The 55,538-nt window shown below is 64.4% G+C and carries 54 protein-coding genes (2 of these 54 cut by a window edge); 21 read left to right on the top strand and 33 right to left on the bottom strand.

Going from position 1 to position 55,538, the window contains the following annotated elements:
- The 7 genes in view from AC1RRJ_RS16355 to AC1RRJ_RS16325 are tightly spaced (at most 44 nt apart) and all read right to left on the bottom strand, a layout consistent with a single transcriptional unit that may run on beyond the window.
- On the bottom strand, window positions 1-366 hold the 5' portion of the coding sequence (locus AC1RRJ_RS16355) for a MarC family protein (RefSeq protein ID WP_493124541.1). The gene continues 264 nt to the left of window position 1, outside the view; only the first 366 of its 630 coding nucleotides appear in the window; its start codon is at window positions 364-366; its stop codon lies beyond the left edge, outside the window.
- A complete protein-coding gene (locus tag AC1RRJ_RS16350) occupies window positions 363-1,034 on the bottom strand; it encodes a hypothetical protein (protein WP_493124540.1) in 672 nt (223 codons plus the stop codon). Before AC1RRJ_RS16350 ends, AC1RRJ_RS16355 begins: the two co-directional genes overlap by 4 nt.
- A 2-nt stretch (window positions 1,035-1,036) precedes the next feature.
- Window positions 1,037-1,930 carry a bifunctional methylenetetrahydrofolate dehydrogenase/methenyltetrahydrofolate cyclohydrolase FolD gene (folD, locus tag AC1RRJ_RS16345; RefSeq protein WP_493124963.1) on the bottom strand — a complete coding sequence of 298 codons (894 nt, stop codon included), beginning with the start codon at window positions 1,928-1,930 and terminating at the stop codon, window positions 1,037-1,039.
- Complete coding sequence (locus AC1RRJ_RS16340) at window positions 1,930-2,229, bottom strand: YggT family protein (RefSeq protein ID WP_493124961.1); 300 nt, start codon at window positions 2,227-2,229, stop codon at window positions 1,930-1,932. The genes folD and AC1RRJ_RS16340 overlap by 1 nt, the downstream gene beginning before the upstream one ends.
- Window positions 2,230-2,273: 44 nt before the next feature.
- The gene (gene argB, locus AC1RRJ_RS16335; RefSeq protein WP_493124538.1) at window positions 2,274-3,182 is read right to left on the bottom strand and encodes an acetylglutamate kinase; all 909 of its coding nucleotides are present in this window, start codon (window positions 3,180-3,182) and stop codon (window positions 2,274-2,276) included.
- Window positions 3,179-3,856 (bottom strand): queuosine precursor transporter, encoded by a 678-nt coding sequence (locus AC1RRJ_RS16330; RefSeq protein WP_493124536.1) that lies wholly within the window; start codon window positions 3,854-3,856, stop codon window positions 3,179-3,181. The genes argB and AC1RRJ_RS16330 overlap by 4 nt, the downstream gene beginning before the upstream one ends.
- A 42-nt stretch (window positions 3,857-3,898) precedes the next feature.
- A complete protein-coding gene (locus tag AC1RRJ_RS16325) occupies window positions 3,899-5,776 on the bottom strand; it encodes an alpha/beta hydrolase family protein (RefSeq protein WP_493124535.1) in 1,878 nt (625 codons plus the stop codon).
- Between the two features lie 383 nt (window positions 5,777-6,159).
- On the opposite strand from AC1RRJ_RS16325, the gene AC1RRJ_RS16320 reads away from it, so the two are divergent.
- The 3 genes from AC1RRJ_RS16320 (at window position 6,160) to AC1RRJ_RS16310 (ending at window position 8,564) form a co-directional block, all read left to right on the top strand.
- Window positions 6,160-7,494, top strand: coding sequence for a NupC/NupG family nucleoside CNT transporter (locus AC1RRJ_RS16320; RefSeq protein ID WP_493124534.1), 1,335 nt, complete (start codon window positions 6,160-6,162; stop codon window positions 7,492-7,494).
- A gap of 120 nt (window positions 7,495-7,614) precedes the next feature.
- A complete protein-coding gene (locus AC1RRJ_RS16315; RefSeq protein WP_493124533.1) occupies window positions 7,615-8,232 on the top strand; it encodes a beta/gamma crystallin-related protein in 618 nt (205 codons plus the stop codon).
- Window positions 8,233-8,249: 17 nt separating this feature from the next.
- The gene (locus AC1RRJ_RS16310; RefSeq protein WP_493124532.1) at window positions 8,250-8,564 is read left to right on the top strand and encodes an MliC family protein; all 315 of its coding nucleotides are present in this window, start codon (window positions 8,250-8,252) and stop codon (window positions 8,562-8,564) included.
- 34 nt (window positions 8,565-8,598) lie between these two features.
- Here AC1RRJ_RS16310 and AC1RRJ_RS16305 read toward each other — a convergent pair whose 3' ends face one another.
- The 8 genes from AC1RRJ_RS16305 to gluQRS all read right to left on the bottom strand — a co-directional run bounded on the left by AC1RRJ_RS16305 (window position 8,599) and on the right by gluQRS (window position 15,441).
- The gene (locus AC1RRJ_RS16305; RefSeq protein ID WP_493124531.1) at window positions 8,599-9,741 is read right to left on the bottom strand and encodes an epoxide hydrolase family protein; all 1,143 of its coding nucleotides are present in this window, start codon (window positions 9,739-9,741) and stop codon (window positions 8,599-8,601) included.
- 28 nt (window positions 9,742-9,769) lie between these two features.
- A complete protein-coding gene (locus AC1RRJ_RS16300) occupies window positions 9,770-10,258 on the bottom strand; it encodes a hypothetical protein (RefSeq protein WP_493124530.1) in 489 nt (162 codons plus the stop codon).
- 86 nt (window positions 10,259-10,344) lie between these two features.
- Window positions 10,345-11,211 (bottom strand): 3-hydroxyacyl-CoA dehydrogenase NAD-binding domain-containing protein, encoded by an 867-nt coding sequence (locus tag AC1RRJ_RS16295; protein WP_493124528.1) that lies wholly within the window; start codon window positions 11,209-11,211, stop codon window positions 10,345-10,347.
- A 55-nt stretch (window positions 11,212-11,266) separates the two neighbouring features.
- Window positions 11,267-12,253, bottom strand: a complete 987-nt coding sequence (gene egtD / locus AC1RRJ_RS16290) for an L-histidine N(alpha)-methyltransferase (protein ID WP_493124526.1) — start codon at window positions 12,251-12,253, stop codon at window positions 11,267-11,269.
- 1 nt (window position 12,254) lies between these two features.
- Window positions 12,255-13,565: an ergothioneine biosynthesis protein EgtB gene (gene egtB / locus AC1RRJ_RS16285; RefSeq protein ID WP_493124524.1), complete on the bottom strand. Its 1,311-nt coding sequence runs from the start codon at window positions 13,563-13,565 to the stop codon at window positions 12,255-12,257.
- 189 nt (window positions 13,566-13,754) lie between these two features.
- Entirely contained in the window at window positions 13,755-14,336 is a 582-nt protein-coding gene (locus AC1RRJ_RS16280) for a cob(I)yrinic acid a,c-diamide adenosyltransferase (protein ID WP_493124522.1), read from the bottom strand.
- A gap of 13 nt (window positions 14,337-14,349) precedes the next feature.
- Window positions 14,350-14,577 carry an HIG1 domain-containing protein gene (locus tag AC1RRJ_RS16275; protein WP_493124520.1) on the bottom strand — a complete coding sequence of 76 codons (228 nt, stop codon included), beginning with the start codon at window positions 14,575-14,577 and terminating at the stop codon, window positions 14,350-14,352.
- A 9-nt stretch (window positions 14,578-14,586) separates the two neighbouring features.
- Window positions 14,587-15,441 (bottom strand): tRNA glutamyl-Q(34) synthetase GluQRS, encoded by an 855-nt coding sequence (gene gluQRS, locus AC1RRJ_RS16270; protein WP_493124518.1) that lies wholly within the window; start codon window positions 15,439-15,441, stop codon window positions 14,587-14,589.
- 194 nt (window positions 15,442-15,635) lie between these two features.
- Between gluQRS and AC1RRJ_RS16265 the strand changes: the two genes are divergently transcribed.
- The 3 genes from AC1RRJ_RS16265 (at window position 15,636) to ppc (ending at window position 19,467) form a co-directional block, all read left to right on the top strand.
- On the top strand, window positions 15,636-16,202 hold the full coding sequence (locus tag AC1RRJ_RS16265; RefSeq protein WP_493124959.1) for an HNH endonuclease: 567 nt from the start codon (window positions 15,636-15,638) through the stop codon (window positions 16,200-16,202).
- 78 nt (window positions 16,203-16,280) lie between these two features.
- Window positions 16,281-16,703, top strand: coding sequence for a YbaY family lipoprotein (locus AC1RRJ_RS16260; RefSeq protein ID WP_493124516.1), 423 nt, complete (start codon window positions 16,281-16,283; stop codon window positions 16,701-16,703).
- A gap of 85 nt (window positions 16,704-16,788) precedes the next feature.
- Window positions 16,789-19,467 carry a phosphoenolpyruvate carboxylase gene (gene ppc / locus AC1RRJ_RS16255; RefSeq protein WP_493124514.1) on the top strand — a complete coding sequence of 893 codons (2,679 nt, stop codon included), beginning with the start codon at window positions 16,789-16,791 and terminating at the stop codon, window positions 19,465-19,467.
- Between the two features lie 88 nt (window positions 19,468-19,555).
- On the opposite strand, the gene AC1RRJ_RS16250 is transcribed toward ppc, so the two are convergent.
- From AC1RRJ_RS16250 to AC1RRJ_RS16235, 4 genes are all read right to left on the bottom strand, one after another.
- Complete coding sequence (locus AC1RRJ_RS16250) at window positions 19,556-20,071, bottom strand: hypothetical protein (RefSeq protein WP_493124512.1); 516 nt, start codon at window positions 20,069-20,071, stop codon at window positions 19,556-19,558.
- Window positions 20,072-20,183: 112 nt separating this feature from the next.
- On the bottom strand, window positions 20,184-20,987 hold the full coding sequence (locus AC1RRJ_RS16245) for an SDR family oxidoreductase (RefSeq protein WP_493124510.1): 804 nt from the start codon (window positions 20,985-20,987) through the stop codon (window positions 20,184-20,186).
- A gap of 44 nt (window positions 20,988-21,031) precedes the next feature.
- On the bottom strand, window positions 21,032-22,150 hold the full coding sequence (locus tag AC1RRJ_RS16240; RefSeq protein ID WP_493124508.1) for an acyl-CoA dehydrogenase family protein: 1,119 nt from the start codon (window positions 22,148-22,150) through the stop codon (window positions 21,032-21,034).
- Between the two features lie 3 nt (window positions 22,151-22,153).
- Window positions 22,154-23,335 (bottom strand): acyl-CoA dehydrogenase family protein, encoded by a 1,182-nt coding sequence (locus tag AC1RRJ_RS16235; protein WP_493124506.1) that lies wholly within the window; start codon window positions 23,333-23,335, stop codon window positions 22,154-22,156.
- Window positions 23,336-23,505: 170 nt separating this feature from the next.
- On the opposite strand from AC1RRJ_RS16235, the gene AC1RRJ_RS16230 reads away from it, so the two are divergent.
- From AC1RRJ_RS16230 to AC1RRJ_RS16185, 10 genes are all read left to right on the top strand, one after another.
- Window positions 23,506-24,363: an SDR family NAD(P)-dependent oxidoreductase gene (locus AC1RRJ_RS16230; protein WP_493124504.1), complete on the top strand. Its 858-nt coding sequence runs from the start codon at window positions 23,506-23,508 to the stop codon at window positions 24,361-24,363.
- A complete protein-coding gene (locus tag AC1RRJ_RS16225; RefSeq protein ID WP_493124502.1) occupies window positions 24,360-25,820 on the top strand; it encodes an MFS transporter in 1,461 nt (486 codons plus the stop codon). Before AC1RRJ_RS16230 ends, AC1RRJ_RS16225 begins: the two co-directional genes overlap by 4 nt.
- Before the next feature lie 111 nt (window positions 25,821-25,931).
- The gene (locus AC1RRJ_RS16220) at window positions 25,932-27,221 is read left to right on the top strand and encodes an acyl-CoA dehydrogenase family protein (protein WP_493124500.1); all 1,290 of its coding nucleotides are present in this window, start codon (window positions 25,932-25,934) and stop codon (window positions 27,219-27,221) included.
- A gap of 117 nt (window positions 27,222-27,338) precedes the next feature.
- Window positions 27,339-28,430 (top strand): Zn-dependent alcohol dehydrogenase, encoded by a 1,092-nt coding sequence (locus tag AC1RRJ_RS16215; protein WP_493124498.1) that lies wholly within the window; start codon window positions 27,339-27,341, stop codon window positions 28,428-28,430.
- The gene (locus AC1RRJ_RS16210; protein WP_493124496.1) at window positions 28,427-29,494 is read left to right on the top strand and encodes a phosphotransferase family protein; all 1,068 of its coding nucleotides are present in this window, start codon (window positions 28,427-28,429) and stop codon (window positions 29,492-29,494) included. The genes AC1RRJ_RS16215 and AC1RRJ_RS16210 overlap by 4 nt, the downstream gene beginning before the upstream one ends.
- Entirely contained in the window at window positions 29,491-30,267 is a 777-nt protein-coding gene (locus AC1RRJ_RS16205; RefSeq protein ID WP_493124494.1) for an SDR family NAD(P)-dependent oxidoreductase, read from the top strand. The genes AC1RRJ_RS16210 and AC1RRJ_RS16205 overlap by 4 nt, the downstream gene beginning before the upstream one ends.
- Window positions 30,267-31,070: an SDR family NAD(P)-dependent oxidoreductase gene (locus AC1RRJ_RS16200; RefSeq protein ID WP_493124957.1), complete on the top strand. Its 804-nt coding sequence runs from the start codon at window positions 30,267-30,269 to the stop codon at window positions 31,068-31,070. Before AC1RRJ_RS16205 ends, AC1RRJ_RS16200 begins: the two co-directional genes overlap by 1 nt.
- 13 nt (window positions 31,071-31,083) lie before the next feature.
- Window positions 31,084-32,286: a serine hydrolase domain-containing protein gene (locus AC1RRJ_RS16195; protein WP_493124492.1), complete on the top strand. Its 1,203-nt coding sequence runs from the start codon at window positions 31,084-31,086 to the stop codon at window positions 32,284-32,286.
- A 16-nt stretch (window positions 32,287-32,302) separates the two neighbouring features.
- Window positions 32,303-34,336 (top strand): 3-hydroxyacyl-CoA dehydrogenase NAD-binding domain-containing protein, encoded by a 2,034-nt coding sequence (locus tag AC1RRJ_RS16190; RefSeq protein WP_493124490.1) that lies wholly within the window; start codon window positions 32,303-32,305, stop codon window positions 34,334-34,336.
- A gap of 144 nt (window positions 34,337-34,480) precedes the next feature.
- The gene (locus AC1RRJ_RS16185) at window positions 34,481-34,717 is read left to right on the top strand and encodes a hypothetical protein (protein WP_493124488.1); all 237 of its coding nucleotides are present in this window, start codon (window positions 34,481-34,483) and stop codon (window positions 34,715-34,717) included.
- A 131-nt stretch (window positions 34,718-34,848) separates the two neighbouring features.
- Here the strand turns inward: AC1RRJ_RS16185 and mmsB are convergent, their stop codons facing one another.
- The 8 genes from mmsB to AC1RRJ_RS16145 form a co-directional block, all read right to left on the bottom strand.
- Window positions 34,849-35,724 carry a 3-hydroxyisobutyrate dehydrogenase gene (gene mmsB, locus AC1RRJ_RS16180; protein ID WP_493124486.1) on the bottom strand — a complete coding sequence of 292 codons (876 nt, stop codon included), beginning with the start codon at window positions 35,722-35,724 and terminating at the stop codon, window positions 34,849-34,851.
- 118 nt (window positions 35,725-35,842) lie between these two features.
- Window positions 35,843-36,625 (bottom strand): enoyl-CoA hydratase-related protein, encoded by a 783-nt coding sequence (locus AC1RRJ_RS16175; RefSeq protein WP_493124484.1) that lies wholly within the window; start codon window positions 36,623-36,625, stop codon window positions 35,843-35,845.
- An 87-nt stretch (window positions 36,626-36,712) separates the two neighbouring features.
- Window positions 36,713-37,759 (bottom strand): enoyl-CoA hydratase/isomerase family protein, encoded by a 1,047-nt coding sequence (locus AC1RRJ_RS16170; RefSeq protein WP_493124482.1) that lies wholly within the window; start codon window positions 37,757-37,759, stop codon window positions 36,713-36,715.
- Window positions 37,756-38,901 (bottom strand): acyl-CoA dehydrogenase family protein, encoded by a 1,146-nt coding sequence (locus AC1RRJ_RS16165; RefSeq protein WP_493124480.1) that lies wholly within the window; start codon window positions 38,899-38,901, stop codon window positions 37,756-37,758. The genes AC1RRJ_RS16170 and AC1RRJ_RS16165 overlap by 4 nt, the downstream gene beginning before the upstream one ends.
- Window positions 38,898-39,314 carry a RidA family protein gene (locus AC1RRJ_RS16160; protein ID WP_493124478.1) on the bottom strand — a complete coding sequence of 139 codons (417 nt, stop codon included), beginning with the start codon at window positions 39,312-39,314 and terminating at the stop codon, window positions 38,898-38,900. The genes AC1RRJ_RS16165 and AC1RRJ_RS16160 overlap by 4 nt, the downstream gene beginning before the upstream one ends.
- Window positions 39,307-39,612, bottom strand: a complete 306-nt coding sequence (locus AC1RRJ_RS16155; protein WP_493124476.1) for an I78 family peptidase inhibitor — start codon at window positions 39,610-39,612, stop codon at window positions 39,307-39,309. The genes AC1RRJ_RS16160 and AC1RRJ_RS16155 overlap by 8 nt, the downstream gene beginning before the upstream one ends.
- Before the next feature lie 25 nt (window positions 39,613-39,637).
- Window positions 39,638-40,183: a hypothetical protein gene (locus AC1RRJ_RS16150; protein WP_493124474.1), complete on the bottom strand. Its 546-nt coding sequence runs from the start codon at window positions 40,181-40,183 to the stop codon at window positions 39,638-39,640.
- 140 nt (window positions 40,184-40,323) lie between these two features.
- Window positions 40,324-41,817, bottom strand: coding sequence for a CoA-acylating methylmalonate-semialdehyde dehydrogenase (locus tag AC1RRJ_RS16145; protein WP_493124472.1), 1,494 nt, complete (start codon window positions 41,815-41,817; stop codon window positions 40,324-40,326).
- A gap of 98 nt (window positions 41,818-41,915) precedes the next feature.
- On the opposite strand from AC1RRJ_RS16145, the gene AC1RRJ_RS16140 reads away from it, so the two are divergent.
- Entirely contained in the window at window positions 41,916-42,803 is an 888-nt protein-coding gene (locus AC1RRJ_RS16140) for a LysR family transcriptional regulator (RefSeq protein WP_493124470.1), read from the top strand.
- Here the strand turns inward: AC1RRJ_RS16140 and AC1RRJ_RS16135 are convergent.
- From AC1RRJ_RS16135 to AC1RRJ_RS16120, 4 genes are read right to left on the bottom strand one after another with little or no spacing between them, the layout of a single operon-like run.
- Entirely contained in the window at window positions 42,800-44,131 is a 1,332-nt protein-coding gene (locus AC1RRJ_RS16135; RefSeq protein ID WP_493124467.1) for a mannitol dehydrogenase family protein, read from the bottom strand. The two genes, AC1RRJ_RS16140 and AC1RRJ_RS16135, sit on opposite strands and share 4 nt — an antisense overlap.
- Window positions 44,128-45,540: a glucuronate isomerase gene (uxaC, locus tag AC1RRJ_RS16130; RefSeq protein WP_493124465.1), complete on the bottom strand. Its 1,413-nt coding sequence runs from the start codon at window positions 45,538-45,540 to the stop codon at window positions 44,128-44,130. Before uxaC ends, AC1RRJ_RS16135 begins: the two co-directional genes overlap by 4 nt.
- On the bottom strand, window positions 45,537-46,853 hold the full coding sequence (locus AC1RRJ_RS16125) for an MFS transporter (RefSeq protein WP_493124463.1): 1,317 nt from the start codon (window positions 46,851-46,853) through the stop codon (window positions 45,537-45,539). Before AC1RRJ_RS16125 ends, uxaC begins: the two co-directional genes overlap by 4 nt.
- 23 nt (window positions 46,854-46,876) lie before the next feature.
- Window positions 46,877-47,665: a 2-keto-4-pentenoate hydratase gene (locus tag AC1RRJ_RS16120; protein WP_493124461.1), complete on the bottom strand. Its 789-nt coding sequence runs from the start codon at window positions 47,663-47,665 to the stop codon at window positions 46,877-46,879.
- A gap of 191 nt (window positions 47,666-47,856) precedes the next feature.
- Between AC1RRJ_RS16120 and AC1RRJ_RS16115 the strand changes: the two genes are divergently transcribed.
- Window positions 47,857-48,900, top strand: a complete 1,044-nt coding sequence (locus tag AC1RRJ_RS16115) for a LacI family DNA-binding transcriptional regulator (RefSeq protein ID WP_493124459.1) — start codon at window positions 47,857-47,859, stop codon at window positions 48,898-48,900.
- A gap of 2 nt (window positions 48,901-48,902) precedes the next feature.
- Here the strand turns inward: AC1RRJ_RS16115 and kduD are convergent, their stop codons facing one another.
- Both kduD and kduI read right to left on the bottom strand, forming a co-directional pair.
- The gene (kduD, locus tag AC1RRJ_RS16110; protein ID WP_493124955.1) at window positions 48,903-49,655 is read right to left on the bottom strand and encodes a 2-dehydro-3-deoxy-D-gluconate 5-dehydrogenase KduD; all 753 of its coding nucleotides are present in this window, start codon (window positions 49,653-49,655) and stop codon (window positions 48,903-48,905) included.
- 96 nt (window positions 49,656-49,751) lie between these two features.
- Window positions 49,752-50,588, bottom strand: coding sequence for a 5-dehydro-4-deoxy-D-glucuronate isomerase (gene kduI / locus AC1RRJ_RS16105; RefSeq protein WP_493124457.1), 837 nt, complete (start codon window positions 50,586-50,588; stop codon window positions 49,752-49,754).
- A gap of 204 nt (window positions 50,589-50,792) precedes the next feature.
- Between kduI and AC1RRJ_RS16100 the strand changes: the two genes are divergently transcribed.
- The 3 genes in view from AC1RRJ_RS16100 to AC1RRJ_RS16090 are tightly spaced (at most 6 nt apart) and all read left to right on the top strand, a layout consistent with a single transcriptional unit that may run on beyond the window.
- Window positions 50,793-51,974 (top strand): efflux RND transporter periplasmic adaptor subunit, encoded by a 1,182-nt coding sequence (locus tag AC1RRJ_RS16100; RefSeq protein ID WP_493124455.1) that lies wholly within the window; start codon window positions 50,793-50,795, stop codon window positions 51,972-51,974.
- Window positions 51,975-51,980: 6 nt separating this feature from the next.
- Complete coding sequence (locus AC1RRJ_RS16095) at window positions 51,981-55,175, top strand: efflux RND transporter permease subunit (protein ID WP_493124453.1); 3,195 nt, start codon at window positions 51,981-51,983, stop codon at window positions 55,173-55,175.
- Window positions 55,172-55,538, top strand: the start of a protein-coding gene (locus AC1RRJ_RS16090) for an efflux transporter outer membrane subunit (RefSeq protein ID WP_493124451.1). 1,040 nt of this gene lie beyond the right edge of the window; the window shows 367 of its 1,407 coding nt (coding positions 1-367); it begins with the start codon at window positions 55,172-55,174; the stop codon falls past the right edge of the window. The genes AC1RRJ_RS16095 and AC1RRJ_RS16090 overlap by 4 nt, the downstream gene beginning before the upstream one ends.

Genomic DNA, 55,538 nt, shown 5'->3' with positions numbered 1-55,538 from the left:
CATCGGCATCGCCATCGGGAAGACCGAGACATCCTCGACCTCGGGCGTCGCGATCAATTTCTCGGCGCGCTGCTCGCGCCGTTCGGTGCGCTTTTCGAACACCATGTCGATCGCGATCATGAACAGCATGATGCCGCCCGCGATGCGGAAACTGTCAAGGTCGATGTGCAGAAAGCTCAAAAGCGCTTCGCCGAACATCGCGAAAAAGACGAGGATACAACCAGCGATCAGCGTCGCGCGGATCGCCATCGCCCGGCGCTGCGCCGCGCTCGCGCCCGTCGTCAGACTGGCATAGATGGGCGCGCATCCCGGCGGGTCGATGACCACGAACAGGGTGACGAAGGCCGAAATGAACAGGTCCATCATGGCTGTTTGGGCGCCGCAACCTGATCGTCGATGACGGTCGCCATCCGAGTTCCGTCCCACAGGCGAATGGTCACGCGGCGCGACTTGTCAGCGCGGACGGTCGAGGTCCAGCTGAGCGTCTGGTCGGGCGACAGGCCGATCATCCGATCCTCACCCTCGGTTCCGCCCTCGACGCCAACGCCAGGCGATCCGCAGGTGGCCTGTTTCGATGCGATGAAATCGGGCGCTTCGCGCGGAGTGGTCAGCGTATCGCCATGATCCAGCGTCCAGAGCAGATCACCCTTCTTGGGGTCGCGCAGCCAGACGGTGGTGAAATAGCCATTCTCCCCGCCCTTCTGCCATGCGCCGGTCGTTGCCCCGGCATTGCCGTCGCAGCTGACATAGACCGCATGCGGTTGCCACTTCACCGCCTCGGCGGGGTCCTTTTGCGATTTCAGCCAGTCGCGCGCCTTAACGCGCTGCGGCACGAACATCACCGCCTCGGGCGCCGCGGTTTCGCGGAACGCCGTCCATTGCCCCTTGTCCTGCGCCAGACGGGCAAAGCCGATCTCGGCCGCGATGAAGGCGCTGGGGTTGGCCGAGAGCGGCCGGTTGCGGATATCATCAGACGATGCACAAGCCGCGAGCAGCGGCACGGCGATAGCGGACATCAGCAACAGGCGGCGCATCGTCAAAAACCTTCCGGGTCAGCGAGCCCCGCGCGGCGATGCGCGGCGACGAGCGTGTTGCGCAACAGACAGGCGATGGTCATCGGACCGACACCGCCGGGAACCGGGGTGACCGCAGCGGCGACGGCAGTGGCACTGGCATAGTCGACGTCCCCGACCAGCCGGCCTTTTGCTTCACCCGGTGCGGGCGCGAGGCGGTTGATGCCGACGTCAATGACGCTCGCCCCGGGCTTGATCCAGTCGCCCTTGACCATTTCGGCGCGGCCGACCGCCGCGACGACGATATCGGCGCGGCGGACGAGATCGGGCAGATCCGTCGTCCGGCTGTGCGCCATGGTGACGGTGCAATTGGCGCCGAGCAGCAATTGCGCCATCGGTTTGCCGACGAGGATCGAGCGGCCGATGACGACCGCATCCTTGCCCGACAGATCGCCAAGCCGGTCCTGAAGCAGCAACAGACAGCCATAGGGGGTGCATGGCACCATGCCGGGAATACCGAGCGCGAGGCGTCCGGCGCTGACCGGAGTCAGCCCGTCGACATCCTTGTCGGGATCGATCGTCGCGACCGCGGCCTGTTCATCGAGATGGCCGGGCAGCGGCAGTTGCAGCAGGATGCCGTCGACCGCTTCGTCGGCGTTGAGGGTAGCGAGCAGCGCTTCGACCTCGGCCTGCGACGCGCTGGCGGGCAGACGATGCTCAAAGCTCGCCATACCGGCGGCGACAGTCGCCTTACCCTTCGACCCGACATAGACCGCACTCGCCGGATCATCTCCGACGAGAACAACGGCGAGCCCGGGAACGCGCCCGGCCGCGGCCTGAAATGCCGGAACCGCGTCACCGATGCGCGCACGCAGGCCCGCTGCAAAGGCTTTGCCGTCAATCGCTTGGGCGACCATCACGCCATCCCGTTGCTATAGGCGAGGCGCGCCAGATAGTTGAGCACCGGGCCGTCGATGATGATGACCAGGATCAGCACCAGCATCGGGGTCAGGTCGAGCCCGCCGAAATCCGGCATGATGCGGCGGAACGGGCGATAGAGCGGCTCGGTAATCCGATCGAGCACCATCCACAGCTGACCGACGAACTGGTTGTGTGTGTTGATAACGTTGAACGCGATCAGCCACGACATCACCGCTTGCCCGATGATGAACCACCACAGGACCGTCAGGATGATGTGGACGATCTGGATGAGCATGAGAAGCAAGGCAGGTCTCCGTAAAAAGCGGCGTTTGAACGCTCTTAGCGGTGAATGAGCGTGCCCGCACCCCTCGCCGTGAAAATTTCCAGCAGCATCGCGTGCGGGATGCGTCCGTCGAGGATAACCGCCGCCTCCACCCCGGCATCGACTGCGGCGACGCAGGTTTCGACCTTGGGGATCATGCCGCCGGTGATCGTGCCGTCGTCCTTCAGCGCGTCGATCGCCGGGCGGTCGAGGTCGGTGAGCAGCGACCCCGACTTGTCGAGCACCCCGGCAACGTCGGTGAGCAGGAAGAAACGCTTGGCGCCCAGCGCGCCCGCGATCGCCCCCGCCATCGTGTCGGCATTGATATTGTATGTCGCACCATCGGCGCCGAGCGCGACCGGCGCGACGACGGGTATGAAATTATCCTTGGTCAGATTGACAAGGATCGTCGGATCGACCGCCACCGGTTGGCCAACGAAGCCCAGGTCTACATGGCGCTCGATCCCTGAATTGGGGTCGGGTTCGGTGCGGCTGATCTTTTCCGCGAGGACGAGATTGGCATCCTTGCCCGAAATCCCGACCGCACGGCCGCCCAATGCGGCGAGCCAGCCGACGATTTCCTTGTTGATCTTGCCCGCCAACACCATCTCGGCGACCTCGGCGGTCGCCGCATCGGTGACGCGAAGGCCGCCGACGAAAGTCGATTCGATCCCAAGCTGTTTCAGCATCCGCCCGATTTGCGGTCCGCCGCCATGGACGACGACCGGATTGATCCCGACCGCCTTCAACAGCACGATATCCTCAGCGAAATCGCGCTGTGCTTCGGCATCGCCCATCGCATGGCCGCCATATTTGATCACGAAGGTTTCGCCGGCGTAGCGCTGCAGATAGGGCAGCGCCTCGACGAGAGTCTCGGCCTTGGCAAGCAGGTCGGGCATTTTGGAGGGGTCGGTCATGGTCATCATCCTGCGTTCTTTGCGTCAAGGTGGCGGCCGAGCGCAACCAGGCCGGTGATAACGAACGGGATAACCACGATCGACAGCCCGACCTTCGCCAGCATCTGTCCGCCCATCAGATTGGCGATCGGGAAGACGCCCGAAAAAGCGATGGTGACGAACAGCAAGGTATCGACAATCTGGCTCAGCGCGCTGGCGATTGCGCCGCGCACCGCGAGCCAGGTCGATCCGGTTCCCGCGCCTTCACGGCCGCGCAGCTTGCTGAAGATGGTGACGTTCAGAAATTGCGAAGTGCCATAGGCAACGATCCCCGCTGCCATCAGACGCGGGCTCTGGCCCAATATCGTGTCAAAAGCGGCAAGCCGCTCGGGCTGCATTTCGGGCGACGCAGGCAGCGCAAGCACCAGCGCGGTCAGCATGATCGACAGGACCAGCGGGACAAAACCCCAGAGCACGAGGCGGTTCGCGGTCGACTGACCGTGCAGTTCTGACACGCTGCTCGACAGTGCAACGAGAAACAGAAACGGAAAAATCCCGGCTTCGACCGCGAGCCAGTCGCCGAGTGCGACCTGCTTGTTCCCCAGCACCCCGGCGAGCACGACCATGCCGCCATAGATGATGGTGAAAAGAAAGAGCGAGGGCGAAAGCGTGCGCGGCAGCGCCGTCGAAGTGGTGTCGGTCATGCCGCCCGATAGTCGGTTTTGCAGGCGCTGGAAAGATGCTGGTCAGTCGGGTGGATTATGCTTGGCGAGGAAGGCCTCGATAGACGTCAACAACGTCAGCCGATCGGCTTCGCGGGTGAAATAATGATCGGCCAGCGGGATCGAGACAAATTCCACGGCCTTGCCCGCCCCCTTCATCGCCGAGTACATTCGCGACGACTGGCCATGGTCGACCGTGACGTCCTTTTTGCCATGGATCAGCAACAGCGGCGTCTTGATTCGCTCGACTGCGTTGATGGGCGATACCGCAGCGAAATCGGGCGTCATCTTCTGCCACTGGTCGCGATAAAGGCGCTCGCGGAGGGTCCCGCCGAAATCATTGACCTCGCGCCGCAAATTGGAAACGCCATTGATCGCGACGGCGCAGCGATACTGGTCGGGGTCCTTCGCGATCCCCCACATCGCGGCATAGCCGCCATAGGAAGCGCCAATTATGCACACGCGCCCGGGGTCGGCGATGCCTTCGACCACCGCCCAGCGTACCCCGTCGCTGACGTCATCCTGCATGGCAAAGCCCAGCTGACCCTGCCCGGCCTTGAGGAATTTTTCGCCATAGCCCGTCGATCCACGGAAATTGGGCTGGAGCACCGCATAGCCTCGTTCGGCAAGAAACTGCGCCCAATAGTCATAGGTCAGTTCATCATGCCCCCAAGGGCCGCCATGCGGCATGACAATGAAGGGCAGATTTTTCGCCGCACGCCCGCGCGGCATCGTCAGCACCCCTTCGATCTCCAGCCCGTCCCGGGCGCGATACTGGATGAATTTCGATCGCGAAAGCCGCTTGCTGCCTATCGCTTCATTGACCGCCGCCAATTGCACCAAATCCCCCGATGCGGCGTTGAAGAGATACAACAACCCGGGATTTTCAGGCGTACTGAACCGCACCAGCAGCTTGCCAAGATCGCGACTATAGCTTTCGATCCGCACGTTCGAGGCGGGCGACGCCGCGTTGAGCTTCACCTGATGCGCGGCCATGACAGGGTCGATCCAGTGGATCGGCCGGGCGCGGTCGGTCGTCCTCACCCCGAGCAGTTTCGTTCTGTCAAACGAGACGATGGCCCCTTCGACTTCGGCGCCTTCGGCGGTATGGACAATTCGCACATCCTTGCCGGTCGACAGATCGACTTCGGCAACAACCGAGCGACCATCAAAGCCCGCCTTGATGACATAGCCATTGTCGTTGTCAGGACGGAACAGGAAGGGGACCGTCAATTCCTGCTCTTCGCGTAGCGACACACGCTCGATCAAACGGAACGCGCCTTCGCCAGCGCTGCGATACAGCAGCGTGGCCTGGGTGGTGCTGTCGCGATAGCCGATGCCGTAGCGGACGCGGCCAAGATGATCGGCGCCCCAATCCATGACATTTGTGCGTCCGGGGATCAGTGTCCGCTTTCGCCCCGTGGTCACATCGACGCGATAGACCGCCGGCCAGAATTCCGGCCCCTCATAGATGCTGTCCTGCGCGGCAATCAGGATTTCGTTGCTGGCGTCGGTGGGCGTCCACAACAGATCGGCACCATTTTGCCCGCCCAGATCCCACAATAGCTTCGTGATCTTGCCCGTCGTCCGGTTGATCGCGATCATCCTTGAAATATACCAGTTATCGGCCTCGACGGGCTGCAGCGCATAAAGCCCGACGACGATATTGTCGTCGTTCACCCAGCGTATCCAGGCAATTTCCGTCTTGTCCGGAACCCCGATAACGACACTCTTGCCCTGCCCCCCAATCGTGGGGGCCATCATGATGCGCTGCTCGCCCCCTACCGCAAGCAAACCCGCCATATAGCCGCCGTCCGGCGACAGGCTGGCGTTTTCGATAAAAGGCAGGCGCGCGAAAGCCTCCGTCGGCAACGGGACGAAAGCCGGCGCGCGAGGTGCCATCGGGGGCGCAGCGGGCACTTCGCCGGGCACAGCAAATACAGGCGGCGACAGGACCAATAAAAATGCCGCCCAAATCAAACGAACCATGCACCATCCCCCAACAACTGCCGGTTTCTAAAAAGAAAACAGGCCAGCGCCAAGCTGATTTGGGTGCCACCTGCTGCGGTTGCCCATGTTTTCTTCGGTATGCCGGATTTGATCCGGCATCCGCCGCGTTCTTTCCTGAAAGGCGCGCTTCTGATCAGGTCCGGGAGGCAATGTTGGGGGGAGAACAGACGTTCGGGCAAGGCAAAAGAGCGCTGGCATCAGGACACCCACCCCCTTGCCCCCATCGCCCAGCCCGCTAGACAGGCGAATTACGCTCGCGGGGGACGCACGAAGATATGGAACGCCTGATCGGTTTGCTTGGAATCGTCGCATTGCTTGCGATTGCCGTGCTTTTTTCGTCGAACCGCCGCTGGATTCGCCTGCGCATCGTCGTCCCCGCCTTCCTGCTTCAGGCCGGTTTCGCGCTGTTGGTGATCGGCACACCGTGGGGCCGAGCGATCATCCAGGCGATGTCGAACGCGGTGTCGAACCTGCTCGGCTATGCCAAGGCCGGGACCGATTTCATTTTCGGCCCGCTCGCGGCGCCCGAGATGGGCGGCCACAGCTTTGCGATCGCAGCGCTGCCGGTGATCATCTTCTTCGCCTCGCTGATCTCGATCCTCTATTATCTGGGGATCATGCAATTGGTGATCAAGTGGGTCGGCGGCGCGATCCAGAAGGTCACCGGCATCACCAAGGTCGAAAGCCTTGGCGCCGCGGCGAACATCTTCGTCGGCCAGTCCGAAGCGCCGCTGGTCATCCGCCCCTATCTCGCCGGCCTGACCCCGTCGCAGCTGTTCACGATCATGACCGTGGGCATGGCCGGGGTCGCGGGCACGATTTTGGGTGCCTATGCGAGCATGATCGGCGAACAATTGCTGCCCTATCTGCTCGCTGCCAGCTTCATGTCGGCGCCGGGCGGCATTTTGATGGCAAAGATCATGATGCCCGATGACCCCAAGGATCTGGGCATCGAGCCCATCATCATGCCCGAGGCAAGCCATGACGAGGAGAAGCCCGCCAACCTGATCATGGCAGCGGCGCAGGGCGCGCAGACCGGGGTCAAGCTCGCGGTCGCGGTCGGTGCGATGGTGCTCGCCTTCGTCGCCCTCGTCGCACTCGCCAACGGCCTGCTCGCCGGGATCGGGCACTGGTTCGGCTATGACGGCCTGTCCTTTCAGGCGATCATCGGGACAATCTTCCGCCCGGTGATGTGGCTGATGGGCGTGCCATGGGACGAAAGCGCCGCGGTCGGCGGGCTGTTCGGTACCAAGGTCGTGCTCAACGAATTCGTCGCCTTCATCGACCTTGGCAAAATGCAGGGCGACATGTCGCTGGCGGCGGTCGCGATCGCGACCTTTGCACTGTGCGGCTTCGCCAATTTCAGTTCGATTGCGATCCAGATGGCGGTGACGGGCAGCCTCGCTCCCAACCAGCGGCCGATGATCGCGCGGCTGGGGCTGAAAGCGCTGCTCGCGGGCAGCCTGTCAAACCTGATGTCGGCGGCGCTCGCGGGGTTGATGCTGAGCATCGCACCGCCCGTTGCTGCGCCCGCTCCGACCGCAACTCCACCCGTTTCCGCTCCGGCTTCGGCCCAGACACCCCTCGAAACCCCGACGAAAGCGCCTTGAATGGACAGGCCGCCAGTCCTCGTCACGGCATAGCATCGATCTTGCCGGCGTGACTGCACCACTTGGCGTAACCAGCCGAAAATGATAGCTTCCTCAGGTTCGTATCTGGAACAGGAGGGCATGATGAAAACCGCCTATCGCTTGTCAATACTGGCCGCAGCTACATTTTCGATGGGGGGCGGACTTTTCGCTGTCACCCAAGCCCAGCCGCCCGAGGACCGCATGGCCCGGCCGACCGAGGCGACCATCTATCGCGACGCCAGCTATCGCGGCCCGGCGGTCTTCATCGGCGAGGCCAAGCCGAACCTTGGCCTCGCATGGCCGGTCAATTCGATCCGGGTGAAGAGCGGCCGCTGGGAAATGTGCGAAAAGGCCCGCTATCGCGGCCAGTGCCGCACCATCGATCGCGATACGCCGGTGCTGAACAATGTGCTGCGCGGGCTGACCATCCAGTCGATTCGACCGATCGGATCGGGCGGCGGCGGCTGGGATCCGAACCCGCCCGCGAACGATCAAAGCACCCGCGGCAATTTTGCCGAATTCCATACCCAGCCGGCAACCGGAAACCGCCGCGTCCTCGCTTGCGCCAATGGGTCGGGGACCGCCAATTGCGCGGCGCAGACCGCCGACACCTGGTGCCGTTCGATCGGCTGGAACGGGTCGGCACGCGAACATATGGAAACGGTCGCGAACCGGGTCTATCTCGCCGACGTGCTGTGCGTCCGCTCGGGCTATTGAGGGGAAAGGCCATGACAATGAAGATGCAAATCGTCGTCGCTGGCGCTGCGGCGCTGGCCCTCGCGGGCTGCGCTTCGGTCCCCGCCCGAACGGGTACCAGCTATGAATGCAGCGGCGGCACCCGGCTGACCGTCAATTATCTGGGCAATGGCGCGTTGGTCCGCATTAATGGCGGACGGACGCTGTCACTCTATTCGACCCCCGCCAACAATGGCCAGGTGTATGAGAACAAGAAGGGCGTGCGCCTGCACCGCCAGGGCAATCAGGTGACGTGGAACACAGCGCTGCGCTCCGCCCCCGAAACCTGCAACGTGGTTATGCGTCCGCTGTGATTCGGCGGGCCGCCGGCAAACGTCGGCGGCCCGTTCAAAGCGTCATGCCCGCAAAGGCGGCGCGGACTTCGGCAGCGAACAACTCCGGCTGTTCCCACGCGGCGAAATGACCGCCGCGTTCGACCTCATTCCAATAGACGATGTTGCGATAGCGCCGCTCCGCCCAGCGCCGCGACAGGCGCATGATTTCGTTCGGGAACAGACTGCATCCCGTCGGCACCTGAATTTCGCCCGCGGCGAAGCTGCGGAAGCTGTGCCAATAGAGCCGCGCCGAGGAGGCGGCACTCGCAGTGAACCAATAGAGGCTGACCGCGTCGAGCATCGCATCCTTCGACAGCAGATTTTCGGGGTGGCCGCCGATCGACTGGCCGCCCGGCGCGTGCCCGCAATCGGTCCAGCCGTGGAATTTTTCAGCGATCCACGCCATCTGCCCGACCGGTGAATCGGTCAGACCATAGCCGAGCGTCTGCGGCCGCGTGGCCTGTTGCGCCGAATAGCCGCTGTCCTTCGCCTGATACCAGCCGAAGCGCGCGAGATAGGCTTTCTCGGCGTCGGTGAGATCGTTCATCAAATCGGGCGGCGGTGCGCCGACGACCATGTTGACGTGGATACCGGCGCAATGATCGGCGTGGTTCATACCGATCGCACAGGTGACGGCGCTGCCCCAATCGCCGCCTTGCGCGAAATAGCGGTCATAGCCGAGCGCGCGCATCAGCGCGTCCCAGCCGGCGGCGATATGCTCGACGCTCCATTTGGCGGTCGTCGGCTTGCCCGAAAAACCATAGCCGGGAAGCGACGGGATCACGAGGTGATAGTCGGCCGACAAGGGCGCGATGACGTCGAGAAATTCGAGCACCGACCCCGGCCAGCCGTGCGTCAGCACCAGCGGGCGCGCCGCGGGATTATCCGAGCGAATATGGAGGAAATGAATGTCGAGGCCATCGACCTCGGCCAGAAAATTGGGCAGCGCGTTCAGCCGCGCCTCGACGCGCCGCCAGTCATAGTCGTGCTGCCAATAGGCCGCCAATTCCTGCGCATAGGCGAGCGGGAGGCCCTGATCCCAGTCGGAAACCGTTTCCTTTTCGGGCCAGCGGGTGCGCGCGAGACGGTCTTTCAGATCGTCGAGTGCCGCCTGCGGGACCGCGACCGTGAACGGACGAATATTGCTGACCTGCATTCCTCTCTCCCCCCAAGTCATGCATCTTTTATGGCCGCGCGGGCGCCTTGCAGCCACGCTCGAGCCCGACCCCTTTCAGGAAACCGCGCCGCACCGTCCCGGCATAGACGGCCAAGGCATAGCGCCGCCGTTCGGCATTGGCGCCGGTGACCTCGCCGATCAGCCCGCGAAACGGGATAATCCCGCCCGCGACCGTGCCAGCGACGCGGCCCGCCGTTTCTTCACGCTTCTTCGCGCGGTCCTTGTCGACCTGTTCATTGACGTCGGGGCCGAGCACCTCGTTGAGTTCGGTTATTTCCGTGGCGATCGCAGCACATTTCCCAAGCCCGGCGAGCGAATAGGGACTCTCCTGGATCGCCAAAAGCTTTGGGGGCACTTCCTTGCCGTCAAACGGTTCGGTTATCGAATTGGCTGTACCCTTGATCGTCGAATCTTCCGGCGCGCCCTTTTGGGCGTAGGAAGGAGCCGGCAGGATGAAGGCGGCGACCATCAGGCCAATCAAAAGCTTGCTGCGCATGATCTTTTCCTCTGTTCGCTCCGGCCAGTGCGGCCCACAGACTCAACGCACGGAAAGGCAACCGGCTCCCGCCCCATTTTTTGTCATCAGCGTGTCGGAACCGGTTCGGGGCCCGTCCAGTCGTAGAAGCCGCGCCCGGCCTTTTTGCCGACCCAGCCCGCTTCGACATATTGGACGAGCAATGGTGCGGGGCGGAATTTGGGATCGCCGGTGCCGCTGTGGAGGACGCGGATAATCTCGAGGCAGGTGTCGAGCCCGATGAAGTCGGCGAGCGTGATCGGACCCATCGGATGGTTGAGGCCGAGACGGCAACCGGCGTCGATGTCCTGCATCGTCGCGACGCCTTCACCGAGCGCGAACACCGCTTCGTTGATCAGCGGCATCAGCACGCGATTGACGATAAAGCCCGGCGCGTCATTGGCGTGGACGATTTCCTTGCCGAGACCGCGGCCATAGGCCTCGACCGTCTGCAAGGTCGCGTCGCTGGTTGCGAGACCGCGGATCAGTTCGATCAGCCCCATGACGGGCACGGGATTGAAGAAATGGACACCGATGAAGCGCGCCGGGTCGTGCGAGGCCTGCGCGAGGCGCGTGATCGGGATCGAACTGGTGTTGGTCGCGAGGATCGCCGTAGCCGACAGGTGCGGGCCGACGCTGGCGAAGATCGCGCGCTTGATTTCCTCACGCTCGGTGGCCGCTTCGATGACAAGGTCGGCGGGAGCGAAGGCGCTATGGTCGGCGACCGGGGTGATGCGCGCGAGCAAGGCGTCGGCGTCGCTTTGGCTCATTTTTTCCTTGGCGACGAGACGGCCGAGCGCCTTGGCGATCCCTGCCTTGCCGGCTTCGGCACGCGCGAGGTCGATATCGGAGAGCAGCACATCATGGCCGGCGCCCGCAGATACCTGGGCAATGCCCGCGCCCATCTGGCCCGCTCCGATTACGCCGACGATCATACCGCTATCCTTTCGCTGAATCCGTGGGCGCTGACTAGGCTTTGGAGGCCGCGCGTCAAGGGGCGGAGCGAAAGGCGGTCGCTTCGGCGAGAATCAGCGCGAAGGCGGGATCGGCATCGTCCCATGTCCGGGTCGGGGTCCAGCCGCCCGCGCGGAGGAGCAGGTTCGCGTCGCGCGGGCCATATTTATGGCTGTTCTCGCTGTGAATCGTCTCGCCCGCCGCCATCGCATAGCGATGACCATCGACCGTGAATTCCATGTCGCAAGCGGCAACGAGGTGCATTTCGATTCGCGCATATATGTCGTTCCAGACCGCACGATGGAAGAAATTCTCGACCGGCAAATCGCCGCCGAGCTCGCGGTTTATCCGTTCGAGCAGGTTGAGGTTGAACGCCGCGGTCACCCCGGCGGGGTCGTCATAGGCGCGCTCGAGTATGGCGATATCCTTGATCCGGTCGATCCCGATCAGAAGCTGCGATCCGTCGCCGAGCGTCGCGCGCCAATGGCGAAGCAGGTCGACCGCGGTGCGCGCGACCATATTGCCGATCGTCGACCCCGGGAAGAAACCGAGCTTGGACAGCGGACAGATTTCGCGCGGCAGATCGACGCGCTGGGTGAAATCGGCCTCGACCGGATAAATGGGAAGCCCCGGAAAGCGCGCTGCCAGCGCGGCCGAACTGTCGCGCAGAAAATCACCCGAAATATCGACCGGCACATAGGCGGCGGGAGCGATCGCGCCGAGCAGCAAGGGCGTCTTGGTCGAGCTGCCCGACCCCAGTTCGACCACCGCACGACCCGGGCCAATCGCCGCGGCGATGTCGGCGGCGTGGCGGGTGAGGAGATCGGTTTCGCTTCGCGTCGGATAATATTCGGGGAGCGCGGTGATATCCTCGAACAAGGCCGAGCCGGTCGCGTCGTAGAACCAGCGCGCGGGGATCGCCTTTTGCTGCTGGCTGAGGCCGGCGTGGACGTCGGCACGAAAGGCGATATCGATTCCGGCATCGTCGGCCGAAACCTGACGAAGGTTGCGCACAACACCCATGTCAAAGATCCTTGGCGAGGCGAAGGCCGGTGAACTGCCAGCGCTGATGGGGGTAAAAGAAATTGCGGTAGCTCGCGCGCATATGGCCGCGCGGGGTCGCGCAGCTGCCGCCGCGCAGCACGAACTGGCCGCTCATGAACTTGCCATTATATTCGCCGACCGCGCCGGGCGCGGCGCGAAAGCCGGGATAGGGACGATAGGCGCTGCCGGTCCATTCCCACACGCTGCCGAACATCTGTTGCAGGCCTGTGTCAGCATCGACCGCAGCCGGATGCACAGGCCCGGCGCTGTCGAGCTGTTGCCCCGAAGCCGGATCGAGCCCCGCAGCGGCGGTTTCCCATTCGACCTCGGTCGGCAAGCGTGCCCCCGCCCAGCTCGCAAAGGCATCGGCCTCGAAGAAGCTGATATGGGTGACGGGCGCGGCGGGGTCGATATCCTGCCAGCCCGTCAGCGTGAACTGCCGCCCGTCCTGCCAATAGGCGGGCGCGTCGACATTTCCGGCTTGCACCCACGCCCAGCCGTCGCTGAGCCACAGCGAGGGTGCGCGATAACCGCCGTCGTCGATAAACTGCTGCCATTCGCCATTGGTCACCGTCCGGCTCGCGAGCGCGTGCGGGGTCAAAAGCGCCGAAAACTGCGGAAGTTCACAGTCGAATGCGAAGCCATCGCCGCTGTGGCCGACCGAAACCACGCCCTCGGCGCCCTCGATCCAGCGCATCAAGCTCGCCTTACCGCGCGGCGGCGAAAGGGCAGAAAACTGCGCAACTTCATTCGGAAATGCAGGGTCGGCGGCGTTCCAAATCGCCGGGCCAAGCGGGTTTTGGGCGAAGAGATGCTTGATGTCGGTGAGCAGCAATTCCTGATGCTGTTGTTCGTGCTGGATGCCCAGTTCGACGAGCGCCAGCGCGGCGGGCGACAGGTGAGGCAGCGCGGCGGGCACGGCCGCATCGACATGCTCGCGCCAGTCGCACACTTCGGCCAGCGACGGGCGCGTCAGGAGGCCGCGCTGCGGCCGGGCATGACGCGGGCCTTCGGCCTCATAATAGCTGTTGAACAGATAGGCGAAGCGATCGTCATAGGCGCGATATTCCGGCACATGGTCGCGCAGAACGAAAGTCTCGAAAAACCAGGTCGTGTGCGCGAGATGCCATTTGGCAGGCGAGGCATCGGGCATCGACTGCGCCGAAGCGTCGGCGTCGGACAAGCGGGCGACAAGGTCGAACGACAGCGCACGGGTCGCAGCGAAACGGTGCGCCAGTTCCGTGACCGGATCGGCAATGCGGGCGGTCGAAGCGTCGGTACGGCTGGCCATGTCTGAACAATTCCCCGAGCCGCGATTCGGTTTCGCGGTGCGCCCGATTATGGTGACGCCGCGACAAAATGTCCAGAACATTAGGGGAACATGGATCCTCACTGGCCACGCTGGACCTGATCCGGCATCCATGGCCGCGTGGACCCCGGATCAAGTCCGGGGTGACGAAGAAGCGGGGACGGCTTCGCCTCAGCGCGTCGCGCCGGGTTTCCACAAGATGTCGCCGCCCGCCGCGGCGTTGAGCGCGCGCGTCAGCACGAACAGATGGTCCGACAGACGGTTGAGATAGGTCAATGCGAGCGGATTGAGGTCGCGCTCCACCCCGGCGGCGACCGCCGACCGTTCGGCACGGCGCGCGGTCGCGCGGGCGAGGTGCAGCCGCGCCGCGGCTTCGGTCCCGCCGGGCAGGATGAAGCTGGAAAGCGGCGAGAGATCGTCGTTCATCGCATCAATCTCGGCCTCGAGCCGGTCGATCTGGCTTTGCACGACGCGCAGCGCCATTTCAGCGGGAGCAAAGCCGGTGACGGAATCGGCGGGGGTCGCAAGATCGGCGCCGAGGTCGAAGAGTTCGTTCTGGATCCGCGACAGCATCGCCGCCGCCTCGCCGCCCGGATCAAGCGCTGCCGCGGCGACGCCGATCGCGCTGTTGGTTTCGTCGACATCGCCGACCGCCGCCATCAGCGGCGCCGATTTGGCGATGCGCGACCCGTCGACGAGGCCCGTCGTGCCGGCGTCGCCGGTGCGCGTGTAGATTTTGTTGAGCTTGACCATGAGAGGGGCGGACTTAGCTGCCGCCGCCTGCCGTCAGGCCGATCACCACAAGCAGGATGATCGTGATCGCCTGCCATTTGATGCGCGACATCATCATCTTGTTCTGCATCAGCTGATTTGCCTCGACCGTGCCTTCCATCGCCGCGCGGTGGCCTTGCGAGAAATAGAAGAGACCCCGCGCGAGCGAGAAGAGGACGAATCCGGCCGCGACAACGACCGCCAGGATGAGGAGGATTTGCATGGCGCTATTTTAGGGATTTTGCAGCAAATAGCCAGCGGGAAGCCGCCCGGCGCGCAAATCGGCGGCGAGCGCGAGGCCGCCGATACCCGCCGCCTGGAGCGATGCGAGCGACGCCGCGGCGTCGCGCTTTGCCAGCCGCTTGCCATCGGGACCGCAGATGAGGCCGTGGTGGCGATAGGCCGGGGTCGGCAGGCCGAGCAGCGCCTGGAGCAGCCGGTGGATGTCGGTCGAGGCGATCAGGTCGGCGCCGCGCACGACATGCGTCACCCCCATATTGGCATCGTCGAGCGTGCTCGCGAGATGATAGCTGGCGGGGGCATCCTTGCGCGCGAGGACAATATCGCCGTGGGCGCGGGGGTCGGCGGGGCGCATCCCCTGCCCATGCTCCTCCCACGCAAGGTCGCCCGCCTGCGCGGCGGCGCGCGCCATGGCGAGCCGCCAGCAATGCGCCTCGCCCGCCGCGATGCGCCGTGCGCGTTCTTCGGCGGCGAGATCGCGGCAGGTGCCGGGATAGATTGCGCCGGACGGCCCGTGCGGCGCCGAAAGGCTGGCGGCGATATCAGCGCGGGTGCAGAAACAGGGATAGACGAGATCGCGGCCTCGCAGATCGTCGAGCGCGGCTGCATAGGCACCTAACCGCTGCGACTGCCGCACCGGTTCGCCGTCCCAGTCGATCCCGAGCCATATGAGGTCGGCGAGCGAGGCACCGACATAATCCTCGCGCGAGCGGCTGCCGTCGATGTCGTCGATGCGCAGCGCGAACCGGCCGCCAACCGCGCGCGCAGCACTGTGTGCGAGCAGCGCGCTATAGGCATGACCGAGATGGAGTTCGCCGGTCGGACTCGGCGCGAATCGGGTCAGCATGGGCGACCGGGCAATTTCATGAGCCGCGCCCGATGATGCCCCATATGCTGTGGTCGCCGCTTTTGAATCATTCCATATGTTGCGGCAATTGCCCCCTTGACGTCAGATTCAGATGCGTCATGTAATGACAGTGTCACTCGGGAACGGCAGTGGCGCGCCATCCCTCGCAGCAAAAGGGGCAGCGTCGAAAAGCCATGTTCCATCCCGATCTCGCCCGCCATCCCGATAGCTGTCCCGCATTGGTGCTCAACGCCGACTATACGCCGCTCAGCTATTACCCGCTCAGCCTGTGGCCATGGCAAACCGCGGTCAAGGCGGTTTTCCTCGACCGCGTCACCATCGTCGAAAATTACGAACGCGAAATTCATTCGCCGACGCGAACGATGCCGATCCCCAGCGTGATTGCGCTGCGCCAATATGTGAAGCCGTCGCAGCACCCCGCCTTCACCCGGTTCAACCTGTTCCTGCGCGACCGCTTTTCGTGCCAATATTGCGGGTCGGGTCGGGATCTGACCTTTGACCATGTCGTACCGCGCCGGCTGGGCGGACGGACGAGCTGGGAAAATGTCACCACCGCCTGCGCGCCGTGTAACCTGCGCAAAGGCGGGCGGACGCCGCAGCAAGCGCATATGCCGATTTACCGTCAGCCGTGGCGCCCGACGACGTGGCAGCTGCAGGACAATGGCCGCGCCTTTCCGCCGGGCTATCTGCACGAGAGCTGGATCGACTGGCTTTACTGGGATGTCGAACTGGAAGGATAAAGGGCGTACAACAAGGCGGACAGACGCGGTTCATCAACGCGGTTCTAGTGGGGCCGCCAACCCGAACAGGAGAATATCATGGTCCGTATCGCCCGCGCTCTCGCGCTCACCCTCGCCACCCTGCCGCTCGCCGCCTGCGCGACGCTGGGTCCGTCCGAACAGGCCGTGTCGGTCACCGGCAGCATCGCCTATCGCGAACGCATCGCGTTGCCGCCGACCGCGCAGGTCGAAATCCAGCTCGCCGACGTCAGCCTGATGGATGCGCCGTCGCGCACCATCGCGCAGCAAAACTTCACCGCCGACGGCCGTCAGGTGCCCTTCGCTTTCTCGCTGACCGTCGACCAGAACAAGCTCGACCCGCGCGGCCGCTATTCGGTTTCGGCGCGGATCACCGACGCGTCGGGGAAGCTGATGTTCATCAGCGACACGCATAATGGCGTGGAGTTTGACGGTCGGCCGCGGATCGACATGGGCACGATCAACCTGGTCAAGGTGCGCTAGTCGGACTTTCCGGACGGACGCGCATAGCTATGCGCGTCCGTCCTGCCGCTTGACGCTGTGCCTTCGCAGGTGCAGCAAAGCGGTCATGGGCCCTCCGATACAGATCTCGCAAAATCCCGACATCCGCTATCTGGGGCGGATATTGGGCGATGTCATTCGCGCCTATGGCGGCGACAAGCTGTATCGCCAGACCGAATATATCCGCTCGTCGAGTGTTGACCGGCACCGCGGGATCGCGGGGGCCGAGGCGATCGACCCCGGGCTCGACGCGCTGAGCCTCGACGACACGATCGCCTTCGTGCGCGGCTTCATGCTGTTTTCGATGCTCGCCAACCTCGCCGAGGACCGGCAGGGGGTCGCCGCCGAACCCGAGGCGACCGTCGCCGCGGCGCTCGCGAAGTTGAAGGCCGACGGGATCGGCAGCGACGCGGTTGCCGCGCTGCTCGGCGCGGCGCTGATCGCGCCGGTGCTGACCGCGCACCCGACGGAGGTGCGCCGCAAGTCGATGCTCGATCACAAGAACCGCATCGCCGAGCTGATGCTGCTGCGCGATACGGGCGCCGGCGAAACCCCCGAGGGCGACATCCTCGAGGATGCGATCCGGCGGCAGATCGTGCTGCTGTGGCAGACGCGTCCGCTGCGCACCGAAAAATTGTTCGTCGCCGACGAGATCGACAATGCGCTGACCTATTTGCGCGACGTCTTCCTGCCCGTGGTGCCCAAGCTTTACGCACGCTGGGAAAATGAGCTGGGACAGCGCCCCGCGAGCTTCCTGCGCGTCGGCAGCTGGATAGGCGGCGACCGCGACGGCAACCCCTTCGTCACCGCCGGGACGTTGCAGCAGGCGACCGGGCGCAACGCCGCCGCAGTGCTGGGCCATTATATCGACGCGGTCCATGCGCTAGGCGCCGAGCTGTCGGTATCTTCGGGCCTAGCCGTCGTTCCCGAGGCCGTCGAAGCGCTGGCCGAGGCGAGCGGCGATAATGCGCCGAGCCGCCGCGACGAACCCTATCGCCGTGCGCTGTCGGGGATTTATGCGCGGCTGTGCGCGACCTATGCCGCGATCGTCGGCCGGGCGCCGCCGCGTCCGTCGGCGCTGACCGGGCAGATTTACGATGCCCCCGCCGATTTTCGCGGCGACCTCGTCACGCTCGCCAATGGATTGTCGGCGAGCGGCGAAGGCCAGCTGGGCGGGATCGGCGCGATCGGGCGGCTGATCCGCGCGGTCGAAGTGTTCGGGTTTCATTTGGCCACGCTCGACATGCGACAGAATAGCGCGGTGCATGAGCGCGTGCTTGCCGAGCTGCTGCAGGTTTCGGGCGTGTGTGCCGATTATCGCGCGCTGGACGAAGCGGCGCGGGTCGCGCTGCTCACCGCCGAGTTGCAGAGCGACCGGCCGCTCGCCGCGCCATGGCATATGTGGTCGGACGAAACCGCAGGCGAACTCGCGATCGTCCACGCCGCCGCCGATGTCCGCAAGCGGCTGGGGCCGGACGCAATCTGCCAGTGGATCATCAGCATGGCGCAGGATCTGTCCGACCTGCTCGAGGTCCATGTCCTCGCGCGCGAAGCCGGGCTGTGGCGCAGCGGCGACGCGGCGGGCGAGACGAACCTGATGGTCGTGCCGCTGTTCGAAACGATCGCCGATCTCGATCGCGCGCCCGATATCATGGCGCGTTATTTCGCGATGCCCGAGGTTGGCCCGCAGGTCGTGCTGCGCGGGCATCAGGAAGTGATGATCGGCTATTCGGATTCGAACAAGGACGGCGGTTATCTGACCTCGACCTGGGGATTGCATCAGGCGTCGCAGGCGCTGACCCCGGTGTTCGAGGCGGCGGGTCCGTCGATGCAGCTGTTCCACGGCCGCGGCGGCGCGGTCGGACGCGGCGGCGGCAGCGCCTTTGCCGCGATCCGCGCCCAGCCCGCGTGCACGGTGCAGGGCCGCATCCGCATCACCGAACAGGGCGAAGTGATCGCCGCCAAATTCGGCACGAGCGAAAGCGCGGCGACCAATTTGGAGGCGATGGTGTCGGCGAGCCTGCTCGCGAGCCTCGAGCCCGACGCGCTGAGCGCGGCCGATGCACCGCGCTTTACCGAAGCGATGGGGACGCTGTCGGACGGCGCCTTCGCCGCCTATCGCGGGCTGGTCTATGAGACGCCGACGTTCAGGGATTTCTTCCGCGCGATGACCCCGATCGCCGAGATCGCGACGCTGAAGATCGGGTCGCGCCCGTCGAGCCGCACCAAAAGCAGCGCGATCGAGGATCTGCGGGCGATTCCGTGGGTGTTCAGCTGGTCGCAGGCACGCGCGATGCTGCCCGGCTGGTACGGCACCGGCGAGGCGTTTGCGGGCTTTGGCGACAAGGCGCTGCTCGCCGACATGGCGCAAAGCTGGCCCTTCTTCGCCGCGCTGCTCGACAATATGGAGATGGTGCTGGCGAAATCCGACATGGGGATCGCGGCGCGCTATGCGGAGCTCGCGAGCGATGTCGACGGGCATGAGGCGATCTTCACGCGCATCCGCGACGGGTGGAACCGCGCGCATGACGGATTGCTGTCGATCACCGGCCAGTCGCGCCTGCTCGACAAGAATCCGGCACTGGAGGCGTCGATCCGGCTGCGGCTACCCTATATCGAGCCGCTGAACCTGTTGCAGATCGAGCTGATGAAGCGCCACCGCGCGGGCGAAACCGATCCCCGGATCGCCGAGGGGATTCAGCTGACGATCAACGCGATCGCGACGGCATTGCGGAATAGCGGATAATTGGCTGTTCCCCGGCAAAAGCCGGGGCCCGGAATTTCAAAGTTGCGCTGGGCCCCGGCTTTCGCCGGGGAACAAATCAACGTCGGCTTCAGCCCTTGACGATCACGACCTCGCCCTTGGCGTTCGCGCCGTCGGGTCCGAATTTGATCGTGAAGTCGGCGCCATCCTCATCCTTGCCCGCGAGCGTGTCACCCGTCCGGGTGACCTTGACGCCCTTTTTGGCGAATTCGGTGGCCATCCAGTCGGCGGCCTTCGCGGGCGCCGCAGGCGCAGTGAAGCCGAACTTCACCACCGCGTCGCTCGCGCCATTTTTGTCATTGGCCTTGACGTCCATCGCGGTGATCTTGCTGCCGGGATAGAGCTTCACGCCGTCGATGTCGAAATCGCTGCCCAACTCCATGTCGCCGAGGTCCGGAATGTCGAGGTCGATATTCACGCCGTCGCCGTTGACCTTCAGCTTTCCGCCATCCTTGCCCGAGGTGATCTGGACATTGCCGCCATCGCCGTCGGCATTGATGCTAACTTCGGTTTCGTCGGCCGCTTTCTTGTCCTGCCCGCAAGCGGCAAGGAGCATGACCGGCGGGATGAGGAAGGCGAGACGCATGATCAATCTCCTTGGTGAGTTATAGAGATAATACACCAAGGAGATTGGTGAGTCAATTTCCCCTCACTTCGTCATGCCGGGCTTGATCCGGGGTGACGAAAAGCGGGGCGTGTTACGCGTCGATGCTGGTGCTGACGTTGCCATGGACCAGCCCGCCGTCGACCGTGATCGTGTCGCCGACGACATAGTCGCCCGCCTTCGATGCGAGGAAGATCGCGGCGCCCGCCATATCCTCGGGGACGCCAATACGCTTGGTCGGGATGCTCTGCGCGACGGCATCGCCATGGTCGCGCGCGGCCTTGTTCATGTCCGACTGGAACGCCCCCGGCGCGATCGCGGTGACGAGGATATTGTCCTGCACAAGCCGCGCGGCCATGCGCTTGGTGAGATAGAGGATCGCCGCTTTCGATGCGTGATAGCTGTAAGTTTCCCACGGATTGAGCCGCATGCCGTCGATCGAGCCGATGTTGATGACCTTCGACGGGCGGTCGGGGGTGCCGCCGGCCTTGAGCAGGCCGTGGAGCGACTGGGTCAGGAAGAAGGGCGATTTGACGTTGATGTCCATCACCTTGTCCCAGCCGGCCTCGGGGAAGCCTTCAAAGGGTTCGCCCCACGCGGCGCCGGCATTGTTGACGAGGATGTCGAGCCGTTCCTCGCGAGCTTCGAGCTCCTTGGCGAGCGCGCGGCAGCCTTCGACGGTCGACAGGTCGACCGGCAGGCCGATGACCTTGCCGGGATAGCGCGTTTCGAAATCGGCGATGGCTTCCTCGATCTGCGCACTCTTGCGCGCCGAGATATAGACGCGCGCGGCGCCCGCGGCGAGATAGCCCTCGACGATCATCTTGCCGATGCCGCGCGAGCCGCCGGTTACGAGAGCGATGCGGCCGTCGAGGCCGAACATGTTCTGGAGGTTCATTGTCTCTGTCCTTTTGCTCCCTCCCGCAAGCGGGAGAGGTGAGATTAGTAGCCGTTCATCCGGGCGACCTGGTCGATATGATAATGGACGTCGCCCATAAACTCCGCGAGCGCGCGGTCGCGTTTCATATAGAGGCCGATGTCATATTCGTCGGTCATCCCGATGCCGCCGTGCATCTGGACGCCTTCGCGCACCGCGAGATTGGCGGCGCGGCCGGCCTTCGCCTTGGCGACCGAGACCATCAGTTTCGCGCCCTCATTGCCCTCATCGAGCAATTGCTGCGCCTTCATCACCGTGGCGCGCGCGACTTCCATTTCGCCGTAGAGATGCGCGGCGCGGTGCTGGAGCCCCTGGAACTCGCCGATCAGCTTGCCGAACTGCTTGCGCTCCTTGAGGTAACCCACGGTCATGTCCATCGCGCCCTGACCGACACCGACCAGTTCAGCCGCCGCGCCAGTGCGCGTCGCGGCGAGCAGCGCGTCGAGAATGCCCTGCCCGGCATCGACTTCACCGATCACCGCGTCGGCATCGACTTCGACGCCGTCGAGGGTGACGTGGCTGGCGAGGCTCGAGTCGACGAGGCGGCGCGGGTCGGCGGTCAGGCCTTTCGCATCCTTCGGCACCGCGAACAGCGTGATCCCGCCGTCGGTCTTCGCCGCGACGATGCTCATGTCGGCGACGTGACCATGGAGGACGAAGCTCTTCTTGCCGTCGAGGCGAAAACCGTTGCCGGCGCGCGTCGCGGTGGTCGCGATGCGGTCGGGACGGTGCTTCGCGCCCTCGTCGATCGCGAGCGCGATGATCGCCTCGCCGCGAGCAATCGCGGGGAGCCAGCGGTCGGCCTGCGTGCCGCCCGCCTTGGCGAGCGCGGCGACCGCACCGACGCTGGTCGCGAGGAAGGGCGACGGGGTCAGGTTGCGGCCGATTTCCTCGAGCACGATTCCCGCCTCCATATGCCCCATGCCGAGCCCCCCGTGCGCTTCGGGAACGAGCATGCCGGGCAGGCCCATTTCGGTGAACTGCGCCCAGAGGTCGCGCGAAAAGCCGGTCGCGTCGGCGGTATCGCGGAGCCCCCGCAGGTGCGAAACCGGCGCCTGTTCGGCCACGAAAGGTGCGACGCTGTCCTTGAGCATCGCCTGGTCGTCATTGTGATACAAAGGCATGGGTCAGGCTCCGGGCAGGTCGAGGATACGCTTGGCGATGACGTTGAGCATGACTTCGCTCGTCCCGCCTTCGATCGAATTGGCCTTGGTGCGCAGCCAGCCGCGCGCGCGCGCGCCGCCCTTGGTCTCTTCGCTATCCCATTCGAGCGCTTCGCTGCCGCCGCCCGACATGACGAGTTCGTGGCGGCGCTTGTTGAGCTCGGTTCCGACATATTTCATCATGTTCGAGCTGGCAGGATGCGCGCGCCCGGTTTTCCACATGTCCATGAAGCGTTCGCCCATCGCACGATAGGCGAAGACATCCACGTCGAACGCCGCCATCTCGGCGCGCAGGATCGGATCGTCGAGTTCGCCCGCCGCATTTTTGCCGAACGCCTTGGCGAAAGCGCCGCCGATGCTGACCATGTCGCCGCCCGCGCCGCCGCCCGAGATCATCTCGCGTTCGTGCCCGAGCAGATATTTGGCAACGTCCCAGCCGCGATTGATTTCGCCGATGAACTGCGTCTTGGGGACTTCGACATCGTCGAAGAAGGTTTCGCAGAAAGGCGAGTTGCCCGAAATCAGCAGGATCGGCTTGGTGGTGACGCCCTTGCTCTCCATATCGAAGAGCATGAAGGTGATGCCCTGATATTTGTTCGCCTTGTCGGTGCGGACGAGGCAGAAAATCCAGTCGGCCTTGTCGGCATAGCTGGTCCAGATCTTCGACCCGTTGACGACCCAATGATCGTCCTTGTCCTCACCAAAGGTCTGGAGCGAAACGAGATCGCTGCCCGATCCGGGTTCCGAATAGCCCTGGCACCAGCGGATTTCGCCGCGCGCGATCGGGTTCAGATACTGGACCTTCTGCTCCTCGGTGCCGAATTGCAGCAGCGCGGGGCCGAGCATCCAGATGCCGAAGCTGTCGAGCGGCGAACGCGCGCGGATGCGCTTCATTTCCTGTTTGAGGATCTTGGTCTGTTCAGCCGTCAGCCCGGCGCCGCCATAGGCTTTAGGCCAGTCGGGGACGGTATAGCCCTTGGCGGCGCACGCCTCGAGCCATGTTTTCTGGGCGTCATTTTTGAAAACCCAGTTGCGTCCGCCCCAGCAGACGTCGCCTTCGTCGCGGACGGGCTCGCGCATTTCGGCGGGGCAATTCGCCTCCAGCCAGTCGCGCACTTCGGTACGGAAAGCGTCGGGTTCGCTCATGTCAGGTTCCTCTTCTGCCCGCAAATCTAGGGGGAGTCGCCTGCTTTACGCAAGCGTCAACTTGGACGGCCCAACCTGCCGTTACGGCGCCGTAGCGTCGGATCGACCGGCGTTGACGCGCCCCGCCGCGCCCCTAAGTTAGGTGGCAAAAGAAAACGGGAGAATGGGTCATGCGATTCGCAAACAAGATTGCCGTCATCACCGGTGCCGCGTCGGGAATCGGCAAAGCCGCGGTGCTAAAGCTCGCGAGCGAAGGCGCGCATGTGTTCGCCAGCGACATCGACGAAGCCGGCGGGCAAGCGCTCGCCGCCGCGTCGAACGGCAAGATTGATTTCATCCGCTGCGACGTGTGCAAGCCCGAGGAGATCGAGGCGCTGATGAACGAGGCCGCAGCGCGCGGCGGCGGGATCGACATCGTCTTCAACAATGCCGGCGCGGGCGGCGAGCGCGCGCCGATCGACGAGATTACCCCCGAAGGCTGGGACCGGACGATGGACCTGCTGCTGCGATCGGTCGCGATGGGCATCCGTTATGCCAGCCCGCATATGAAGGGCCGCAAGGGCGCCGCAATCGTCAACACCGCGAGCGTCGCGGCGCTGGGCGCGGGCTATTCGCCGACCGCCTATGCGGTGGCAAAAGCCGGCGTTTTGCACCTGACCAAGGTCGCGGCGACAGACCTCGCCCGATATGGCATCCGCGTCAACGCGATCTGTCCGGGCTTCATCAACACCAATATCTTCACCTCGTCGCTCGACGTCCCCGACGCGAGCAAGGATATGGCCAAGGCGATCATCGCCGGATTGAGCGAGGCGGCGCAGCCGGTCGCGCGCGGCGGCCAGCCCGACGATATCGCCAACGCGGTTGCCTATCTGGCAAGCGACGACAGCTCGTTCATGACCGGCACGCATTTGCTGGTCGACGGCGGACTGACGATCGGCCAGCGCCACGCGTGGGATCCCGAAGCCCCCGGCATATTCGACGCGCTGACCGCGATGGAGGAGGCCGCCAAGGCAGAGGCCGCCGCGTGAACGCCGCCGTAGCCGCGGTTCCCGCCCCCGAGAAACTGCCCCTGTGGCTAAAGGTCACCCACGGCCTTGGCAGCATCGCCTATGGCATCAAGGACAATGGCTTTTCGACTTTCCTGCTGCTCTTTTACAATCAGGTCATCGGGCTCGACGCCGGAATTGTCGGCTTCGCGATCATGGTCGCACTGATTTCCGACGCCTTTGTCGATCCCATCATCGGCGAACTCACCGACCGCACGCGCAGCCGCTGGGGACGTCGCCTGCCGTGGCTTTACGCCGCACCGATTCCGCTCGCGATCGCGTGGATGCTGTTGTGGAGCCCACCCGAAATGAGCGACACGATGACCGTCGCCTGGCTGATCGGCTTTGCGATCATCGTCCGCTCACTGGTGTCGATGTGCGAGGTGCCGTCGATCGCGATCGTCCCCGAGCTCTCCGCCGATTATGACGAACGCACCATTGTGATGCGCTATCGCTATTTGTTCGGTTGGGGCGGCGGGCTGTTGATCCTGTACCTCGCCTATCGCTACTTCTTCGACGGCGCGCTGGGGCTTGTCGATCCCGCAGGCTATTTTCCCTATGCGCTGGCCGGTGCGCTGGTGATGGCGGGTGCAGTACTGGTTTCGGCGGCGGGGCAGCACCGCCGCATCGCCGTATCGAACCTCGACCAGCCCAAGCCCACCGCAAATCTCAGCCATGTCCTGCGCGACATGCGCGACACGCTGTCGAACCGCGCCTTTCTGTGGCTGACCTTTGCCGCGCTGTTCGCCTTCATCAACCAAGGCATCACCTTTTCGATGACCAATTATCTGCTCGGCTTTTTTTGGCAGCTGACCCCCGACGAGATGGGCGATTATGTCTTCCTGTTATTCGGCACGATGGTCGCCGCCTTTCTGATCGTCGCGCCGATCTCGAAACATCTCGGCAAGCGCAATGGCGCGATCCTCGCGGGTGCGGTCGCGCTGCTCGTCAACAGCGGCATGTATTTCGCATGGATCGAGAATGTTTTCCCCGGCCTGCCCGGCAAGCCGAGCGTCGCGACGATGTTCGCGCTGGTGTTCATCAGCAACAGCTTCTCGATCATCCTGATGATCCTGTCGTCGTCGATGATGGCCGACGTCGTCGAAGCGTCGCAGAGCGAAACCGGGCGCCGGTCCGAAGGCCTGTTCTTCGCCGGATATTTCTTCATGCAGAAATGCGCGACGGGCATCGGCATTTTCATCGCCGGGCAGATATTGTCCTTCGCCGCCTTTCCGGCCGCCGCAAAGCCAGGGCAAGTCGGCGATGCGGTGTTGGGGAATCTTGCGCTTGGCTATTCACTCGCGATCCTGATCATCGGCACAATGGGCCTGATCGTCATGCGGCGCTTTCCGATTTCGCGCGCCGACCATGAGGCGCGGCTGGCATTGCTGGGCGATACGGCGCGGGTCGATCCCGACGCGAGCGGGGCGCATCCGTGACCCGGAATGTCGCGGCATGACCCATTGAGGTAATTTTCGGGCCGCAGGACTTGGCAAGGCCAGCGAATCGGTCCAAGAGTTTACGTGAACGTAAAGGGAAAGGAAGCGCGGATGGATTTCGACCTTACCGAACGGCAGCAGCACTGGCAGGGCCGTGTGCGCGAGTTCATCGAGCGCAAAGTGCGCCCCGCAGTGGCGACCTACAAGGAACAGGATGCGACGGGCGATCGCTGGAAAGTGATCCAGGTCGTCGAGGATCTGAAGGCCGAAGCGAAAGCCGCGGGGATCTGGAACCTGTTCATGCCGCCCAAGTCGGCCGCGCACCATCATGTCGACGAGAGTTTTGAATTCGAAGGCCCGGGCCTCACCAACCTCGAATATGCGCTATGCGCCGAGGAAATGGGCCGCGTCGGCTTTGCGAGCGAAGTCTTCAACTGCTCGGCGCCCGACACCGGAAACATGGAAGTGTTTCACCGCTACGGGACGCGCGCGCAGAAGGAAAAATATCTCGGCCCGCTGATGAACGGCGAGATTCGCTCGGCCTTTCTGATGACCGAACCCAAGGTCGCCTCGTCCGATGCGACCAACATCGAGACGCGCATCGAGCGCGACGGCGATGATTATGTGATCAACGGTACCAAATGGTGGTCGTCGGGCGCAGGCGACCCGCGCTGCAAGGTCGCGATCGTGATGGGCAAGACCGACTTCGCCGCCAAGCGCCACGCGCAGCAGTCGATGGTGCTGATGCCGCTCGACGCCCCCGGCGTGAACATCCTGCGTCACCTGCCCGTCTTCGGTTACGACGATGCACCGCACGGCCATATGGAAATCGAGCTGAAGGACGTCCGCGTCAACGCCGAGGAGGCTATGCTTCTGGGCGAGGGCCGCGGTTTCGAAATCGCGCAGGGCCGCCTCGGGCCGGGCCGCATCCACCATTGCATGCGCACGATCGGCACCGCCGAGGAAGCGATCGCCAAAATGGCGAAGCGGCTGCAATCGCGCGTCGCCTTTGGCAAGGCGGTTTCCGAGTACAGCATCTGGGAACATCGCATCGCGCGCGCGCGCATCGACATCGAAATGACGCGCCTCCTGTGCCTCAAGGCCGCCGACATGATGGACAAGGTTGGCAACAAGTCGGCCGCCGCCGAGATTGCGATGATCAAGGTGCAGGCGCCGAACATGGCGCTGAAGATCATCGACGACGCGATCCAGGCGCATGGCGGCGGCGGGGTCAGCGAAGATTTCGGCCTCGCCAAAATGTACGCCGGCCAGCGCACGTTGCGCCTCGCCGACGGCCCCGACGAGGTCCATGAACGCGCGATCGCCCGCATCGAATTCGCCAAGCATTCGGCCGCCGCCGACCCGGGTTTTTCGTCGGGCGACATCGGCGTTTCGCGTTAATCCCCCTTCCCGCTTGCGGGAGGGGCCGAGGGAAGGCCTGTTGGCTCACCCTCAACCAGGACAAATCCTCCCCTACCCCCTTCCGCAAGCGGGAGGGCGATATCTGGAGATAATAGTGTGACCAAAGCCGCCATTTTGATCGAACCCGGCAAGCCGCTCCAGATCGAAGATGTGGTCGTCGGCAATCCCGGCCCGCACGAGGTGCGCATCCGCACCGCCGCCTGCGGCCTGTGCCATTCGGACCTGCATTTCATCGACGGCGCCTATCCGCACCCCCTGCCCGCGATCCCCGGCCATGAAGCCGCCGGCATCGTCGAGGCGGTCGGCAGCGAAGTGCGCACAGTCAAGGTCGGCGACGCAGTCGTCACCTGCCTGTCGGCTTTCTGCGGCCACTGCGAATTTTGCGTCTCGGGCCGTATGTCGCTGTGCATGGGCGGCGACACGCGCCGTCCGGCCGAATCGGCGCCGCGCATTACGCGCCCCGACGGATCGCCGATCAACCAGATGCTGAATCTGTCGGCGTTCTCGGAAGTGATGCTGGTCCACGAACATGCGTGCGTCGCAATCGATCCCGACATGCCGCTCGACCGCGCCGCGGTGATCGGCTGCGCGGTGACGACGGGCGCGGGAACGATCTTCAACGCGTGCAAGGTGACGCCGGGCGAGACCGTCGCGGTCGTCGGTTGCGGCGGCGTGGGCCTCGCGACGATCAACGCCGCGAAAATCGCCGGCGCGGGGCGCATCATCGCCGCCGACCCGATGCCCGAGAAGCGCGCGCTGGCCATGAAGCTGGGCGCGACCGATGTCGTCGATGCAATGGACGGCGATGCCGCGAAGCAAATCCTCGAACTCAGCAAAGGCGGGGTCGATCATGCGATCGAAGCCGTTGGACGCCCGGCCTCGGCCAGCCTCGCGGTCGCCTCGCTGCGCCGCGGCGGTACCGCGACGATCCTCGGCATGATGCCGTTGTCCGAAAAGGTCGGCCTTTCCGCGATGGATCTGCTGTCGGGCAAGAAATTGCAGGGCGCGATCATGGGGGGCAACCGCTTTCCGGTGGACATCCCGCGCCTCGTCGATTTCTATCTGCGCGGACTGCTCGACCTCGACTCGATCGTCGCCGAGACGATCCCGCTCGACCAGATCAACCAGGGTTTCGACCGTATGAAGAAAGGCGACGCCGCCCGTTCGGTGATTGTATTCGACCAATGACATTAGACGCACAAACGGCCTTTAGCGGCACCGTCGCGCCCGAGGGCGCCGATATCCTCGACGAAGCGAGGCTCACCGCGTGGATGGAAGCCCATGTCGAGGGCTTTGAGGGCCCGCTGACCCAGAGCAAATTCGCCGGCGGCCAGTCGAACCCGACGTACAAGATCAGCGCGCCGTCGGGAAATTATGTCCTGCGGCGCAAGCCCTATGGCCAGTTGCTTCCATCGGCGCATGCGGTCGACCGCGAGTACAAGGTCCAGGCCGGACTCCATAAGGCGGGCTTCCCTGTTCCGCGCCAGTACGGCCTGTGCACCGATGAGAGTGTCATCGGCAGCTGGTTCTATGTGATGGGGATGGTCGACGGCCATACGATCTGGGACGGCGCGATGCCGGGATCGACCCCCGAGAACCGCCGCGCGACCTATGACGCGATGATCGATACGCTGGCGGCACTGCACAATGTCGACGTCGAGGCCGCGGGGCTGTCGGACTATGGCAAGCCCGGCAATTATTTCGGTCGTCAGGTCGATCGCTGGACCAAGCAATACCGGCTGTCCGAGACCGAGACGATGGACGAGATGGAGCAGCTGATCAAATGGCTGCCTGCGACCCTGCCCGAACAGACACGCACCAGCGTCGTTCACGGCGATTATCGCATCGACAATATGATCTATGCGAAGGGCCGCCCCGAAATCCTCGCGGTGCTCGACTGGGAATTGTCGACGCTGGGCGATCCGCTCGCCGATTTCACCTATGTCGCAATGGCGTGGGTTACCGAAAATGGCGGCCGGTCGGGCGTCGAAGACCTCGATCGCAAGGCGCTTGGCATTCCCGAACTCGACGAGATGGTCGAACGCTATTGCAAGGCCACCGGCCGCGACGGCGTGCCCGACATGAACTGGTATTTCGCCTATAATTTCTTCCGCCTCGCCGGGATCATCCAGGGCATCAAAAAGCGCGTGATCGAGGGCACCGCCTCGTCGCAGCACGCGCGCGACATGTCCGAACGCGTCCGCCCGCTCGCCGAAAAGGCGTGGGACTTCGCAAAGAAAGCCGGCGCATGAGTCTCTTCGACCTCGGCGGTCATGTCGCGCTGATCACCGGATCGTCGCGCGGCATCGGCAAGGCCACCGCCGAGGCGATGGCCGAACAGGGCGCCAAGGTCGTGATTTCGAGCCGCAAGCAGGATGCGTGCGACGCCACCGCAGCCAAAATCAACGCGAAGCATGGCGACGGCACCGCGATTGCGGTCGCCGCGAACATCTCGTCGAAGGATGATCTGCAGAATCTGGTCAATGAAACGCGCGCGGCGTTCGGCAAGATCACCACGCTCGTCTGCAACGCCGCATCAAACCCCTATTATGGCCCGGGCCTCGGGATCAGCGACGATCAGTTCCGCAAGATCATGGACAATAATATCCTGTCCAACCACTGGCTGATCACGATGGTCGCGCCCGAAATGCTCGAACGCGGCGAGGGATCGATCACGATCATCAGCTCGATCGGCGGGCTCAAGGGATCACCGATCATCGGCGCCTATGGCATTTCGAAAGCCGCCGACATGCAGGTCGCGCGCAATTTCTCGGTCGAATTCGGACCCAAGGGTGTGCGCGTCAACTGCATCGCCCCCGGGCTGATCCGCACCGACATGGCGCGCGCGCTGTGGGAAAATGAAGAGAATCTGAGACGATCGACCGCCGCCTCGACACTGAAGCGCATTGGCGAGCCGCACGAGATTGCGGGCGCCGCGGTCTTCCTCGCCAGCCGCGCGGGGGCTTTTACCACCGGCCAGACCATCGTCTGCGATGGCGGTGCCACGATTTCAGGAGGTGCATGATGGGCGCGTTGGACGGCAAGATTGCGATCATCACCGGGGCGGGCAGCGGCATCGGCCGCGCGAGCGCCCTGCGCTTTGCCGCCGAGGGCGCGAAGCTCGTCATCGGCGACAAGAGCGCGGCGGTGCATGAGACCGCACAGATGGTGAAGGATGCGGGCGGCGAAGCGGTCGCGCTGGAAATCGACGCCGGGATCGAAGCCGATGTGGCTTCGCTCGTCGCCACCGCGAAAGACAGTTACGGCGGGCTCGATATCGCCTTCGCCAACGCCGGGATCATCGGCGACATGGGTGGGATCTTCGATTTCGATCCGGTCGCCTGGGCCGAGACGCTGCGCGTCAACCTGATCGGCCCCGCGCTGATGGTGAAACACGCCGGCAAGGCGATGGTCGATCAGGGCCGCGGCGGCGCGATCGTGCTGACCGCCAGCGTCGCTGGGCTCAATTCGGGCGCGGGTCCGGGGGCTTACTCGGCATCGAAGGCGGGCGTGATCAACCTCGCCAAGACGGCAGCGCAACAGCTGACGACCAGCGGCGTGCGGGTCAATGCGATCTGCCCGGGCCTCACCGAAACCGGCATGACCAAGCCGACCTTCGACTATGCCAAGGCCAAGGAAGTCACCCACAAGCTGGGGCAACTCAACCCGCTGAAGCGCGCGGCGCAGCCCGAGGAACTCGCCAATGTCGCGCTGTTCCTCGCGAGCGATCAGGCAAGCTATGTCAACGGACAGGCGATCGCGGTCGACGGCGGGCTCACCAGCTCACATCCGGTGACGCGCCAGTTGCTCGGCCAGACTTCTCACTAGAATTGGGGCACTGATGTCACATGGTTTCGACGCCGCGCGGCTGGGCCGCATCCCGGCCTTTCTCGCCGCCAAATATGTGAACAGCGGCCGCCTGCCGCACGCGGCGACGCTCGTCTCGCGGCGCGGCAAGATCGCGCACCTGTCGTGCATCGGCGACGCCCGGCCGGGCGAGGCGCTGAAAGAGGATGCAATCTTCCGCATCGCCAGCATGACCAAGCCGATCACCTCGGTCGCCTTCATGATGCTGGTCGAGGAGGGCAAGGTCGCGCTGTCCGATCCGCTCACAAAATATTGCCCCGAGTTCAAGGACACTGGCGTCTTCGTCGCGGGCGGCGGCAATGCGCCTTTCGTCACGCGGCCGCCGACGCAGCCGATCCGTATGGTCGACCTGCTGCGTCACACCGCGGGGCTGACCTATGGCTTTCAGGAACGCACCCCGGTCGACGCCGCGTACCGCAAGGCGAAGATCGACGATTTCGACGCCGATTATACGATGGACAGCTTCATCGCCGACCTCGCCAAAATCCCGTTGCAGTTCGATCCCGGCGCACACTGGAATTATTCGATGGCGACCGACGTCCTCGGCGCGGTGATCGAGCGGATCGAGGGCAAGCCCTTTGCACAGGTGCTGCAGGACCGCATCTTTGGTCCGCTGGCCATGGTCGACACCGGATTTCAGGTTCCCGCCGGCCAGCAGCATCGCCTGACCGACTGCTATATGTTCCACCCCGCCGAGAAGATGAAGCCGTTCGACGGCGGCGACCGCAGCCGCTGGGCGAAGGAGCGCAGCTTTCACTCGGGCGGCGGCGGGCTCGTTTCGACCCTTTCCGATTATCACCGTTTCTGCCTGATGCTGCTCGGCGGCGGGAAACTCGACGGGGTTCGCATCATCAGCCGCAAGACATTGGACCTGATGACGTCGAACCATCTGGTCGGCGGCGGCGACCTCACGAAACATAGCGTCGGCGTGTTCAGCGAAGACGAGAATGCCGGGGTCGGTTTCGGGCTCGGCTTTGCGGTCACGCTCAACCCGGCCGACGCGGGCATTCCGGGTTCGGCGGGCGATTATTATTGGGGCGGCATGTTCTCGACCGGTTTCTTCGTCGATCCGGTCGAACAGATTTGCATGGTTTTCATGACCCAGCTGATGCCCTCATCCACCTATCCCGTGCGGCGCGAGGTCAAGACGCTTGTCCACGCCGCGATTGACGATTGAACCCAAGGAGCCTGAAATGTCCGAAGACACCCCGATTTCCGTCACGATGGAGAAGGATGGCGAAGTCGCCGTCATCATCGTCAACAACCCCCCGGTCAACGCGCTGAGCTGGCACGTCCGCCAGGGCCTCGAAGATCATTTCGCCGCCGCGCTCGCCGACGATAGCGTCAAGGCGATCGTGCTGCGCTGCGCCGGCGCAACCTTCATCGCGGGCGCCGACATCAGCGAATTCGGCAAGCCGCCGCGCGGCCCCGATTTCAACGCGGTGCTGAACAGCATCGAAGCCGCATCGAAACCCGTTGTCGCCGCGATCCACGGGACCGCGCTCGGTGGCGGCCTCGAAACCGCGCTCGTCTGCCATTACCGCATTGCGGTTCCCTCAGCGAAGCTCGGCGTTCCCGAAGTCAAGCTCGGCCTGCTCCCGGGCGCGGGCGGCACCCAGCGCCTGCCGCGCGTCGTCGGCGTCGAAGCCGCGGCGACGATGACCTCGACCGGCGATCCGCTGCCCGCGTCGAAGGCGAAAGAACTCGGCCTCGTCGACGCACTCGCGGGCGAGGACAGCCTTGCCGCCGATGCGATCGCTTTTGCGCGCGCCAAGATCGCCGACGGCCCGCGCCCGACGCGCGCACGCCCGGTGTTCGGCGACGTCGCGGTGATCGAGCAGCTCAAGGCCGCGAACGCCAAGCGCTGGCGCGGGTTCGAGGCGCCTTACGCGAACCTCGCCTGCGTCGAAGCCGCGACACGCCTGCCGTTCGACGAAGGCCTCGCGTTCGAGCGCGAGCAGTTCATGAAGCTGATGTTCGGTAGCCAGTCAGCGGCGCAGCGCCATATCTTCTTCGCCGAACGCCAGGCAGCGAAAATCGACGGCCTGCCCAAGGACACCCAGCTGCGCGACATCAAAAAGGTCGGCGTGATCGGCGCGGGCACGATGGGCGGCGGCATTTCGATGAACTTTCTGCAAAAGGGCATCCCCGTCACGATCGTCGAGATGGCGCAGGACGCGCTCGACCGCGGGATCGGTGTCATCCGCAAGAATTACGACGCGTCGGCCGCGAAGGGCCGGTACAAGCCCGAGCAGGTCGACCAGATGATGGGCCTGCTCACCCCGACGCTCGGCCTCGAAGCGCTCGCCGACTGCGACCTGATCATCGAGGCGGTCTATGAGAATATGGACGTCAAGAAGGACATCTTCGGCAAGCTCGACAAAATCGCGAAGCCGGGTGCGATCCTTGCGTCGAACACCAGCTATCTCGACATCGACGAGATAGCGACCGCGACGAGCCGCCCCGGCGACGTACTGGGCATGCACTTCTTCTCGCCCGCCAATGTCATGAAGCTGCTCGAAGTCGTGCGCGGCGACAAGACCGCCCCCGATGCGCTGGCGACGGCGATGGCGATCGGCAAGAAGATCGGCAAGGTCGCGGTGGTCGCGGGCGTTTGCGACGGCTTCATCGGCAACCGCATGCTGAAGCCGCGCCAGATCGAGGCGATGAACCTCCTCATGGAAGGCGCAACCCCGGCGCAGGTCGACAAGGTCCATGTCGAATTCGGCATGCCGATGGGGCCGTTCCAGATGAGCGACCTCGCCGGGGTCGACATCGGCTGGCACCGCGACCCGAACCGGATCGAGAGCATCCGCGACGCGCTGTGCGCCGAGGGCCGCTGGGGCCAGAAGAAGCAGGCGGGCTTCTATGATTATGACGAAAAGCGCACCCCGTCGGAAAGCGCCCGCGTTGGCGAGATCATCGAAGAATTCCGCAAGAAGGCCGGCGTCGAAAAGCGCGAGATCACCGATCAGGAAATCATCGAGCGCACGCTGTACCCGATGGTCAACGAAGGCGCGCTGATCCTGTCCGAAGGCAAGGCGCAGCGCGCGTCGGACATCGATGTCGTGTGGATCTATGGCTATGGCTGGCCGGTCTATCGCGGCGGCCCGATGTTCTGGGCCGGGCTGGAAGGCACCGACAAGATCGTCGCCGCGCTCGAGAAGCACGGCTTCGAGATCGCGCCGCTGCTCAAGGAAAAGGCCGAGGCCAAGACCGGCTTCTGACCCGCTTCGAATAGATAAAGGCAAGGCCGCCTGTCCCGACGCGGGGCAGGCGGCCTTTCTTTTGCCGCGCGGACGCCGCAGGTGCGGCCGGAAACTTGCGATTCAGGGTTAAAGCACTGGCAAGGCCTGCCGTTACGGCAGAGCATGACCCTGATGTCATTCTTCGCCGTCCTCCTGCTTGCCGGAAGTGCGCCGGCTGCCGCCCCTGTCGCGGCGCCGCAGGTGACCGCCGTCGCCGTGGCGCGCGCGCGAATCCTGGCGCCCGCCGAGGTGCGGCGAGTTGGCGATCGGATCGAGGTCCGGACTGGCGAGCGCAAGGCGCCGACGCAGGTTCATCGCACCGAACACCGCGACGGCGGCGAGACGGCGGATTTTTACTAAGACCCGTCGCCGCAATCTAACCGCAGGATAATCTCCACACCATCGTCACCCCGGACTTGATCCGGGGTCCATGACTTCGACGCCGCCCATGGATCCCGGATCAAGTCCGGGATGGCGAAAATGGGAAGCGGTTAGCCCTGCAAAGTTTTGATGATCGCCGAAAAATCGCGGCCGTCCTTGTCGGCCTCGACAAACGCCTCGTACAACTCGCGCGCCCTGATCCCCATCGGGACGTCGGCATCGACACTCGCCGCGGCTTCCATCGCGAGACGCAGATCCTTGAGCATCAGCGCCGCGGCGAACCCGCCCTTATAATCATTGTCGGCGGGGGTGGTCGGACCGACGCCGGGGAGCGGTGCGTAAGACGTGAGCGACCAGCACTGCCCTGACGACACGCTGGCGATGTCGAAGAATTTCTGCGGGTCGAGCCCGAGCTTTTGCGCAAGCGCCAGCGTCTCGCACGTCGCGACCATCGACGCGCCGAGCAGCATATTGTTACAGATTTTCGCGCCCTGCCCCGCGCCCGCGTCGCCGGCGTGGATCACTGCCTTGCCCATCTTCGCGAGGATTGGCTCGGCGCGCGCAAAGCCTTCGTCGGTGCCGCCGACCATGAAGGTCAGCGTGCCCGCATTGGCGGCGGCGATCCCGCCCGACACCGGTGCGTCGACCGCGACGAGGCCTTTGCCGGCCGCGGCTTCGATGTTCGAGCGCGCGGTGGCGACGTCGATCGTCGAGCAGTCGAGGAGCAAGGTGCCCGGCGCGGCGTTGGGGAAGACGTCGCTTTCATAGACCGAGGCGACGTGCTTGCCGGCGGGGAGCATCGTCACCACGGCCTCAGCACCGGTCACGGCCTCGGCCGTTGACGCAGCGCGGGTGCAGCCAGCCTCAACCGCGCGCGCGCGCGCCTCTTCGCTGAGGTCGAAGGCGCGGACTTCATGCCCGGCCTTCGCAAGGTTCGCGGCCATTCCGCCGCCCATGTTTCCGAGTCCGATAAAGGCGATTTTCATATCTTCTCCCCTCCCGCTTGCGGGAGGGGCCGGGGGAAGGCCTGTCCCGATAATTGATATTGGGTGAGGACGACACGCCCTCCCCTAACCCCTCCCGCAAGCGGGAGGGGGACCGGGCTTACCGCCCCTTCCACACACCTTCGCGCTTCTCGATAAAGGCGGCCATGCCTTCGGCCTTGTCCTCGGTCGCGGCGAGGATCTGGAACAGGCGGCGTTCGTAAATCAGCCCCTGATCGAGCGTGGTTTCGAACGCGGCGTTGACCATATCCTTGTTCACCATCGCGGCCATCGGCGGCATGGCGGCGATCGCGGTCGCGGTCTTGAGCGCTTCATCGAGCAGCGTATCGTGCGCGACGACGCGCGCCACGAGGCCCGAACGCTCGGCTTCGGCGCCGTCCATCATCCGGCCGGTGAGGCACATTTCCATCGCCTTCGCCTTGCCGATCGCACGCGTCAGCCGCTGCGATCCGCCCATGCCGGGCGCGACGCCGAGCTTGATTTCGGGCTGGCCGAATTTCGCCTTGTCCGATGCGATGATGAAGTCGGCCATCATCGCGAGCTCGCAGCCGCCGCCGAGCGCGAAACCGTTCACGGCAGCGATCCACGGCTTGCGGACCTTCTTCACAAAGTCGCTCGTCCATTTGGAGAAGAAGTCTTCGAGGTAGAAGTCGGAAGCGGGCTTGTCGGCCATTTCCTTGATGTCGGCGCCCGCAGCGAAAGCCTTGTCGCCCGAGCCGGTGAGCACCGCGCAGCGCTGGCCGGGGTCGGCTTCAAAGGCAGCGAAAGCCGCGATCAGATCGTCAAGCACCTTGGAATTGAGCGCATTGAGCGCCTGCGGGCGGTTGAGCGTCACCAAGGTGACGGCGCCGCGCGTTTCGACGAGGAGGGTTTCGTAGGTCATTCTTATGATCTCCAGATAATCGTCATGCCGGACTTGATCCGGCATCCATGACCGCGTGGACCCCGGATCAAGTCCGGGGTGACGCGCTTAGGTAAGCGGGGTCCATTTCTCATTGTCGGGCAGCGGCGCGAAAATCGCGTCGATCCAGTCATCGGTGACGGCCTCCGGCGTCGGCGGATCCCATTTCGGATTGTTGTCCTTGTCGATGATCAGCGCGCGCACGCCTTCGATGAAGTCGTGCATTTGGACGACGCGGGCGCCGATCGCATATTCCTGCGTCATCTGGGCGGCGAAGTCGTGCATCGCGCCGCCTTCTTTGAGCTGACGCAGCGCGACCTTACAGGTTTGCGGGCTTTTGCTGTGAAGCACCGCAAGCTCATTCTCGGCCCATTCGCCGCCGTCGGCCTCGAGCGCGGCGAGGATATCCTCACAGGTATCGCTCGCGAACAGGCGGTTGATCTTGTCGAGATGCTGGGTGATCGCGGCCGGCGGCGCGGTGACCGACAGCTCGCCCAAAATGCCGCCGATGCGGTCGGGGTGCGCGGCGATGCGTTCCTTCGCCTCGGCGAGTTTCTCGGACGGCAGATAATGGGTCGCAAGGCCGAGCGCGAGGCACTCCGCCCCGTCGAGCCGCGCGCCAGTGAGCGCAAGGAAGGCGCCGACACGGCCTTCGAGCCGCGGCAGATACCAGCCGCCGCCGACGTCCGGGAACAGGCCGATCCCGGTTTCGGGCATCGCGAAGCGCGTATGCTCGGTCGCGACGCGATATTTCGCCGGCTGTGAAATCCCGACCCCGCCGCCCATGGTGATGCCGTCCATGAAGGCGATGACGGGCTTCGCGTATGTGAAGAGCAGATGGTTGAGGCGATATTCGGTGTGGAAGAAGGCGCGCGCCTCCACCCCGTCCTTCGCGCCGCTTTCCGCGAGCATGCGGATGTCGCCGCCGGCGCAAAAGCCGCGACCTTCGCTATGGTCGATGATCACGGCCCCGATCGCGTCATCACCCTGCCACGTCACGAGCGCGGCGATCATCGCCTCGCACATGGCGAGGTTGAGCGCGTGGATCGCCTTGGGGCGGTTGAGCGAGATACGCCCCACACGTCCGTCGGTCGAGATCAAGACATCTTCGGTCATTGGCGCAACAGGTCCCTTCCGACGATCATTCGCATCACCTGATTGGTGCCCTCGAGGATCGAATGAACGCGCAGATCGCGCCAGAAACGCTCGATCGGATAATCCTTGAGATAGCCATAGCCGCCGAAGAGCTGGAGCGCGTCGTTGACGATCTTGCTGCCATTGTCGGTCGCGAGCCGCTTCGCCATCGCAGAGAAGCGCGACTTGTCCGGCGCGTTCGCGGTGACTTTCGCCGCCGCCATATAAAGCAGCGCGCGCGCCGCTTCCAAATCGGTCGCCATGTCAGCCAGCATGAACTGGGTGTTCTGGAAATCGGCGATCGGCTGGCCGAACTGCTGGCGGTCCTTCGTATAGGCGACCGCTTCGTCGAGGCAGCGCTGCGCACCGCCGAGCGAGCAGGCGCCGATGTTGAGCCGCCCGCCGTCGAGCCCCGCCATCGCGAAGCGGAAGCCGTCGCCCTCGGCGCCGACGCGGTTTTCGACCGGCACCTTCACATTGTCGAAGATCACCTGCGCGGTCGGCGAGGCGTTCCAGCCGAGCTTACGCTCCTTCGCGCCGAAGCTGACGCCCTCCATATCCTTGTCGATGACGAGGCAGCTGATGCCCTTGGCACCTGGCCCGCCGGTCCGCACCATCGTGACATAGATGTCGTTGACCCCGGCGCCCGAAATAAACTGTTTGGTGCCGTTGACGACATAATGATCGCCTTCGAGTTTCGCCGTCGTCTTCAGCGCGGCGGCGTCGGACCCGCTGCCGGGTTCGGTGAGGCAATAGCTGGCGATCTTGTCCATCGTGACGAGGTCGGGCAGGAATTTCGCTTTGACCTCGGCATTGCCGAAGGTGTCGATCATCCAGCTCGACATATTGTGGATCGAGATGAAGGCGCTCGTCGCGGGGCAGCCATAGGACATCGCCTCCATGATCAGCGCGGCTTCGAGCCGGCCGAGGCCGATACCACCCGATTCCTCGCTGACATAGATCGATGCGAAGCCGAGTTCGGCCGCCGCCTTGATCGTCTCGCGCGGAAAAATCTGTTTCTCGTCCCATTCGGCCGCGTGCGGGGTGATCGCGTCGGCGGTGAACTTGCGTGCCATGTCCTGGATTGCGAGCTGGTCTTCGGTAAGTTGAAACTGGTCGGTCATGCTGTCTTCTCGATAAGGGCTTCGGCTTCGATTTCGATTTTCCACTCGGGCCGCAGCAGCGCGGACACGACGACCATCGTCGCGGCGGGGCGAATGTCGCCGAACATCGCGCCATGGGCGCGGCCGACGAGGTCGGCGTCGGCGGAGTCGGTGATGAACATGCGGGTGCGGACGACATCGGATGGACTGCCACCGAGCGCGGCGAGCGCGTCGGCGATGATCGTCAGGCAGCGCGCTGCCTGTACCCCGGCATCGCCGGTGGTCGACGATCCGTCGGGCTCGATCGGCGCGGTGCCGGCAACCGAAATGCGGTCCCCGATCCGCACCGCCCGGCTATAGCCATAGAGCGGCTCATAAGGCGATGCGGAGGCAAGGGTCTGGCGGCCACCAAGGGCTGCCCGATTGTCAGCCACAGGTAATCTGCGTGATCTTGTAGTCATCGTCATACATGACGTTCAGCCGGTCGATGCGATAGTCCATCGTCATCGCCGAACGCGGCGGGCCCCAACGCAAGGTGCGCGCGCCCGATGCCTTGAGGATCGCGCCGCCAAGATCGGGGGTCGCAGTCTGGCCGACATAGCTCTGCGCCGCATCGGCCTTGCACGTCATTTCGGCTTCGGGCGGCGGGGGAGCCGATTCGACGGGTTTCCGTTCCTGCGTACAGGCGGCGAGCGGCAGAGCGGCGGCAATTGCCAGGATGCGAATGTCCATCGTGAATCTCCCTTTCAAAAAACCGTTATCCGGCGCAGCGCGTATAGCGCATCGGACCAGAAGCGCCCTCGCCATAATCGCGGCGGACCAGCGTTTTGCCGTCGCCGCGTACGTCGAGCAGCACCAACTGGTTCCAATCCATCCCTTCGCCGCTGAATTTATAATCGGCGACGATCCGGTTCGTGGCGTGTTCGCGCACACGGACCAGTTCGCCGTGCGATTCATAGAAGCGCAAATTGGTCGCGTCGATGGTCAGCAACCCCTTTGCATCGCCCTTGGTAGAAGTGCAGTCGGCGGCGACGAGCCCCCAGCGCCCGCGGATCGCCGCGGGGATCGCCTTGCCGCCCGCATCGCTGGCGGGCCCGGCCTTTGCGGGCGGCGTATCGGCGGGCACCGTTTCCTCCGTCTGCGCGGCCGTTTCGGGCGCTGCGGCCGGTTCGGTGGACGCGGCGGGCGCGGCTTCGCGCAACGGCGTGAGGTTCGCGGTGGCTTCGGGTCCGGACTTGTCATCCTCGCCGCCGCTGCACGCCGCAAGCATCAGCATCGCCGCGGGGAGCATGATACGGATCATCACCTTTCTCCTTCGCAAGAGAAATGCCCGATGTGCGGCACAGGTTTCATTCGCGGGGCAGACGCAAGTCATTCGCCCCGCGATCGTCAGCGACCCGAACCGGTAGCAGTGGCAGAAGCGGCCGCCGCAGCAAGGCGGCGTCAGCCCATCGTGGGGATGACGAAGGCGTTGCCGCCGTCGAGCGATCCGTCGGGCCAGCGCGCGGTGACGGTCTTGACCTTGGTCCAGAATTTGACGCCTTCCATGCCGTGCTGATTGGTGTCGCCGAACGCCGAGCGCTTCCAGCCGCCGAAGGTGTGATAGGCGACCGGAACCGGGATCGGGACATTGATCCCGACCATCCCGACATTGACCCGAGCCGCGAATTCGCGCGCGGCGTGGCCGTTGCGGGTGAAGATCGCGACACCATTGCCGTATTGATGCTTGCTGGGCAGTTCGAGCGCGGTTTCGAAATCGGCGGCGCGAACGATCTGCAGCACCGGGCCGAAGATTTCTTCCTTGTAGCTTTCCATGTCGGGGGTGACGTGATCGAACAGGGTCGGGCCGACGAAGAAGCCCTTTTCATGCCCCTGCAGCGTGAAGCCGCGGCCGTCGACGACGAGCTCGGCGCCCTCGTCGGCGCATTTCCGGATCCAGCCTTCGACCTTTTCCTTATGCGCCTGCGTCACCACCGGGCCGTAATGCGCTTCGGCATCGGTCGATAGGCCGACGCGCAGCGCTTCGATCGCCGGGATCAGCTTGGCGCGCAGGCGGTTGGCGGTGTCCTCGCCGACGGGAACGACAACTGGCAACGCCATGCAGCGCTCGCCCGCCGAGCCGAAGGCCGCGCCGGTGAGATCATTGACGACCTGATCGAGATCGGCGTCGGGCATGACGATGCCATGATTTTTCGCGCCGCCCATCGCCTGGACGCGCTTGCCGTTGGCGACGCCGCGATTGTAGACATAATGGGCGATGTCCGACGAGCCGACGAAGCTGACCGCGCCGATATCGGGGTGATCGAGGATCGCGTCGACCATTTCCTTGTCGCCGTGCACGACCTGGAAAATCCCCTCGGGCATTCCGGCTTCGAGGAAGAGTTCGCCGAGCCGCACCGGCACCGAGGGGTCGCGCTCGCTGGGCTTGAGGATGAAGGCGTTGCCGACCGCGGTCGCGACGCCGCCCATCCACAGCGGGATCATCGCGGGGAAGTTGAACGGGGTGATGCCGGCGCCGATGCCGATCGGCTGGCGCATCGAATAGACGTCGATGCCGGGGCCCGCGCCCTGCGTATATTCGCCCTTGAGCACATGCGGCATGCCGCAGCAGAATTCGATGACTTCGAGCCCGCGCTGAATATCGCCCTTTGAATCGGCAATCACCTTGCCATGTTCGGCCGACAGCATTTCGGCGAGCTCGTTCATATTGGCTTCTACGAGGCGCTTATATTCGAACATCACGCGCGCGCGGCGCTGCGGGTTCGTCGCCGCCCATGCGGGCTGCGCCGCCTTCGCCGCCGCGACCGCGCGGTCGAGCAGCGCGCGATCGCCGAGCGCAACCTGCGCCTGAACGCCGCCATTATTGGGGTCGAATATGTCGCTGAGGCGACCTTTGCCGCCGGCGCCGCCAACGATGTGGTGATCAATCTGTCGCATCCGTCGAGTCTCCCGTGAATAATTGCGGCCGGTTGAGACCAAGCCGCATCCGATTGCAAGGGATAGACTTGCAGGACATAGCTGCATATTTGCAGCATATGGATTGGGACAAGCTGCAATATTTCCTGATGGTCGCGCGCCACGGCACCCTCGCGCGCGCCGGGCAGGCGCTGCATGTCGACGCGACGACGGTCAGCCGCCGCGTGAGCGCGCTCGAAGCCGCATTCGAACAAACCTTGTTCGAACGCGCACCGGGGGGCTTTGTGCTGACCGCGGCGGGCCGCGCGCTTGTCCCGCACGCCGAGGCGATGGCGGCGGCGGCGGCGCGCATTCATATGGTGCGCGAAGGCGGGTCGGCGCTGTCGGGGCAGCTCCGCGTCAGCGTCTCTGAAGGCTTTGGCGGCAGCTTCATCGCGCCGCGGCTGGGCGGCTTCACCGCTGCGCACCCCGAGCTCGAGATCGATCTGGTCGCATCGAGCGGTTTTCTGAACCCGTCGCGGCGCGAAGCCGATATGGCGGTGCTGCTGGCGCGGCCGCGCAAAGGCCCGCTGATCACGCGCAAATTGTCCGATTACAGCCTTGGGCTTTATGCGCCCGCCGACCGGCACGACTGGCGGGCGGCGGCGGCCGAAGCACCGCTGTCGCGCGCGGGCATTCCGGTGATCGGCTATGTCCCCGACATTCTCTATGCGCCCGAGCTCGACTATCTGGGCGAGATCGAACCGGGGCTGCGCGCCGGAGTGCGGTCGTCGAGCATCCTCGCGCAGCGGCGGATGATCGCGGGCGGCGCAGGGGTCGGCGTCCTCCCCTGCTTCCTCGCCGCGGGCGATCCGACGCTGGTGCGCGTACGCCCCGACCAGACCATCGGCCGCAGCTTCTGGCTCGCACTCCACCGCGACGTCGCACCGCAACCACGAATCCGCGCCTTCATCGACTGGCTCGATGCCGAGGTCCGCGAGAGCCGGGGATTGTTCGTCCCGGCCTAAAGCACCCCATCATCGGGCCGCCATACGGATGGCAGCAACCCGTCCGCACCGAATAGCCGTTCGGCCGCATCGGCGCCCGTCACCGCTTCGCACAGCTTGCCTGCGAGCGGGTCATCGATCGGCTCACCGCTGCGCAGAAAGGCGATCCAAGCCGCGATCGCCTGTTCGAGCGCGGGGCAGCGCTGTCCGCGCCGCTGATGCCACGCCAGCGTTTCAAGCCAGCGCGGCGGGATCTTCTGGCTGCCGTCCATCGCGATCTGGATCAGCCGGTGGTTCAACGCCGGATTGGCGAAACGCGCGAGCAGTGCATCGGCGTAGGAATTGAGGTCCTGCCCTGGTGCGGCGTCGATCGTCGGCGCGGCTTCGTCACGCATCAGCCGTTCTATGACGGGCCGGATTGCCGGGTCGGCGATCGCTTGATGAACAAATTCGTGCCCGCGCCCGAGGCCGATATAGGCGAGCGCCGAATGGGCGCCGTTGAGCATGCGGAGCTTCGCGGTTTCATAGGGAGCGACATCGGCGACAAGCTGCGCCCCGACCGCCTCCCAGCGTGGGCGCGGCCCGGCGAAATCAGCCGCGATCACCCATTGGCTGAAGCCTTCGGTGACCACCGCGCCTTCATCGCGGACGCCGAGCATCGCCTCGACCGCCGCGCGGTCGGCGTCGGTGGCCCTGGGAACGATCCGGTCGATCATCGTCGCGGGGCAGCGGCATTCGGTATCGAACCAAAGCAGCAGATCGGGGTGACGGGCAGCGAGATAGTCGCGCATCAGCCCGCGCAGCACGCCGCCATTGTCCGCCAGATTGTCGCAGCTGAGCAGGGTGAGACCGGACAGTCCGGCCGCCCTCCGCGCCGCCAGCCCAGCCGCGACATAGCGATAGAGACTGGACGGCCCCGCCGCCGCGTCGATGTCGAGGCCCCCGTCGGGGCGGCGCAAATAGCCTTTCTCGGTGACCGTGAAACTCACGATATGCGTCGTCGGCGCGGCAATCGCGGCGATGACCGCATCGGGGCTTTCGGACGCGACGAGCACGCGCTGCACCGCGCCGACCAGCCGCAAGGCGCTGCCTTCGACGCTGCGGCTATCAACCGTATAGAGTCCGGCTTGCGGGTTCAGCTGCGCCGCGACATCGCCCGAACGCAGCGACACACCGATGATGCCCCAATCGCGGTCGCCCGCGTTCATCGCATCGTCGGTGTAGACCGCCTGATGCCCGCGGTGGAAGGCGCCAATGCCGATATGCACGATCCCCGCCGCCTGCGCGCTGCGGTCGTAAACCGGTTGCCGCACCGACGAAGGAAGCGATGTTTCGGGCGACAGCCTCACAGCTTGTACGCCGCCTTGGCGAGATGATAGCTGAGGTCGGCCGCGAGGTCGGTCGCCTCCCGTTCCTCCAGCCGGTGCTCGGCGACAAGCTGCGCAAGAAAGCCGCAGTCGATCCGCCGCGCGACATCGTGGCGCGCCGGGATCGACAGGAAGGCGCGGGTGTCGTCGTTGAAACCGACGCTGTTGTAGAAGCCCGCGGTCTCGGTCGTCTGGTTGCGGAAGCGACGCATCCCCTCGGGGCTGTCGTGAAACCACCAAGCGGGGCCGAGCTTCAGCGCCGGATAATGGCCCGCGAGCGGCGCCAGCTCGCGCGCGTAGCTCGTCTCGTCGAGGGTGAAGAGGATGACCGTCAACCCCGCTTCATTGCCGTAGCGCGAAAGCAGCGGGCGCAGCGCATGGACATAGTCGGTCGCCATCGGGATATCGGCGCCCTTGTCGCGGCCATATTGGTCGAACAGCCAGTTGTTATGGTTGCGGAAACTGCCGGGGTGAATCTGCATCACCAGCCCGTCGTCGAGGCTCATCCCCGCCATCACGGTCAGCATATGCGCGCGGAAAAGCTCGGCGTCCGCGGCGCTGACATGCTCGCCGGTCACGCGTGCGAACAAGGATTCCGCCTCGGCGGGCGTGAGATCGGCGGTGGCGGCGGTCGGGTGACCATGGTCAGTCGAAGTTGCGCCCATTTCGGCGAAGAAAGCGCGGCGCGCCCGGTGCGCGGCGAGATAGCCCGCATAGGAGAAAGCATCCTCGCCCGAGATTTCGGAGAAGCGCGCGAGGTTATCGCGGAAACCTTCATATTCGGGATCGACAACCGGATCGGGGCGATAGGCGGTGATCACCCGCCCCGCCCATTCGCCGCTTTGGTTGGCGGTGCGGATCACGCCATGATGACCCAGCGTATCGAGCGGGCTTTCGGTCGTCGCGATCACCTCAATCCCGAAGCGGTCGAACAAAGCGCGCGGACGGAACGCATCGGTCGCGAGCTTGTCAGTGATCAGGTCGTAATAATAGTCCGACGTCGCCGCCTCGAACTGCACGTCGATCCCGAAGGCTTCGGCGAAAACCCAGTCCATCCACATCCGCGTCGGGGTGCCGCGAAACAAATGATAGCGCTCGGCAAACAGCCGCCAGCTTGTCCGGGGGTCGGCATCAGGGTTGCCGATGCCAAGGGCGTCCAATGGCACGCCCTGCGAATAGAGCATGCGGAAGACATAATGATCGGGATGGAGCAGCAGCTCGGCGGCATTGCCGAAGGACGCATTGCCCGCGAACCATGCCGGATCGGTGTGCCCGTGCGGGCTGATGATCGGCAGGCCCGCAACCCCGGCATAGAGGCGGCGCGCGATGGCGCGCTGCGCCGGATCGGACGGGAACAGCCGGTCGGGGTGCAGGGTGAGCGGACGCGTCATGCCGGGGCGACTCCATTCTCGACCGTGACCGGCGCGAGCCGCGGGCTGAGCCAATGGATCGCGAGTACGGCAAGGAAATAGACGGTCGTGCAGATCGCGAAGATCACCGTATAATTGCCTGCGGTCGCATCGAGCACCACCCCGGTCGATTTCGCCATGATCATCCCGCCGATGCCGCCCATAAAGCCGCCGAGCCCGATCACCGATCCGACCGCGCGTTTCGGAAACATGTCGGGCGGGATCGACAGCAGATTCGACGAAAAGGCCTGATGCCCGGCGAGCGCGATGCCGATCAGCACGACGGCGAGCCACATATTCTCGACGCCGGTGACGAACAGCAGCGGCAGCACACAGCAGCCCGCGATCAGCATCGTCAGCTTGCGCGCATAATTGGCGGTGTGGCCGCGCTGGATCAGTTTCGACGACAGCCAACCGCCCGCAATACTGCCGACGTCGGACAGAAGATACATGGCGATCATCGGCAGCAGCACGATTTTGAGGTCGACGTCATAGGTGCTGGCGAAATATTTGGGCAGCCAGAAGAGCATCAGGAACCACACCGGATCGGTCAGGAATTTGGCGATCGCGAACGCCCATGCTTCGCGCTTGGTGACGATTTTGGCCCAGCCGATGCGCTCGACCTTTTCGGGCGGGTCATGCTCGATCCACGCGAGTTCGCCCGCGCTGACCTTCCCGCTTTCGCGCGGGTTGCTGTAGAGCCATAACCACAGGATGAGCAGGATGGCGCCGAAAGCGCCGGTGTAGAGGAAGGTCTGGCGCCAGTCGAAACCCGCCCAGGTCATAAACAGCCAGATCGTCGGCGCGGTCAGGATGACCCCGATCGTCGTCGCGCTGTTAACCCAGCCGATCGCGAACGCGCGCTCCTTTTGCGGAAACCACTCGCTCGACGCGCGCACGACCGACGGAAAATGCCCCGCCTCGCCGACGCCAAGGATGACGCGCGCCGCCATGAAGGAGGCGATCGAGCCGGCGAAACCATGCGCGATATGGCCGATCGTCCAGATGCTGATCGCGATGCTGTAACCGATCTTCGGCCCAAAGCGGTCGATCAGCCAGCCCATGATCAGGAAGCCAAAGGCATAGGCGGCCTGAAAGGCGGTGACGATGTTGCCATAGTCATTCTCGCTCCACCGCATTTCGTCGCCGAGGACGGGGGCGAGCAGGCCGAGCATCGTGCGGTCGATATAATTGACCGTCGTCGCGACGAAGAGCAGCGCGACGATCAACCATCGATAATGGCCGGCACGGGGCGTCGGTGGCGCCGCCCCACTTGCTGTGATTGCCTGCGCCATATGTCTCTCCCTGATTATGGTTTTTAGAGGTTTGTCACCGTGCATCCAACCCGGAAGCGGCCGTCGAACAGCGCCTCCGCGCGCTGGCCGGGACGAATTTCATGGACGCCGGTAATCGCGCCCGCCGACACCCAGGTCCCGGGGGTGATCGCGATACCGCGCGCGCGCAGGATGCCGATCAGGAACAGCGCCGACCCGAAAGGCCCGTCGAGCATCGTCTCCATCGTCGCCGCGCCGACGCTCGTCCCGTCGATCGCAAATTCGACCGGCATGCGGATGAGGTCGGCGCTCCGCCAGCCGGGAACGGCAGGGCCCAACACCAGCCCCTTGTTGTTGCCATAGTCGGACGCGGTCACCGCGGGGCCGTGGCGATTGATTTCGGCGAAGGGTGAACTGGCGATCTCGATCCCCGTGCGTACCTCGGCAATCGCGTCGCGCACGCTATCGAGATCATAATTGCGGTCGCAGACCGTGCCGAAGCAGAGCAGGATTTCGGCTTCGGCGGCGGCGAAGCCCTGGCCATAGACGGGCATCGCCGGCATTTCGTCGACGGCCGCATCGACGATTTCATCCGTGAAAATCGGACCGGTCAGGCGATTGCCGCCATAATGATCGACGAGGTCGGGGGCGATGCGGCCGACCTTCCAGCCGCCGACACGCCGGCCGTCGAGCCCGATTGCGGCGTCCTGAATCGCATAGGCCTCAGCCATGGTTGGCGGCACCGCGCCCGGATACTGGGTAAGCGGTGTCTTTTCGGCGCGCGCGGCGAGAAACGCTTTGGCGACATTTTGCTGATCGATGGTCGCTGCCATTTGTATGCCTTTTTCCTCGTCCGGCGACGGACCTAAAAGACACCGGTGTCAAAAGCAAGCAAATAGCTCTCGATACGGTTGATTTTGCTGGCCCGAACGCCCATCAGGACAAGAGCGGGACCGACATGGTCGGGACATCGCGCCCGAAGCATATGGCTTGCAGGGGAAAGCTGGAGTTTATGGCGGCACAGATGACGGGGCCCGCGGCGAAGCAGCCGACGATCAACGATGTGGCGGCGCTGGCGGGCGTATCGAAAAAGACGGTCAGCCGGGTCATCAACCGGTCCGAATTCATCAGCGAAAAGACGCGCACAGCGGTGCAGGAAGCGATCGAGACGCTGGGTTTCGTCCCCAACCCGCAGGCGCGCGCGCTCGCCTTTCGTCGCAACTTCCTGATCGCGCTGCTCCACGACAATCCGAACGCGCAGACCGTGCTCAATTTTCAGCAGGGCGTACTCGACGCGATCAAGGACAGCGACCTTGCGCTGCTCGTCCGCCCGGTCGATCGCGGGTCGGACCAGATGCTCGACGATGTCCGCACCTTTCTGGAAAAACAGCGCCCGATCGGCGCGATGCTGTTGCCGCCGATTTCGGAGAATGACGATCTCGCCGCGCTCTGCGACCAGCTCGGGGTGCGCTATGTCCGCATCGGGTCGGCGCCGCTCGACGATGCGCAGCATTGCATCTCGTCGAACGACCATGACGTCGTCGTCGAGGTGTGCCGCAAGCTGATCGCGCTCGGGCATCGCGACATCGGTTTCGTTCGCGGCCCGGCAGGTTTCCGCTCGGCCGCCGAACGCGAAAAGGGTTTCCACGAAGCCCTCGCCGAAGCCGGGCTGACGCTCGCCGACGAATATTATGCGCCGGGCAATTACCGCTATGCCGCGGGGGTCGAAGCGGGCGAAAAATTGCTGTCGCTCGCCAAACCGCCGACCGCAATCTTCTGCTCGAACGACGAAATGGCCGCCGGCGTGATGCGCGTCGCGCATGAAAAGGGCATTGCCGTGCCCGGCCAGCTGTCGATCATCGGCTTCGACGATTCGCCGACTGCGACGCATATCTGGCCCGCGCTGAGCACGGTGCGCTGGCCGATCCGCGAGATGGGGGTGCGCGCCGCGCAGCTTCTCGTGCCCGACTTTTTGGGCCCCGCCGGAAAAGCCGTCGAGGAAGAAGATCCCGCCGCGCTCGTCTCGACCTTCATCGAGCGCCAGTCGGTCGCACCCCCGGGCCGTTAAATTCAGCGCGCCAGCCAGCCGCCGTCGACGGCGAGGATATGGCCCTGGACATAGTCCGATGCCGGTGACGCCAGGAACACCGCCGCGCCGCCGATGTCGGCGGGGTCGCCCCAGCGCCCCGCGGGAATACGTTCGACGATCTGGCGGTTGCGCGTCTCGTCGCCCTGCAGCGCCGCGGTGTTGTTCGTCGCGATATAGCCGGGCGCGATCGCATTCACATTGATACCCTTCGCCGCCCATTCATTGGCGAGCAGCTTGGTGAGCCCACCGACGCCCGATTTGGACGCGGTGTAGCTTGGCACACGGATGCCGCCCTGAAAGGTCAGCATCGAGGCGATGTTGATGATCTTGCCCGAACCGCGCCCGATCATGTGGCGACCCACGCTCTGGCAAAGGAAGAAGAGCGTCTTGAGATTGGTATCCATCACCGCGTCCCAATCGGCCTCGGTGAAGTCGACCGCGTCGGCGCGGCGGATGATGCCGGCATTGTTGACCAGGATGTCGATGCGACCATATTCCGCCAGCACGGCATCGACGAGCGGCTGGACCGCACCGACGCTCGACAGGTCGGCGGCGAAATTTTCTGCCCGGCGGCCGAGGGTCCGGACCTTGCCGACGGTGTCATCAGCAGCCGAACGCCCGGCGGCGGCGATATCCGCCCCGGCTCCGGCGAGCGCGAGCGCGATCCCCTGCCCGATGCCGGTGTTGGCGCCGGTGACCAGCGCGACTTTTCCTGTCAGGTCGAACATCTTCATCCTCTTGCCCTTCTTCATGCGGGACTTGATCCGGCATCCATTCCCGCCTCGTCGCATAGCAGACCCCGGATCAAGTCCGGGGTGACGAGGAATGGCTTACTTCAACTGGCAGATGTCGAGGACGTTCATGTCGGTATAGTCGAGATTTTCGCCGCCCATCGCCCAGATGAAGGCATATTTCTTGGTTCCCGACCCCATGTGGATCGACCAGGGCGGACTGATCACCGCTTCCTCATTCGCGATCACGATGTGCCGCATGCTGTCGGGCTCGCCCATATAGTGGAAGATGCGGTCATTCTCTTCGGGAAGTTCGAAATAGAGGTAAATCTCGCTGCGCCGGTCATGGAGATGCGGCGGCATCGTGTTCCACACACTGCCTTCTTCGAGCACCGTCAGCCCGAGCAGCAATTGCGCGCTTTCGCACACGCCGGGAATGACGAGCTGATAGATCGTCCGCTGGTTCGAATTGGCAAGGTCGCCGCGCGCGAGCGGGTTCGCCTGATCGAGCGTGATATGCTTGATCGGGCAGGCTTTGTGCGCGGGAAGTGATGCCAGATAGAAGCGCGCACCGTCGCCTTCGAACAGCACCTCACTCGATCCCATCGGGATGTAGAGGCATTCCTTGTTCTTCATCTCGAAACGCTCGCCGTCGACGCTGATCGCGCCGGGACCGCCGATGTTGACCGCCGCCAACTCGCGGCGTTCGAGGAAGGGGTGGCCCGCGGCCGAAGCCGGGACGCTCTGTTCGGGCAGTTTCAGCGCCGCGCCCATCGGCACCGCGCCGCCGATCACGAAGCGTTCATTGTGCGAATAGTTGAGCGTGATCTGCCCGTCCGCGAACATACCCGTCACCAGATAGCGGTCACGCAGCGCGTCATTGGGGGCGCATTCCATCATCTCGGGGTGGGTGGCGTGATAGGTTTTGGCAAACATGGCGGCATCCTCGCGATAGACTTTTTGCAGAATCTTCGGCTAGCGCCAATGGTAACCGGTGTCAATCGATCGGAATGGCGAAGAAGGGGCAAATTTGTCGTAATTTGTCGCAAGCGGTGCATTGCGCTTGCATGCGGCATATCAATCGGTTGAATAGGCGCCATTCCGCCCATCCCCCGGCGGAGCGACACGAGAATATCGACTATGCTGGAAAAAAGGTCGCTGTGGCTGACCGGAGCCCTGTGCGCTGCAACGCTGGCGCTCGGCGCCTGCGCGAACAAGGATGACCAAGGTGGCCGCGATCGTGGTCCTCCACAGGTCGGCTATGTCGTCGCCGCGGTCGGGGTGGTGCCGATCACCACCGAACTCGGCGCGCGCACCGTCGCCTTTGAAACCAGCGAGATCCGGCCGCAGGTCAGCGGCCTGATCCGCCGCCGCCTGTTCACCGAAGGCGGCTTCGTCCGCGCCGGCCAGCCGCTGTACCAGATCGACGCCAGCCTCTATCAGGCGACGGTCGATCAGGCATCGGCGAACCTCGCGAGCGCCCGCGCCAGCGCGCAGGCCGCCGAGGAAAAGGCACGCCGCTTCGCGCCGCTCGCCAAGATGCAAGCGATCGCCGAGCAGGATTATACCGATGCGCTGGCGCAAGCCCGCGTCGCACGCGCCGCGGTCGCGCAAAATGCTGCCGCGCTCGAAACCGCGCGCATCAACCTGCGTTACACCACCCTCTCGGCACCGATCAGCGGACGCATCGGCCGCTCGCTCGCCACCCCCGGTGCGCTCGTCAGCGCCAGTCAGGCGACCCCGCTCGCGGTGATCCAGCAGACCGATCCGATGTACGTCGATATGCAGCAATCGAGCGCCGAACTCACCGCTCTGCGCCAGGCGATCGCCAGCGGCGGCACGGCGGCGGGCAGCACATCGGTGCGACTGCGCCTGGAAGACGGCAGCGCCTATGGCTTTGCCGGCACCGTCCAGTTTTCCGAAATCACCGTCAACGAAGCCACCGGCACCGTGACGCTGCGCGCGCGCTTTCCCAATCCGCAAGGGTTGCTGCTGCCCGGCATGTTCGTCACGGCCTTGTTCGAGCAGGCGGTCAATCCCGCCGCGATTCTGATCCCGCAAGCCGCGGTGCAGCGCGATTTTGACGGATCGGCCTTCGTCTATCTGGCTGGCAAGGACAATAAGGCGGTGCGGCGCAAGATAACCGCGGCGCGGACGGTCGGCCCCAATTGGGTGGTGACCGGCGGGCTGAAAGCAGGCGAGCATGTCATCACCCAGGGCCTCGCCAATCTGAAGCAGGGCGCCCCGATCCGACCCGTTCCGGCGTCCAGCGCGCAACGCGTGGGGCCGCCCCCGGCGGGCCAGACTGCAAAGGGTAAATAGCCCGCAATGTCGCGCCTTTTCATTGACCGGCCGATCTTTGCATGGGTCCTCGCCATCATCGTCATGCTGGGGGGCGCAGGCGCGCTTTTCTCGCTGCCGGTCGAACAATATCCCGATATCGCTCCGGCGCAGGTCAATATCCGTGCCTCCTATCCGGGCGCCTCGGCCGAGACGATCGAAAATAGCGTCACCCAGATCCTCGAGCAGCAGCTGACCGGGATCGACGGCCTGCTCTATTTCAGCTCGCAGTCGAGCTCGCGCGGACAGGCGAGCATCACCGCTATCTTCGAAAAGGGCACCGATCCCGACATCGCGCAGGTGCAGGTCCAGAACAAGATTCAGGCGGCGATCTCGCGCCTGCCGCAGCAGGTCCAGCAACAGGGCATACGTGTCACCAAGTCCAATTCGGATACGCTGCTGCTCGTCGGCGTCTATGATTCGACCAATACGCGGGTAAATCAGGACGTCTCCGACTATATGGCGTCGAATATTCAGGACCCGCTATCGCGCGTCGAGGGGGTCGGCGAGGTCAATATCTTCGGTGCCCCGCACGCGATGCGCATCTGGCTGAACCCCCGGCGGCTCGCTGCCGTATCGCTGATGCCAAGCGACGTCATTTCAGCGATCACCGCGCAAAACAGCGAAGTTGCAGCGGGCGACGTCGGCGGCCTGCCGGCGCCGCAAGGCCAGATGCTCAACGCGACGGTGACCGCCCAGTCGCGGATGCAAACCGTCGAAGAGTTCGAGAATATTGTCCTCAAGACGCTCCCCGACGGGTCGAGTGTGCGGATCAAGGATGTGGCGCGCGTCGAGATCGGCGCCGAAAGCTATGCCGTCGTCAGCCGCATCAACGGCCATCCCGGCGCGGGCATGTCGATCTCGTTGTCACCGGGGTCCGACGCGCTCGAAACCGCCGACCGGGTGAAGGCGCGCATGGCGGAACTCGCGGCCGACTTCCCCGACGGCCTGACCTATAGCTATGCCAATGACGCGACCGCCTTCATCAAATTGTCGGTCAGCGAGGTGCAGAAATCGCTGTTCGAGGCGATCCTGCTCGTCATCCTCGTGATGTTCGTCTTTCTGCAAAGCTGGCGCGCGGTGATGATCCCGGCGATCGCGGTTCCGGTCGTCCTGCTCGGCACCTTCGGCATATTCTATATGGCGGGCTTCACCATCAACACGCTGACCTTGTTCGGCCTGACGCTCGCGATCGGCCTGCTCGTCGACGACGCGATCGTCGTCGTCGAGAATGTCGAGCGCCTGATGGAGGAAAATCCCGGCATGTCGGCGCGCGAAGCGACGATCCAGTCGATGCAGGAACTGCAGGTCGCGCTGATCGCCATCGCACTCGTCCTGTCGGCAGTGTTCCTTCCGATGGCCTTTTTCGGCGGGTCGACCGGGGTCATTTATCGGCAGTTCTCGATCACCATTGTCTCGGCGATGGCGCTGTCCGTGCTCGTCGCGCTGATCCTGAGCCCTGCACTGACTTCCAGCCTGCTCAAGCCGAAGACGCATGGCGAGGCCCCTCCCCCGGGCGGCCGTTTTGCGCGCGCGCGCGCGCTGATGGAACGCGCGAAGAACGGCTTCAACACGCGCTTCGACGATATGGTGAACCGCTATGTGGGCAGCGTCGGCGCGGTCGTCGACCGCAAATGGATCTTCCTTGGCATTTATGCCGTCATTCTGGTTCTGCTCGCCGTCCTTTTCCTGCGCCTGCCAAGCGGATTCCTGCCCAATGAGGATCAGGGGCGCGTCCAGGTCCAGTTCCGCTTGCCTGCGGGCGCGACACAGGAGCGCACACTCGAGGTGCGCGACGCGATCGAAAATTATTTCATGACCCATGAAAAGGCCAACGCCCAGGCGCTGTTCCTGATCGCCGGCGGCGGCGGCGGAGCAGCGGCGGGGCAGAATACAGGTCAGGGCTTCGTCAATCTCACCCACTGGGATGACCGGCCGGGCCAGGAAAATACCGCCGACGCCATCGTCGACCGCGCGCGCAAGGCGTTCAGCGGCCTCCGCGACGCCCAGATTTTTGCGCTGGTTCCCGGGGCGGTGCGTGGCCTTGGCGACACGTCGGGCTTTACGATGCAATTGCAGAATCGCGGCGGCCTTTCGCGCGACCAATTTGTCGAAGCGCGCGATCGCCTGCTTGCCATGGCCAATGCCAATCCCCGATTGACGTCGGTGCGCCTGAGCGACCTGCCCGACGTCGCGACACTGAAGGTCGATATCAATACCCAGCGGCTGACCGCCTATGGCCTCAGCAACAGCGACGTAAACAACACGCTCGCGACCGCCTGGGGCGGGCGATATGTCAACGACTTCATCGACAAGGGCCGCGTCAAGCGCGTCTATGTCCAGGGTGACGCCCCCTATCGCGCCAAGCCCGAAGACCTCGCGCAATGGTATGTCCGCTCGTCGGCGGGGGACATGTCGCCTTTCTCGGCTTTCTCGCAAATCGGCTGGTCGACGACCCCGTCCACCACCTCGCGCTTTCAGGGCGTGTCCGCCTTTGAAATTTCCGGCCAGCCATCTCCCGGCACCAGTTCGGGGCAGGCGATGGATGAAATGGAAGCGTTGGCGGCCCAAATTCCCGGCACCAGCGTCGCCTGGTCGGGTTCCTCCTATCAGGAGCGACTGTCGTCTGGGCAGGCACCCTTGCTCTACGGGATTTCGCTGCTCGTCGTCTTCCTCTGCCTAGCGGCGCTTTACGAAAGCTGGTCGATCCCGCTTGCCGTGATCCTGGTCATTCCTCTTGGTCTGATCGGCGCGATCTTTGCCGTAACGCTGCGCGGCCTGGAAAATGACGTCTATCTCCAGATCGGCCTGCTCACGACGATGGGGCTCGCGGCGAAAAATGCGATCCTGATGATCGAATTCGCCGAGCAGGAAGAGCGCAAGGGCAAACGCGTCATCGAGGCAGCGATTATCGCCGCACGCATCCGCCTGCGCCCGATTTTGATGACGAGTTTCGCCTTCATCTTCGGCGTGCTGCCGCTCGCCATCGCGACCGGCGCCGGCGCGAACAGCCGCGTCGCGATCGGCACATCGGTAATCGGCGGCATGCTGACCGCGGCGTTCCTCGCCATCTTCTTCATCCCGCTCTTCTTCGTCCTTGTCCGCCGCGGCGTGCGCGATGGGCTCGCCGCCGTGCGCGACCGGTTCGGAAAGAAGCAGGACGATCGGGAAGCGCTGACATGATGCCCGTTCGCTTCTTGCTGTTCGCCGGCCCGCTGATCCTTACGGGCTGCTCGCTCGCGCCCAAGACGGTGCTGCCGACTCCGCCGGTCGCGGCGTCGTGGCCGGTCGGCGACGCCTATCTGCTGCAAAGCGAAGCCGCACTGCCCGTCCTCTCCTACAAACAGGTCTTCACCGACCCGCGCCTGCAGGCGCTGACCGAACAGGCACTCGCCAACAACCGCGATCTGCGTATCGCCTTCGCCAATGTCGCGGCGGCGCGCGCGCAGGTGCGGGTCACGCGATCGGGACAATTTCCCATTGTTGGCGCCAGCGCGGGTGCCGGCTATGGCGAAAGCGCGGGCGCGAGCAGCGGCAGCGGCGATT

The organism is Sphingopyxis sp. GW821-FHT12C06 (assembly GCF_058807415.1).
This window is presented reverse-complemented; position numbering and strand designations above follow the sequence as displayed.

Excerpts from the sequence above, each read along its gene's own strand:
- AC1RRJ_RS16120 (WP_493124461.1), bottom strand. The coding sequence starts at position 47,665 with ATGGCAGCGACCATCGATCAGCAAAATGTCGCCAAAGCGTTTCTCGCC.
- AC1RRJ_RS16230 (WP_493124504.1), top strand. The coding sequence starts at position 23,506 with ATGCGATTCGCAAACAAGATTGCCGTCATCACCGGTGCCGCGTCGGGA.
- AC1RRJ_RS16185 (WP_493124488.1), top strand. The coding sequence starts at position 34,481 with ATGACCCTGATGTCATTCTTCGCCGTCCTCCTGCTTGCCGGAAGTGCG.
- AC1RRJ_RS16115 (WP_493124459.1), top strand. The coding sequence starts at position 47,857 with ATGACGGGGCCCGCGGCGAAGCAGCCGACGATCAACGATGTGGCGGCG.
- AC1RRJ_RS16305 (WP_493124531.1), bottom strand. The coding sequence starts at position 9,741 with ATGCAGGTCAGCAATATTCGTCCGTTCACGGTCGCGGTCCCGCAGGCG.
- AC1RRJ_RS16210 (WP_493124496.1), top strand. The coding sequence starts at position 28,427 with ATGACATTAGACGCACAAACGGCCTTTAGCGGCACCGTCGCGCCCGAG.
- AC1RRJ_RS16125 (WP_493124463.1), bottom strand. The coding sequence starts at position 46,853 with ATGGCGCAGGCAATCACAGCAAGTGGGGCGGCGCCACCGACGCCCCGT.
- AC1RRJ_RS16265 (WP_493124959.1), top strand. The coding sequence starts at position 15,636 with ATGTTCCATCCCGATCTCGCCCGCCATCCCGATAGCTGTCCCGCATTG.
- AC1RRJ_RS16315 (WP_493124533.1), top strand. The coding sequence starts at position 7,615 with ATGATGAAAACCGCCTATCGCTTGTCAATACTGGCCGCAGCTACATTT.
- AC1RRJ_RS16275 (WP_493124520.1), bottom strand. The coding sequence starts at position 14,577 with ATGCAAATCCTCCTCATCCTGGCGGTCGTTGTCGCGGCCGGATTCGTC.
- AC1RRJ_RS16350 (WP_493124540.1), bottom strand. The coding sequence starts at position 1,034 with ATGCGCCGCCTGTTGCTGATGTCCGCTATCGCCGTGCCGCTGCTCGCG.
- mmsB (WP_493124486.1), bottom strand. The coding sequence starts at position 35,724 with ATGAAAATCGCCTTTATCGGACTCGGAAACATGGGCGGCGGAATGGCC.
- kduD (WP_493124955.1), bottom strand. The coding sequence starts at position 49,655 with ATGAAGATGTTCGACCTGACAGGAAAAGTCGCGCTGGTCACCGGCGCC.
- uxaC (WP_493124465.1), bottom strand. The coding sequence starts at position 45,540 with ATGACGCGTCCGCTCACCCTGCACCCCGACCGGCTGTTCCCGTCCGAT.
- AC1RRJ_RS16330 (WP_493124536.1), bottom strand. The coding sequence starts at position 3,856 with ATGACCGACACCACTTCGACGGCGCTGCCGCGCACGCTTTCGCCCTCG.
- AC1RRJ_RS16280 (WP_493124522.1), bottom strand. The coding sequence starts at position 14,336 with ATGGTCAAGCTCAACAAAATCTACACGCGCACCGGCGACGCCGGCACG.
- AC1RRJ_RS16245 (WP_493124510.1), bottom strand. The coding sequence starts at position 20,987 with ATGAACCTCCAGAACATGTTCGGCCTCGACGGCCGCATCGCTCTCGTA.
- AC1RRJ_RS16235 (WP_493124506.1), bottom strand. The coding sequence starts at position 23,335 with ATGAGCGAACCCGACGCTTTCCGTACCGAAGTGCGCGACTGGCTGGAG.
- AC1RRJ_RS16260 (WP_493124516.1), top strand. The coding sequence starts at position 16,281 with ATGGTCCGTATCGCCCGCGCTCTCGCGCTCACCCTCGCCACCCTGCCG.
- gluQRS (WP_493124518.1), bottom strand. The coding sequence starts at position 15,441 with ATGCTGACCCGATTCGCGCCGAGTCCGACCGGCGAACTCCATCTCGGT.
- AC1RRJ_RS16295 (WP_493124528.1), bottom strand. The coding sequence starts at position 11,211 with ATGATCGTCGGCGTAATCGGAGCGGGCCAGATGGGCGCGGGCATTGCC.
- AC1RRJ_RS16095 (WP_493124453.1), top strand. The coding sequence starts at position 51,981 with ATGTCGCGCCTTTTCATTGACCGGCCGATCTTTGCATGGGTCCTCGCC.
- AC1RRJ_RS16205 (WP_493124494.1), top strand. The coding sequence starts at position 29,491 with ATGAGTCTCTTCGACCTCGGCGGTCATGTCGCGCTGATCACCGGATCG.
- argB (WP_493124538.1), bottom strand. The coding sequence starts at position 3,182 with ATGATGACCATGACCGACCCCTCCAAAATGCCCGACCTGCTTGCCAAG.
- AC1RRJ_RS16320 (WP_493124534.1), top strand. The coding sequence starts at position 6,160 with ATGGAACGCCTGATCGGTTTGCTTGGAATCGTCGCATTGCTTGCGATT.
- kduI (WP_493124457.1), bottom strand. The coding sequence starts at position 50,588 with ATGTTTGCCAAAACCTATCACGCCACCCACCCCGAGATGATGGAATGC.
- AC1RRJ_RS16100 (WP_493124455.1), top strand. The coding sequence starts at position 50,793 with ATGCTGGAAAAAAGGTCGCTGTGGCTGACCGGAGCCCTGTGCGCTGCA.
- AC1RRJ_RS16325 (WP_493124535.1), bottom strand. The coding sequence starts at position 5,776 with ATGGCACCTCGCGCGCCGGCTTTCGTCCCGTTGCCGACGGAGGCTTTC.
- AC1RRJ_RS16240 (WP_493124508.1), bottom strand. The coding sequence starts at position 22,150 with ATGCCTTTGTATCACAATGACGACCAGGCGATGCTCAAGGACAGCGTC.
- AC1RRJ_RS16340 (WP_493124961.1), bottom strand. The coding sequence starts at position 2,229 with ATGCTCATCCAGATCGTCCACATCATCCTGACGGTCCTGTGGTGGTTC.
- AC1RRJ_RS16250 (WP_493124512.1), bottom strand. The coding sequence starts at position 20,071 with ATGCGTCTCGCCTTCCTCATCCCGCCGGTCATGCTCCTTGCCGCTTGC.
- AC1RRJ_RS16140 (WP_493124470.1), top strand. The coding sequence starts at position 41,916 with ATGGATTGGGACAAGCTGCAATATTTCCTGATGGTCGCGCGCCACGGC.
- AC1RRJ_RS16195 (WP_493124492.1), top strand. The coding sequence starts at position 31,084 with ATGTCACATGGTTTCGACGCCGCGCGGCTGGGCCGCATCCCGGCCTTT.
- AC1RRJ_RS16150 (WP_493124474.1), bottom strand. The coding sequence starts at position 40,183 with ATGATCCGTATCATGCTCCCCGCGGCGATGCTGATGCTTGCGGCGTGC.
- ppc (WP_493124514.1), top strand. The coding sequence starts at position 16,789 with ATGGGCCCTCCGATACAGATCTCGCAAAATCCCGACATCCGCTATCTG.
- folD (WP_493124963.1), bottom strand. The coding sequence starts at position 1,930 with ATGGTCGCCCAAGCGATTGACGGCAAAGCCTTTGCAGCGGGCCTGCGT.
- egtD (WP_493124526.1), bottom strand. The coding sequence starts at position 12,253 with ATGGGTGTTGTGCGCAACCTTCGTCAGGTTTCGGCCGACGATGCCGGA.
- AC1RRJ_RS16155 (WP_493124476.1), bottom strand. The coding sequence starts at position 39,612 with ATGGACATTCGCATCCTGGCAATTGCCGCCGCTCTGCCGCTCGCCGCC.
- AC1RRJ_RS16175 (WP_493124484.1), bottom strand. The coding sequence starts at position 36,625 with ATGACCTACGAAACCCTCCTCGTCGAAACGCGCGGCGCCGTCACCTTG.
- AC1RRJ_RS16170 (WP_493124482.1), bottom strand. The coding sequence starts at position 37,759 with ATGACCGAAGATGTCTTGATCTCGACCGACGGACGTGTGGGGCGTATC.
- AC1RRJ_RS16220 (WP_493124500.1), top strand. The coding sequence starts at position 25,932 with ATGGATTTCGACCTTACCGAACGGCAGCAGCACTGGCAGGGCCGTGTG.
- AC1RRJ_RS16145 (WP_493124472.1), bottom strand. The coding sequence starts at position 41,817 with ATGCGACAGATTGATCACCACATCGTTGGCGGCGCCGGCGGCAAAGGT.
- AC1RRJ_RS16200 (WP_493124957.1), top strand. The coding sequence starts at position 30,267 with ATGGGCGCGTTGGACGGCAAGATTGCGATCATCACCGGGGCGGGCAGC.
- AC1RRJ_RS16190 (WP_493124490.1), top strand. The coding sequence starts at position 32,303 with ATGTCCGAAGACACCCCGATTTCCGTCACGATGGAGAAGGATGGCGAA.
- AC1RRJ_RS16300 (WP_493124530.1), bottom strand. The coding sequence starts at position 10,258 with ATGCGCAGCAAGCTTTTGATTGGCCTGATGGTCGCCGCCTTCATCCTG.
- AC1RRJ_RS16310 (WP_493124532.1), top strand. The coding sequence starts at position 8,250 with ATGAAGATGCAAATCGTCGTCGCTGGCGCTGCGGCGCTGGCCCTCGCG.
- AC1RRJ_RS16165 (WP_493124480.1), bottom strand. The coding sequence starts at position 38,901 with ATGACCGACCAGTTTCAACTTACCGAAGACCAGCTCGCAATCCAGGAC.
- egtB (WP_493124524.1), bottom strand. The coding sequence starts at position 13,565 with ATGGCCAGCCGTACCGACGCTTCGACCGCCCGCATTGCCGATCCGGTC.